Below are 55,232 nucleotides of genomic sequence, written 5' to 3' on the forward strand. Positions count from 1 at the left end.
AAGGACCTGCAGCAGCTGGCCGGGCTGGACGGCAACCTGGCCAAGTTCCACTGCCGCGTGTTCTGGACCCCGCCGTTGCAGGGACCGCGCGACGCCGCGCTGGCCGCGCAGTGGCGCGGCGGCGACGCGGTGCGGCCGCTGCCGGGCGGGCGCTTCCACAGCCGCCCCGGCGTGTTCGCCTGGGACCGGATCGACGCCGCCTCGGCGCTGCTGGCCACGCACCTGCCGGCCGACCTGCGCGGGCGCGGCGCCGACCTCGGCGCCGGCTGGGGCTACCTCGCCGCCGAGGTGCTGGAACGCGCGCCGGGCGTGACCGCGCTGGACCTGTACGAGGCCGAGTTCCGCGCGCTGGAGCTGGCGCGCCGCAACCTTGCCGGGGCGCGCATCGCGCCGGGCTTCCACTGGCACGACGTCACCGCCGGGCTGGCCCGGGGCGGCTACGACTTCATCGTCAGCAACCCGCCGTTCCACGCCCACGACCGCGGCGACCGCCCGGAACTGGGCCAGCGATTCATCGAGGTGGCGGCGCAGGCGCTGCGTCCCGGCGGGCGCCTGCTGCTGGTGGCCAACCGCCACCTGCCGTACGAGGGCACCCTGGCGCAGGCGTTCGGCCAGCGCAGGGTGCTGGCCGAAGCGGGGGGATTCAAGGTGATCGAGGCAACCAAGGGAGCGTCGCGTTGAGCAAGTCGATGAAGCTGGTCAAGCACCTGGCCAACCTGGGCTACGGCAGCCGCAAGGAGGTGGCCTGGATGTTCCGCGAGGGCCGCGTCACCGACGCCAATGGCGGGGTGCTGTACCAGGACGACCCGCTGGACCACGACAACGTGCGCGTGGACGGGCAGCCGCTGGACCCGCCGCCGGGCCTGGTGCTGATGCTGCACAAGCCGGCCGGCTACACCTGCTCGACCAAGGACCCGGGCCGCATCGTCTACGACCTGCTGCCGCCGCGCTTCCGCCTGCGCAACCCGGTGCTGTCCACCGTCGGACGGCTGGACCGCGACACCACCGGGCTGCTGCTGATGACCGACGACGGCCAGCTGCTGCACCGGATCGTCTCGCCGAAGTCGAAGCTGGCCAAGGTCTACGAGGCCGGGCTGGCCGAGGACCTGCGCGGCGACGAGGCGCAGCTGTTCGCCAGCGGCACCCTGGTGCTGGAAGGCGAGGACACGCCGCTGCTGCCGGCGCGCCTGGAGGTGCTGGGCCCGCGCCGCGCGCGCCTGGTCCTGCACGAGGGCCGCTACCACCAGGTGCGGCGCATGTTCGCCGCCGCCGGCAACCGGGTGCTGGCACTGCACCGGCCGCAGGTGGGCGGGCTGGAGCTGGGCGGGTTGCCGGAAGGACAGTGGCGCCAGCTCGGCCAGGCCGACCTCGACGCGCTGTTCGCCGGAGCGGGCGCGTGAGCGCCGGCGCGGGCCTGGCCCCGCTGCCATTCGCCCCGGAGGCGGTGCTGTTCGACATGGACGGGCTGATGCTGGACAGCGAGCGCGCCATCACCCGCTGCTACGCGCGCGCCGCCGCCGCGCTCGGCCACGACCTGCCCGAGGACTACTGGCTGCAGATGGTCGGCACCGGCGATGCCGCCTGCCGCGCGATGCTGGTCGAGCGCCTGGGCCAGGCCCAGGCCGATGCGTTGCTGCAGCGCTCCGGCGCCGAGTACAGCGCCATGGTCGATGCCGGCATCCCGCACCGTCCCGGCATCCTCGCCCTGCTGCAGTGGCTGCAGGAGCGCGGCGTCCCGCGCGCGGTCGCCACCTCCACCCGCAACCCGCTGGCCAGCCACAAGCTGCGCCAGGCCGGCCTGCTGCCGTACTTCCCGGTGGTCTGCACCGCCTCGGACGTGGCCCATCCCAAGCCGGCGCCGGACGTGTACCTGCTGGCCGCCAGCCGCCTGGGCGTGGAGCCGGCGCGCTGCCTGGTGCTGGAGGACTCGCCCGCCGGCGTGCGCGCCGCGCTGGCCGCGGGCATGACCCCGATCCAGGTCCCGGACCTGGTGGCGCCGGACGCGGCCACCCGCGCCCTGGGCCACCGCATCGCCGCCTCGCTGGAGCAGGTGCTGCCGCTGCTGCAGGCGGTGTTCGACCCGGTGGCGGCGGCGGACTGAGCGCCGCCGCGCGGCTGGGACCATCTGTCACTGGCCGTGCGCGCCCCTTTGTCTAGAATCCGCCCCATGCTGCGCGCCTCCCGCCTCCACCGGCTCCTGGCCCCGCTGGCCCTGCTGGCGGGGCTGTTGCTGGCGTTGGCGCCGGTGGCCGGGCGCGTGCTGGCCGCCGGCGGCCCGCAGCTGCTGGCCGGCTGGTCCGAGTTGTGCACCGCCGAAGGCCTGCAGCTGGCGCCCAGCGAGGCCCGCGATGCCGACGGCGCACCGCTGGCGCCGGCCAGCCTCCATGGCGACGCCGACTGCCCCTACTGCCCGCTGGCTGCCTCGCTGGCGCTGCCGGCGACGGCGACCGCGACCGTGCCCGGCCTGGCCCCGGCCACGCCTCCCGCCCGGCGTGCCAGCCCGCGGCGCCGCTTCCGCCGCCTCCACGGTCCCGGCAGCCGTGGACCGCCGCTCCAGGCCTGAACCGCGAACCGTCCCGCGCGGCCACGCCGCGCGTTCCCGCGTCCTGGAGCCCAACATGCCCTGCCACCGCCTGCCGCCAACCGCGGCACGCCGGACCGTGGCCATGCCCGCGGTCCTGCTTCTCCTGTCCCCGATCCCGATCGTGCATGCCGGCCAGGCGCCGGCCACCACCACCCTCGATGCCGTGCAGGTCAGCGGCCGCGCCGGGCCGCTGCAGGCGCCGGCCGGCAGCGCCTCGCGCCTGGGGCTGGACGTGCTCGACACCCCGGCCGCAGTCACCGTGGTCGAACGCGACACCCTGGACGCACGCGGCGTGCGCACCACCCAGGAAGCCCTGGCCGCGGTGCCCGGCCTGACCGCCGCCGCTCCGCCCGGGCAAGGCAACAACGTGGCCTGGCGCGGCTTCTCCGGCAGCCAGGTCAGCCAGCTGTTCAACGGCATCGACGTGCAGTACGCCAGCATCGCCGCGCGTCCGGTGGATGCCTGGCAGTACGAGCGGATCGAGGCCATCGGTGGCCCTTCCAGTTTCCTGCATGGCGTGGGCGCCGTCGGCGGCGCGATCAACTACGTCACCCGCCTGGCCAGCCTCGGACACGACCAGGCGCGCTGGCGCGCGGCCTGGGGTTCGCACCGCGACGGCACCGTGGCCTTCGGCATGAACCTGCGCGATGCCGCCGCGCGCCAGGCGCTGGCGCTGGACCTGAGCGCGCGCGATGGCGACAGCTGGATCGATGCGCAGCAGCGCAGCGCGCTGGCGGCGGCCGGGTCGTGGCGGGTGCGGCTGGCGCCCGGGCTGGAGCACGTGCTGGCCCTGGAATGGCAGGACGAGGACGTGCGGCGCCCGTACTGGGGGGTGCCGGGCGAGGCCACGGGCGGGCGCCTGCGGCTGGATCCGGCCCTGGCCGCGCGCAACTACAACGTCGGCGACGGCCGCTACGCCCAGGACGTGCGCTGGGTGCGCTCGCTGCTGGAATGGCAGCGCGGCGACGGCGACCGCGTGCGCAACACGGTCTACCACTACGACGCCCTGCGCGATTACCGCAACGTGGAGAGCTACCGCCTGGCGGAGGGCGGCGTGCAGCGTTCCGGCGCGCTGCTGCAGCGCCACGACCACGAGGTGTGGGGCAACCGCAGCGAATGGCTGCACGAGGGCCTGCTGGCCGGCCGCCCCGCGCGCTGGGCCGTGGGCGCGGAGGCGGCGTGGAACCGGCAGACCCGCTTCCCGCTGTCGCTGCCGGGCGTGGTCGACACCGTGCCGGTGGACGCGGTGGCGCCGGGCCGCTTCCTCGACGTGCCGGGCGCGGAACTGGCTTACCGACCGGACCGCAGCAACCGCCTGCGCAGCCAGGCGGGGTATGCCGAGAACCTCACCACCCTGGGCGCCGGCGTGTCGCTGCTGGCCGCGCTGCGCCACGAACGCCTGCAGCTGGAGGTGCGCAACCACCGCGCGCCCGGCCCCGGCAACCCCGCGCGCTTCGAGCGCCGCTACCGGCCGACCACCGGCCGCCTGGCCCTGGAATGGGCACCGGCGCCGAACGCGCGCGCCTACGTCCAGGCCAGCACCGCCGCCGACCCGCCGGCCGGCGTGCTGAGCACCGCCAGCTTCGCCCAGCTGCGCGACTTCGACCTGTCCAGCGGACGCCAGGCCGAGCTGGGTGCCAAGCTGCAGTCGGCCGACGGCCGCAGCCACGCCACCCTGGCCGTGTACCGCATCGTCCGCCGCAACCTGGCGGTGGCCGACCCGGACAACCCGGGCCAGACCCTGCCGGTGGGGCGGCAGTCCGCGCGCGGCCTGGAGCTGGCCTTCGGCTGGAAGCCGGCGCAGCGGCTGGCGCTGGACGGCAACCTGGCCTGGGTGGATGCGCGCCTGGACGCGTTCACCGAGACCGTCGCCGGCCAGGCGGTCTCGCGCGCGGGCAACCGCCCGCCCAACATCCCGGCGCGGGTGGGCAACCTGTGGCTGGACTGGCAGCTGCAGCCGCGCTGGGCGCTGGGTGCCGGCCTGCGTGCGGTATCGGCGCGCCAGGCCGACGCGGCCAACAGCCTGCGCGTGCCTGGCTACGCCACCTGGGACGCGCACCTGCGCTGGCGCGCCGGCGCGCGCACCGAACTGACCCTGCGCGGGCGCAATCTTGGCGACCGCCGCTACATTGCCCAGGCACTGGGCGGGCAGATGGCCTGGCCGGGCGATCCGCGCAGCTGGGAACTGGTCCTGCACCAGGCCTTCGACTGAGGACAGCGCATGCATACGCCATCGCCATCCAGCCACTGGCGCGCCACCGTCGCGGCGCTGCTGCTGCCGCTGCTGCTGGCTGCCTGCGGCCGCGACACGGAAACGCCGGTCCGGCCGCTGCAGGCGCAGCCGTGGACCCTGCCGGCGCCGCCCGGCGCGGCCCAGCCGGACCTGGTGCGGGCGCCGGACGGGCGCCTGCTGCTGAGCTGGCTGGAACCAGCCGGCGACGGCCACCGCCTGCGGCTGGCCGGTACCCGCCCTGGCGCGGACTGGGAACCCACGCGCACCATCGCCGAAGGCAGCGACTGGTTCGTGAACTGGGCCGACACCCCGCACGTGTACGCCCTGGGCGACGGCTCGCTGTGGGCGCACTGGCTGCGCAATACCGGTCCGTCGCGCATGGACTACGGCATCGCGCTGGCGCGTTCCGGCGACGACGGCCACAGCTGGACCCCGGCTGCCGCGGTGCATCCGGGCGGCAGCCGCGGCGACCACGGCTTCGTCAGCTTCTGGGAACAGGGCCAGGGCCAGCTTGGCATCGCCTGGCTCGACAGCCGGCAGAAGGCGGCCGCGGCCGGCGGCGGACACGACGGCCATGACGGCGACGGCCACCACGGCGGCGCGGCAATGATGCTGCGCGCCGCCGTGCATGGCGCCGATGGCGCGCAGCTGCGCGAATGGCCGCTGGATGCCTCCACCTGCGACTGCTGTCCCACCGCCGCCGCGCGCAGCGGCAAGGGCGTGGTCGTGGTCTACCGCGGGCGCGGCGCGGGCGAGATCCGCGACATCCGCATCGTGCGCTTCGACGGCCAGGCGTGGACGCCGCCGCGGCCGGTGCATGCCGATGGCTGGCACTTCGCCGGCTGCCCGGTCAACGGCCCGGCGGTGGCGGCCCAGGGCCCGCGGGTGTGGGTGGCCTGGTACACCGAGGCCGGCGGCTGGCCGGAGTTGCGCGCGGCGGTGTCGCAGGACGGCGGCGACAGCTTCGCCGCGCCGGTGACCCTGGTGCGCGGGCCGCAGCTGCTGGGCCGGGTGGCTGTGGCCGCCGCCGACGACCAGCTCTACGCGGCGTGGCTGGAGGAACTCCCCGAAGGCCTGCAACTGCTGCGCCTGATGCGCTACACGGCCGACCTGCGGCGCGGGGAGATGCAGGTCGTGGCCACCTTCCCGGCGCGCGGCCGCGCCAGCGGCATGCCGCGCATGCAGGTGGCCGACGGCGCCGCCTGGCTGGTGTGGACCGAGGTGGTGGACGGCACCCCGGCGCTGCGCGGCGCGGTCGCGCGCTGAAGCGCGCTCAGGCGTACTGCATCTTGCGGGTCATGCCGCCGTCGACGATGAATTCCTGCCCGGTGGTGAAGCCGGACAGCCCCGGCGCCAGCAGGTGGACCGCCAGCGCGGCGATGTCTTCCGGGGTACCGACGCGCCCGGCCGGATGCTGGGCGTGGTCGCGGCGCGACAGCTTCGGCCGGCGCCGGCGTGCGGGTGCCTGCCAGGCCTCGGTGGCGATCCAGCCGGGGCTGATGCAGTTCACCCGCACCCGCGGGCCTTCGCTGAGTGCCAGCGCGTGGGTCAGCGCGACCAGTCCGCCCTTGGCCGCGGCGTAGGCCTCGCTGTGCGGCTCGGACTGGTGGGCACGGGTGGAGGCGATGTTGACGATGGCGCCGCCGCCGGGCGCCTGGCGCAGCGCGGGCAGGGCATGGCGGCTGCACAGGAAGGCGCCGTGCAGGCTGGACAGGCGCCGGTTCCACCCGGCGAAATCCAGCGCTTCCAGCGGCGGCACCTGCGGATCGGGCAGGCCGGCGTTGTTGACCAGGCCGTCGATGCGGCCGAAGCGCTCCAGCGCCGCGGCCACGAACGCCGCGGTGCTGCGCTCGCTGGCCACGTCCAGGCGGCGGAACATGGCCCGCCCCGGGACGCCCCATTCGCGCAGGCAGGCGCGGCCGGCTGTGGCGTCGAGGTCGCCGATGGCCACGCAGCCGCCGGCGCCCAGCACCGCCTGGGCGATGCCGCGGCCGATGCCCTGGGCGCCGCCGGTGACCAGGACCACGCGGTCCCGTAGCGGCGCGGGATCCCAGGGCTGGACGGGAGGGACGATCGGCATGGCGTGGCTCCGTTGCGGCTGCAGTGTGGCGTGCGCGGCGTGCAGGCGCGGTCGCCGCGCGCCGGCGCGCTCAGCCGGCCTCGTCCGCGAGCAGCCTGCGCCAGCCCTCGTGGCCGAGCTTGCGCAGGGTGGCGTAGTTGCGCTCCACGATCACGTCCGGGTCCGGGTAGGCCTCCACCGCGCGGGCCACGCTGTCCTCGCGCAGCAGGTGCAGGGTCGGGTAGGGCGCGCGGTTGGAGTAGTTCTCGATGTCGTCCGGGCGGCTGTCGGCGAACTGGTAGTCCGGGTGGAAGCTGGCCACCTGCAGCACGCCGTCCAGCTCCAGCGCCTCGACCAGGGCGTCGGCCTGGTCGAGGAAGTCGTTGTAGTCGAGGAAGTCGCCCAGCACCAGCGGGTGCACCAGCAGGGTGGTGTCGACCTGTTCGGCCGGGGTGTCGCGCAGCAGCACCAGCTCCTCGCCCAGCTGCTCCAGCAGCTGCCCCGGCGTGGTCGCGTCGCTGGCGACGAAGCGCACCTGCTCCTTGACGTACACCGCCTTGGCGAACGGGCACAGGTTCAGGCCGATCACGGCCCGCTCCAGCCAGCGCCGGGTATCGGCCAGGACCCTGGCCTCGTCCAGCGCGGCGTCCCCGCCGGGGTTGCCGATGGCCGGATCAGTCACGGAAGTTCTCGAACTGCAGCGGGATGCCGAAATCGCCCTTGCGCAGCAGGGCGATGGCCTCCTGCAGGTCGTCGCGCTTCTTGCCGTTGACCCGCAGCTTCTCGCCGTTGATCTGGCTGTCGACCTTGAGCTTGGCGTCCTTGAGCGCGGCCTGGATCTTCTTGGCCGTCTCGCGCTCGATGCCCTGCTTCACGGTGACCTTCTGCCGCGCGCCGGCCAGGTTGGTCTCGATGTCGCCGAACTCCAGGCAGCGGATGTCGATGCCGCGCGCGGTCATGCGCTGGCGCAGGATGTCGGTCATCTGCCCGAGCTGGAAATCGCTGGGCGCGGACTGGCTGATCACGTTGTCCTCCAGCACGAACTTCGCGTCCACGCCCTTGAAGTCGAAGCGGGTGGTCAGTTCGCGGCTGGCCTGGTCGACGGCGTTGGTCAGCTCGTGGGTGTCCACTTCGGACACGATGTCGAAGGAAGGCATCGGGGGGCTCCTTGTGCGGATGCGCACATTCTAGGCGGTGCCCGCGCCGGCGCGCGCATCGGCGCGCGTGCGCGGATAATGCGTGCATGCCCCCACGTCCCCGCTCGAACCTGGCGGCCGCCGCCTGGATGGTCGCCGCCATCGCCTGCTTCTCGCTGATGGACACGGCGATGAAGCTGCTCTCGGCCCGCTACCCGCCGCTGCAGGTGACCCTGCTGCGCGGCGCCGCCTCGCTGCCGTTCGTGCTGGCCTGGGTGATGGCCACCGCCGGCCCGCGCTCGATCCTGCCGGTGCGCTGGGGCCTGCACCTGCTGCGCGGCGCGCTGGGCATGGCCATGATCGGCTGCTTCGTGTTCGCGCTCAAGCGCATGCCGCTGTCCACCGCGTACACGATCTACTTCGTCGCGCCGCTGCTGGTGGCGGCGCTGTCGGTGCCGCTGCTGGGCGAGAAGGTGGGGCCGCGGCGCTGGACCGCCATCGGCATCGGCCTGGTCGGCGTGGTGGTGGTGCTGCGCCCGGGCGCAGGCGGCTTCGCGTCGCTGCCGGGGCTGATGGTGCTGCTGGCGGCCACCGCCTACGCGATCGCCGCGGTCACCGTAAGCCTGCTGACCCGCACCGACACGCCGCAGTCGATGGTGGTCTGGTTCCTGGCGATCATGGCCGTCGGCGCGGGGCTGGCGGCGATCCCGGGCTGGGTGCCGCTGCAGCGCGGCGATGCGCCGCTGATCCTGGGCCTGGGCCTGGCCGGGGCGCTGGGGCAGGTCGCGCTGACCGCGGCGTTCATGCGCGGCGACGCCTCGCTGGTGGCGCCGCTGGAGTACACCGGCCTGGTCTGGGTGATCGGCTGGGACTGGCTGTTCTGGCGCACCCTGCCGGACGCGGGGACCTGGATCGGCGCGGCCATCATCATGGGCAGCGGCCTGTACCTGCTGCGCCGCGAGCGCACGGTCGGCGCCGCGCGCAGCGCGCCGCTGGACCATTCCTGAGCCGGCCGGGACGCTGCGGGGCGCGGCTGGAACGCCGCGCCACGCCACCGGGGCACGGCAGCTGCTAGGCTTGCCGGCCCGCGCGTCGATGCCCTTCCGCTCCCCCGTGATCCGGTTCCAGCAGGTCCACAAGTCCTACGCCGTGGGTGGCCGCCAGGTCGCCGCCCTGCATCCGCTCGACCTGGAGATCCGGGCCGGCGAGGTGTTCGGCATCATCGGCCACTCCGGCGCCGGCAAGTCCACCCTGATCCGCCTGATCAACCGCCTGGAGGCGCCCAGTGGCGGCCAGCTGTGGGTCGATGGCCAGGACGTGGCGGTGCTGGACGGCGAGGGCCTGCGCGCGCTGCGCCGGCGCGTGGGCATGATCTTCCAGCACTTCAACCTGCTGTCCTCGCGCACGGTGGCGCAGAACGTGGCCTTCCCGCTGGAACTGGCCGGCGAGCCGCGCGCGCGCATCGACGCGCGGGTGGCGGAACTGCTGGAGCGCGTCGGCCTGGCCGAGCACGCGAACAAGTATCCGGCGCAACTTTCCGGCGGGCAGAAGCAGCGCGTGGGCATCGCCCGCGCCCTGGCCACCGGGCCGAAGATCCTGCTGTGCGACGAGGCCACCAGCGCGCTGGATCCGCAGACCACCGCCTCGGTGCTGTCCCTGCTGGCCGGGATCAACCGCGAGCTGGGCCTGACCATCGTCCTGATCACCCACGAGATGGACGTGATCCGCCGCGTCTGCGACCGCGTGGCCGTGCTCGATGCCGGCCGCCTGGTCGAGAGCGGCCCGGTCACCGAGGTGTTCCTGCACCCGCGGCACCCGACCACGCGCCGCTTCGTGTCCGAGGCCGAGCACGTGGACGAGCATGGGTTGCATGCCGACTTCGCCGCGGTGGAAGGGCGCATCCTGCGCCTGACCTTCCTCGGCGCCGATACCTACGCGCCGCTGCTGGGCCGCATCGCGCGCCAGTGCGGCGTGGACTACAACATCCTGTCCGGCCGCATCGACCGCATCCGCGACACGCCCTACGGGCAGCTGGTCGTGGCCCTGGTCGGCGGCGACGCCGACGCCGCGCAGCAGGCGTTCGCGGCGGCCGGCGTCACCGTGGAGGTGCTGCGCGCATGAGCACGTTTGCCCTGGTCGCCGCCGCGGACGGCTCCTTCCGCAACCTGGACGCCGGCAAGTGGGCCGAGATCGGCCAGGCCACGCTGGATACCCTGGCCATGCTCGGCGGCGCGCTGCCGCTGACCCTGCTGGCCGGCCTGCCGCTGGGCGTGCTGCTGTTCCTGTGCGGCCCGCGCCAGCTGCACGAGCGCCGCGGGCTGTACGCGGTGCTGTCGCTGGTGGTGAACATCCTGCGCTCGGTGCCCTTCATCATCCTGATGATCGCGATGATCCCGCTGACTCTGGCGGTGATGGGCACCTCGCTGGGCGTGCGCGGCGCGATCCTGCCGCTGGTGGTGGGCGCGGCGCCGTTCTACGCGCGCCTGGTGGAGACCGCGCTGCGCGAGGTCGACCGCGGCGTGATCGAGGCCACCCTGGCGATGGGCGCGACCACCTGGCAGCTGGTGTGGCGGGTGCTGCTGCCGGAGGCGCGGCCCGGGCTGGTCGCCGGCGCCACCGTCACCACCATCGCCCTGGTCGGCTTCACCGCCATGGGCGGCGCGATCGGCTCCGGCGGCCTGGGCGACCTGGCCTTCCGCGACGGCTACCAGCGCTCGCACACCGACGTGGCCCTGGTCACGGTGGTGCTGCTGCTGGTGCTGGTGCAGCTGGTGCAGATGCTGGGCGACCGCCTGGTGGCCCGCTACAGCCGCCGCTGAGCCGTATCCTTCCCCCAACCCACACGGACTCCCCCCATGCGCGCCATCCTCCTGCCCCTCCTGCTTGCCGCCAGCACCGTGCTTGCCGGTTGCGGCGGCGGCTCCGGTTCCGCCGCCGGCGGCGACCAGACCCTCCGCGTGGCCGCCACCGCGGTGCCGCACGCGGAGATCCTGGCGGTGGTCAAGCCGATGCTGGAGAAGGAGGGCGTGCGCCTGCAGGTGCGGGTGTTCAACGACTACGTGCAGCCCAACGACCAGGTCGCGCAGAAGCACATCGACGTCAACTACTTCCAGACCGAGCCCTACCTGCAGGCCTACAACCAGGGCCGCGGCACCGACCTGGTGGCCGTCGCCGGCGTGCACATCGAGCCGTTCGGCGCCTACTCGCGTCGCCACGCCTCGCTGGAGGCACTGCCGGCCGGCGCCGACGTGGCCATCCCCAACGATCCGAGCAACAACTCGCGCGCGCTGATCCTGCTGCACACCGCCGGCGTGATCACCCTGGCCGACCCGACCAACGCCCTGGCGACCCAGCGCGACATCACCGCCAACCCCAAGGGGCTGAAGTTCCGCGAGCTGGATTCGGCGATGCTGCCGCGCATCCTCGACCAGGTCGACCTGGCCCTGATCAACACCAACTACGCGCTGGACGCCGGGCTGGACCCCACCCGCGACGCGCTGGCGATCGAGGGCAGCGATTCGCCCTACGTGAACTTCCTGGTCGCGCGCCCGGACAACCGCGACGATCCGCGGGTGCAGGCGCTGGCGCGCGCGCTGACCAGCCCCGAGGTCAGGGACTTCATCCAGCGCAGGTACAAGGGCGCGGTGCTGCCGGCGTTCTGAGCCGCGCCCGTGCCGCTGCTGCTGGCCCTCGTCGCCGCCCTGGCGCTGTTCCTGGCCCTGCTGCCGGTGGCGCTGGCGCTGCGCATCCGCGGCGCGTTCAATACCCGCCGCCAGGCCTGGCTGCTGCCACTGCGGCTGGCCTGGTGGTCGAGCCTGCTGTCGGCGGTGCTGTTCGCGCTGGCCGCGCTGCTGGCGGGCTTGTTCTGGCGCAACGTGTGGACGTACGTGCCGTTGGCGGCGTTGGCCGGCATCGTGCTGGGCCTGCTCGCCACCACCCGCGTGCGCTTCGTCGAGACCACCGCGGGCCTGTTCTACCGCACCAGCCCGGTGGTGTCGGTCGGCCTGCTGGCGCTGGTCCTGGTGCGGCTGGTGGCTGGCCTGGTGCAGGGTTTGCGCGTGGCCTTCGGTGATGCCACCTGGCCGGAGTCGGGCTGGCTCAGCCATGCCGGGATGATGGCGGTCGGCGGCCTGCTGCTGGGCTATGCCCTGGTGATGACCCGTTACCTCTACATGCGTACCGCGGCGTACAGGCGCGACGGCGGGGTCCTGCGCCGGCCCTGAGCGGCCGGCGTCGGTTAGCCTTGGCCGGTCCACCCGGGGAGGAACACGATGGTGTTGCAGTGGATCGGAAGGCGCCTGGCGCGGTTCCTGGCGCGGCCGCGTCCGGGCCGCGCGCGCGGTCCCAGCAGTCGCCTGGAGCTGGTCGCGGCCAGCCTGCGCCGCGGCGACGTGCTGCTGGTCGAAGGCACCAGCCGCTTCTCCAGCGCGATCAAGTACCTCACCCAGTCGACCTGGTCGCACGCGGCGCTGTGCCTGGGCGTGCCGGAGGGCGGCGACCAGCCCTGGTTCGTGGACGTGGACGTCAACGACGGCGTGCGCACGGTGCCGCTGTCGGAGTTCGCCGGCCTGCACCTGCGCATCTGCCGCCCGGTGGGCCTGGGCGCGGCCGAGATCGACGCGGTGGCCGGCTACATGCTGCAGCGGCTGGGCTACAGCTACGACCTGAAGAACATCCTCGACCTGGCGCGTTACCTCATCCGCCAGCCGCCGCTGCCGGACCCGCTCAAGCGGCGCATGCTGGCGCTGGGCAGCGGCGAGCCGACCAGGGCGATCTGCTCGACCCTGCTGGCCCAGGCCTTCGGCTCGATCGGCTATCCGATCCTGCCGGAGATCGAGGTGCTGGAGGCGGCCGGTCCCGGCGGGCGCTTCGCCCGCGAGGAAGTGCTGCACATCCGCCACCACAGCCTGTACACCCCGCGCGACTTCGATGTCTCGCCGTTCTTCCGCATCGTCAAGCCGCGGCTGGAGGCCGGCTTCGACTACCGCCGCCTGGTGTGGGCGCCGCCGCCGGTGGTGGACGCGCCGCTGGAGCCGGCGCGCTGACGCAAAAAAGGACGGGCCCGCGGGCCCGTCCTGTCGCCGTGTCGTGCGGCGGGAGCGTCAGAAGCGCGCGCCGATGCCGACGCCGACGGTACACGGGTCGAGCTTGAGCTCCTGCCCGGTGCCGGCGCCGTCGATGCGGACTTCCGGGCGCGAGTGCATGTAGCGCACGTCGGTGCGCGCGAACCAGGTCTCGTTGATGTTCATGTCCACGCCGACGGTGCCGATCGCGCCCTTGGCGGTCTCCAGGCCGACCACGCCGCCCAGGCCGGCGACTTCCTCGTCGCTGAAGTTGGACTCGTAGTAGCCCAGGCCGACGAACGGGCGGAAGGTCTGCCCGGCCTGGCCGAAGTGCCACTGGCCGCTCAGCGCGATCGGCTGCTGCTCGACCGTGCCCAGCTTGCCCAGGTCCTTGTCGCGCACGCGGTGGTCGAACTTGTCGGCGGCGCCCCACAGCTCCACCGCGAAGTTCTCGGTGGCGTACCAGCTGGCGCTCAGGGTCGGGGCCGGGCCACCGTCGACCTTCAGGTTGTTGCCCGGATCGGAGGGCTCGATGTGGGCGATGCCGCCAACCACGGCGAAGCGCTTGTCCGCGGCGGTGGAAGAGGCGTCCTGGGCGAAGGCCGGGGCAGCGGCCAGGGCGGGGACGAGGGCGAGGGTCAGGATTCGAATGGACCGCATGGGGGAGTCTCCTTTGTTGTTCTAGGCGCCCTTGGAGTGGGCGCGACCGAACGTAGGAGCACGGGGATGAACCAAACCCTGCCGCACGGGGCGCGTCGTGCGCGGCGTTCAGGCAAACCGCCGCAGGCCGCGCCGTTGCTTGCCCGCCGGCGCGGACCGGGTTCATCCACGTCGGCGCGGCGTGGAAGGTGGGCGAGGGGCGGGTGAGCGTGATGCGCCGGTGAGGGCGGGTGCACCCTGCGCTTGCGTATGGTCACCGTTGCAGCCGTAGCGCCTGAAAGCGGCCTTCAATGTTCCCGCAGCGCGACAGTGGCGGAGGTTGGCGGGTGGGGCGCGGACGGACACAATAGGGGTCTTTCCCCACGTACAACGCCGGAGCCCTGGCATGGCCGAAATCAAGGAAGCGCGCGTCCCCGACATCGGGGATTACAGCGACGTCCCCGTCATCGAAGTCCTGGTCGCCGTTGGCGACACCGTGAACCAGGACCAGGGCCTGGTGACCCTGGAGTCGGACAAGGCGACGCTGGAAGTGCCTTCTCCCTATGCCGGCGTGGTCAAGGAACTGAAGGTCAAGCTTGGCGACAAGCTGTCCGAGGGCAGCGTCGTGGCCCTGATCGAGGTCGCCGAAGGCGGCAGCGCGCCGGCCCCCGCCGCCGCGCCGAAGGCCGAGGCCGCCCCGGCCGCGCCGCAGACCCCGGCCGCCTCGGTCAAGACCGCCGAGACCGGCGAGCGCATCGAGCCGGTGGCCGTGCCCGAAAACACCGACAACCTCGCCCAGCGCGACATCGGCCAGGCCCAGCTGCAGCAGCCGTCCGGCCCGCGCACCCCGCCGGTGGAGTTCAACGCCGACAGCGTGCTGCCGGAGAAGGTGCCGTATGCCACCCCGGCGGTGCGCCTGTTCGCGCGCGAGCTGGGCGTGGACCTGGCCCGGGTCAGCGGCAGCGCCCGCGGCGGCCGCATCACCCGGGAGGACGTGCAGCGCTACGTCAAGTCGGCGCTGGCCGGCGGCGCCGCGGCGTCCGCTCCGGGCGGCGTTGCCACCGGTGGCGGCCTCAACCTGCTGCCGTGGCCGAAGGTGGACTTCAGCAAGTTCGGCGAGATCGAGACCAAGCCGCTGTCGCGGATCAAGAAGATCTCCGGCGCCAACCTCGCCCGCAACTGGGCGATGATCCCGCACGTCACCCAGTTCGACCAGGCCGACATCACCAACCTGGAAGAGCTGCGCGTGCAGCTCAACAAGGAGCAGGAGAAGGCCAAGTCCGGCATCAAGCTGACCATGCTGGCGTTCCTGCTGAAGGCCTCGGTCGCCGCGCTGAAGCAGTTCCCCGAGTTCAACGCCTCGCTGGACGAGTCCGGCGAGAACCTGACCCTCAAGAAGTACTTCCACATCGGCTTCGCCGCCGACACGCCCAACGGCCTGGTCGTGCCGGTGATCCGCGACGTCGACAGGAAGGGCGTGCTGCAGATCGCCCAGGAAATGGGCGAGCTGGCGAAGAAGGCGCGCGAGGGCAAGCTGGGCCCGGCCGAGATGACCGGCGGCTGCTTCTCGATCAGCTCGCTGGGCGGCATCGGCGGCACCGCGTTCACCCCGATCATCAACGCGCCGGAAGTGGCGATCCTGGGCGTGTCCAAGTCCAGCTTCCAGCCGGTGTGGGACGGCAAGCAGTTCCAGCCGCGGCTGATGCTGCCGCTGTCGCTGAGCTACGACCACCGCGTGATCGACGGCGCCGCCGCCGCGCGCTTCACCAGCTACCTGGCCCAGGTCCTCGCGGACATGCGCCGCGTGCTGCTGTAACGGAGGGCACATGGCGAACACGATCGAAGTGAAGGTCCCGGACATCGGCGACTACAAGGACGTGCCGGTCATCGAGGTGCTGGTCGCCGTTGGCGACACGGTGAAGAAGGACCAGGGCCTGGTCACGCTGGAGTCGGACAAGGCCACCCTGGAAGTGCCGTCCTCGGCCGAGGGCGTGGTCAAGGAAGTGAAGGCCAAGGTCGGCGACAGGCTGTCCGAGGGCAGCGTGGTCGTGGTGCTGGAAGCCGCCGGTGCCGCCGCGGCGGAGGCGCCGAAGGCGGCCGCCCCGGCTGCCGCCGCGCCCGCGCCTGCTCCGGCCGCTCCCGCCGCGGGTGGCGGTGCGGTCGAGGTCAAGGTTCCGGACATCGGCGACTACAAGGACGTCCCGGTCATCGAGGTGCTGGTCGCCGTCGGCGACACGGTGAAGAAGGACCAGGGCCTGGTGACGCTGGAATCGGACAAGGCCACCCTGGAGGTGCCGTCCTCGGCCGACGGCGTGGTCAAGGAAGTGAAGGTCAAGGTCGGCGACAGGCTGTCCGAGGGCGACGTCGTGGTGGTGCTGGAAGCCGCGGGCGCGGCCGAGGCGCCGGCCCCGGTGGCGCCGGGCAGCAAGCCGCCGGTGACCCCGTCGCACCGCGCCCCGGCCGAGCCCCCGGCGCCGAAGCCGGCGCTGGCCACCGGCCGCCCGGCCGACATCGAATGCCGCATGGTCGTGCTCGGCTCCGGCCCCGGCGGCTACACCGCCGCGTTCCGCGCCGCCGACCTGGGCCTGGATACGGTGCTGGTCGAGCGCTATTCCAGCCTCGGCGGCGTATGCCTCAACGTCGGCTGCATCCCGTCCAAGGCGCTGCTGCACTCGGCCGCGATCATCGAGGAGGCCGCGCACGCCGGCGAGTGCGGCATCGAGTTCCCGGCGCCGAAGATCCACCTGGACAAGCTGCGCGAGTACAAGGAGAAGGTCGTCGGCCAGCTGACCAAGGGCCTGGCCGGCATGGCCAGGCAGCGCAAGGTGCGCGTGGTCCAGGGCGTGGGCAAGTTCGTCTCGCCCAACGAGCTGGAGATCACCGGCGCCGACGGCAAGGTCCAGCTGCTGCGCTTCGAGCAGTGCATCATCGCCGCCGGGTCGCAGGCGGTGAAGCTGCCGAACTTCCCGTGGGACGACCCGCGGATCATGGATTCGACCGACGCGCTGGAACTGGCCGAGGTGCCGAAGAGGCTGCTGGTCGTCGGCGGCGGCATCATCGGCCTGGAAATGGCCACCGTGTACAGCGCCCTGGGCGCCAAGGTCACCGTGGTCGAGTTCATGGACCAGCTGATGCCGGGCGCCGACAAGGACCTGGTCAAGCCGCTGGCCGACCGCCTGAAGAAGCAGGGCATCGAGGTGCACCTGAAGACCAAGGCGGCCGGCGTGAAGGCCGACAAGAAGGGCATCACCGTGACCTTCGAATCGGCCGTGGAAGGCCAGAAGCCGGAGCTGGAGTCGGGCACCTGGGACCGCGTGCTGGTCGCCGTCGGCCGCGCGCCGAACGGCAAGAAGATCGACGCGGAAAAGGCCGGCGTGCAGGTCACCGAGCGCGGCTTCATCCCGGTCGACCGGCAGATGCGCACCAACGTGCCGCACATCTTCGCCATCGGCGACATCGTCGGTAACCCGATGCTGGCGCACAAGGCCACGCACGAGGGCAAGCTGGCCGCGGAAGTGGCCGCTGGCGAGAAGAAGGAGTGGGTGGCGCGGGTGATCCCGTCGGTGGCCTACACCAGCCCGGAAATCGCCTGGGTGGGCGTGACGGAGACCGAGGCCAAGGCCAAGGGGTTGCAGGTCGGCGTCGGCAAGTTCCCGTGGGCGGCCAGCGGCCGCGCCATCGGCATCGGCCGCACCGAGGGCTTCACCAAGCTCATCTTCGACGAGGCCACCCACCGCATCATCGGCGCGGGCATCGTCGGCGTGCATGCCGGCGACCTGGTCTCCGAACTGGCGCTGGCGATCGAGATGGGCGCCGAGGCCGGCGACATCGGCCACACCATCCACCCGCACCCGACCCTGGGCGAGACGGTGGCGATGGCGGCCGAGGTGTACGAGGGCACGATCACCGACCTGTACATCCCGAAGAAGAAGTAAGCCGGCGCCGCTGGCACCGCAACGAAGAACCCCGGCCTGCGCCGGGGTTCTTCGTTTTCCGCAGGTGTCGCCGGCGCGGTTCAGAACGCCAGGGTCACGCCCACCACCGGGCCCTTGAAGCGCTGGTCCCAGCCGGCCAGGCCGTCGCGCATGCCGTCGCCGGAGACCGTGCGCTTGACGTCCAGGCGGTACCACTCGTAGCCGGCGAACAGGCCGAAGTTGTCGGTGAAGCGGTACTCGGCCACGGCGTTGGCGCGGGTGATGCTGCCGTCGTAGTCGCCGAAATCGCCCCAGTCCGCGTCCAGGTACTGGCCCTGCAGGTTCAGCAGCCAGCGCTCGCCCGGGCGCGCGGTCAGGCGCACGCCGACCACCGGGGCGTAGCCGTCCTCGCTGGTGTCGTCGCTCCAGCGGTCCTCGCCGGCCTCCGCCACCAGGGTGGCCTTGGCCTTGGCCCACTCGGCGCCGATCTGCAGGCCCAGGCTGAAGGAATCGGTCTGCACCACCGAGTAGTCGTACAGCAGGCTGGCCAGCTGGAAGTCCAGCGTGGCCTCGGCGTAGCTGCCGGCGGGGATGGTGATGTCGTCGTAGGAGAGGTTCTCGCCGAGGGTCTCGCGGCGGCTCTTGTCGTAGTTGAAGTAGTCGAACACCAGGCGCTGGCGCTCGGACAGGCGGAACACGCCGTCGATGCGCGGCACCCACTCGTCGCTGCCGAAGTCGAAGCCTTGGGAGAAGCGGTACGGCTCGCCCATGAAGGTGGTGGAGGCCGACAGCTCGGTCTCGGCGGCGGCGCTCATCGCACCCACGCGCAGGGTGAAGCGGTCGCCGCGCGCGTCCTGGGCGGCGGCGGTGCCGGCGCAGGCCAGCAGGGCGGTGGCAAGCAGGGCGGGGGCGGGGTGGAAGCGCATCGGGTCGGGCTCTCGTGGGAGGAGGGGCCGCCACTATGCGGGCGCGTGCGGTCCAGAACCCGTGAGCCCGGCGCACAGGCCGGGTGAAGGCGGGCCACCCTACCAAAGCAGGCCCCTACCAAAGACGAAGGCCCCGGTGGGGACGGGGCCTTGGCGGCGACGGATCGACGAGGTACTCCGCGGCTGCAGGGGCTTACGACCGGGATTTTCCCGGCAAGTTCCCGCCCGGGGGCCGTGACTTGCGTCGGTTGTCCCGCAAATTGTCCCGCTGCTATACTTTTGCGGCTCAACGGGCGCATCTGCTGCAGTGCAGCCTGCTTCCGCCTCCCCTCACAGGTACCGTCGCGTGATCAATTCCGTTGCCGCAGCCCGGCGACAGGCCGTTCGCGCGATTGCCTGGCAGGCGATGGCGACGCTGCTGACCGCGCTGGCCTGCCTCTGGCAGGGCTGGAAGGCGGGCGCGGCGGCGCTGGTGGGCGGGGCTGCGGTGCTGCTGGGCGGCTGGATCGCGGCCCGCATCGGACTGGGCGGCGGCATCACCGGGGCGGTTCCGGCGATGGCGCGGCTGCTGGCAGGGATGCTGGCCAAGTGGTTCGTCCTGGTCGCCGTGATGGTGATCGGGGTGGTCGCCCTGGGATTGCCCCCGCTGCCGATGCTGGCGGCGGCGGCGGTCTCGCTGGTGGCGCAGGTACTGGCCATGGCGCGACATCCCTGAACGGCTCAGGCCGACGGGGCCGTTATACCGCAACACACAACTCCAGGTCGTTAGCACAGGAAGATCGGACCTATGGCGGGCGAGGCGGAACTTACCCCTACCAGCTACATCCAGCACCACCTGCACAACCTGACGGCGCACGTCGGCGAGGGCAGCTTCTGGACGATTCACGTCGACACGCTGGTGACCTCGGTCCTGATGGGCCTGCTGATGGTCTTCCTGTTCTGGCTGGCCACCCGCAAGCCGACGTCCGGCGTGCCGGGCAAGTGGCAGGCCTTCGTCGAGATCTGCCTTGAATTCGTGGACCGCCAGGCCCGCGACACCTACCACGGGACCAGCAAGCTGGTGACGCCGATCGCGATCACCCTGTTCTTCTGGATCCTGCTGATGAACCTGCTGAAGATGATCCCGGCGGACTTCATCGTGCAGCCGCTGCACGCGCTGGGCGTCTCCTCGTGGAAGCCGGTGCCGACCGCCGACGTCAACGCCACCCTCGGCATGTCGATCAGCGTGTTCTTCCTGATGCTGTTCTTCGCGCTGCGCGCCAAGGGCCTGGGCCACTTCACCGCCGAGTTCCTGACCGCGCCGTTCGGCAAGTGGATGATGCCGTTCAACCTCATCCTCAACATCGTCGAATGGCTCAGCAAGCCGATCTCGCTGGCGATGCGACTGTTCGGCAACATGTTCGGCGGCGAGATCGTGTTCCTGCTGATCTGGGTGCTCGGCGGCGCCGGCCTGCTGGGCATGCTCGGCGGCGCGGTCTTCGGCTTCGGCTGGATGATCTTCCACCTGCTGGTGATCCCGCTGCAGGCCTTCATCTTCATGATGCTGTCGATCGTGTACCTGAGCCTGTCCGAAGACAGCCACTGATTTCCCCCATTCGCTTCACCCTTCGTTCCCACCGTTTCACCAACTCAGCTATCCGTTCCGGAGAAAACCATGGAAACCGCACTGACCGCCCTCGCTTCCGTCCAGGCTTCGACCGTTCTGGCCATTGGCATCATGATCGGCCTGGCCGCGCTGGGCGCCGGCCTGGGCCTGGCCATCATGGCTGGCAAGTTCCTGGAATCGGCCGCCCGCCAGCCGGAACTGATCCCGGTGCTGCAGGTCCGCATGTTCATCACCGCCGGCCTGATCGACGCCGCGTTCATCATCTCGGTCGCCGTGGGCCTGCTGTTCGCCTTCGCCAGCCCGTTCCTGGTCGGCGGCCTGGCCCCGTAACTGCCGGATCGTTCGATTCGACGGGTCTGCCGCCGGTCCGCTTCGCGGGAACCGGCGGCGGCATGTAGGCAGCCTCGCGGCGTCCGCGCCGCAGGCTCCCTGAGCACAGGCAGAGCGTACCAATGAACCTCAATCTGACTCTTTTCGCCCAGGCGCTGGCCTTCGCAGGCCTGATCTGGCTGGTCGCCACCAAGATCTGGCCGCCGCTGCTCAAGGCCCTGGAAGAGCGCCAGCAGAAGATCGCCGAGGGCCTGGCCGCGGCCGACCGCAGCCAGAAGGACCTCGCCCAGGCGCAGGACAAGGTCAACGAGCTGCTGAAGGAAGCCCGCGCCAAGGCCAACGAGATCATCGACCAGGCCCACGCGCGCGCCAACCAGATCGTCGACGCGGCCCGCGAGGAGGCCATCGTCGAGGCCAACCGCCAGAAGGCGCTGGCCCAGGCGGAGATCGAGGCTTCGGCCAACCGCGCCCGCGAGGAGCTGCGCAAGCAGGTCTCCCTGCTGGCGGTGAGCGGCGCCGAGAAGCTGCTGCAGCGCGAGATCGACGCCAACGCGCACAAGGCGCTGCTGGACGAACTGGCGGCCGAGATCTGACATGAGCCAGGCGCTGACCCTCGCACGTCCCTATGCCCGCGCCGCCTTCGGCGCGGCCCGCGACCAGGGCCGCCTGGACGCCTGGTCGCAGGCGCTGGCGTTCTCGGCGCAGGTCGCTGCCGACCCGCGCGTGGCCAGGCTGCTGCTCAACCCGGAACTGGGCGACGAGGCGGCCATCGCGCTGCTGGCGCCGCAGGACGCCGACGACAGCTTCCGCCGCTTCCTGGCGGTGCTGGCCGAGGCCGGCCGGCTGCCGCTGCTGGCCGAGATCGCCGGCCTGTTCGAGCAGCTGCGCGCCGAGGAACAGCGCGTGGTGCGGGCCAAGGTCACCTCCGCCACCGAGCTTTCGGCCGAGGAGCTGGAGAAGATCCGCGCCGCGCTGCGCCGCCGCTTCGGCCGCGAGGTCGAGCTGCAGCAGGCGGTGGACGCCAGCCTGATCGGCGGCGCCGTGATCGACACCGGCGACGTGGTCATCGACGGCTCGCTCAAGGGCAAGCTGGCGCGCCTGCAGACCGCCCTGGCGGGCTGACGGACGCCGCACCCAGACAGTTCACTTTTCAGGTCGCGACCCGGGATGCCGGCGAGCGACTCCAAGGAAACCAACATGGCTACCACGCTCAACCCCTCCGAAATCAGCGACCTGATCAAGTCCCGCATCGAGCAGGTCAAGCTCTCGGCCGAGGCCCGCAACGAGGGCACGGTGACCAGCGTGTCCGACGGCATCGTGCGCATCTTCGGCCTGGCCGACGTGATGCAGGGCGAAATGATCGAGCTGCCGGGCAACACCTACGCGCTGGCCCTGAACCTGGAGCGCGACTCGGTCGGCGCCGTGGTCCTGGGCGACTACGAGCACCTGCGCGAGGGCGACGTGGCCAAGACCACCGGCCGCATCCTCGAAGTGCCGGTCGGCCCGGAGCTGCTGGGCCGCGTGGTCAACGCCCTGGGCGAGCCGATCGACGGCAAGGGCCCGATCAACGCCAAGCTGACCGCCCCGGTCGAGCGCGTGGCCCCGGGCGTGATCTGGCGCAAGTCGGTCGACCAGCCGGTGCAGACCGGCTACAAGTCGGTGGACGCCATGATCCCGATCGGCCGCGGCCAGCGCGAGCTGATCATCGGCGACCGCCAGACCGGCAAGACCGCGATGGCGATCGACGCGGTCATCAACCAGAAGAACACCGGCATCAAGTGCGTGTACGTGGCGATCGGCCAGAAGGCCTCGACCGTCGCCAACATCGTGCGCAAGCTGGAGGAGAACGGCGCGCTGGAGCACACCATCGTGGTCGCCGCCACCGCCTCCGAGTCGGCCGCCATGCAGTACATCTCGGCCTACGCCGGCTGCACCATGGGCGAGTACTTCATGGACCGCGGCCAGGACGCCCTGATCGTCTACGACGACCTGTCCAAGCAGGCCGTGGCCTACCGCCAGATCTCGCTGCTGCTGCGCCGCCCGCCGGGCCGCGAGGCGTACCCGGGCGACGTGTTCTACCTGCACTCGCGCCTGCTGGAGCGCGCCGCGCGCGTCTCGGCCGAGTACGTGGAGAAGTTCACCAACGGCGAGGTCAAGGGCAAGACCGGCTCGCTGACCGCGCTGCCGATCATCGAGACCCCGGCCGGCGACGTGTCCGCGTTCGTGCCGACCAACGTGATCTCGATCACCGACGGCCAGATCTTCCTGGAAACCGACCTGTTCAACGCCGGCATCCGCCCGGCCGTGAACGCCGGTATCTCGGTGTCGCGCGTCGGCGGCGCCGCCCAGACCAAGATCATCAAGAAGCTGTCCGGCGGCATCCGCATCGCCCTGGCCCAGTACCGCGAGTTGGCGGCGTTCGCCCAGTTCGCCTCCGACCTGGACGAGGCCACCCGCAAGCAGCTGGAGCGCGGCCAGCGCGTGACCGAGCTGATGAAGCAGAAGCAGTACGCGCCGATGCCGATCGCGCTGCAGGCCCTGTCCATCTACGCGGTCAACGAGGGCTACCTGGACGACGTCCCGGTCAACAAGATCGGCGCCTTCGAGGAAGGCCTGCACGCCCACTTCATCAACACCGCCGGCGAGCTGGTCGAGCGCATCAACAACACCGGTGCCTGGGACGACGAGATCGAGGCGGCGTTCAAGAAGGGCATCGAGGAGTTCAAGACCACGGGCTCCTACTGAGTCCTTGGGATTTGGGATTCGAGATTCGGGATTCGTAGGAAAACAGGGTTCGTGACGGGACACGGGATGCGCCTTCGGCCAATCCCCGTTCCCGAATCCCGAATCCCGGCGAGCGGAGCGAGCTAATGGCAGGCGGCAGGGAAATCAAAACCAAGATCAAGAGCGTGCAGAACACCCGCAAGGTGACCCGCGCGCTGGAGATGGTCTCGGCCTCCAAGATCCGCAAGGCGCAGGATCGGATGCGGACCTCGCGCCCGTACGCGCAGGCGATGAAGCAGGTGATCGGCCACCTGGCCCAGGCCAACACCGATTACCAGCACCCGTTCCTGGTGCAGCGCGAGCAGGTCAAGCGGGTCGGCTACATCGTGGTCTCCTCCGACCGCGGCCTGGCCGGCGGCCTCAACAACAACCTGTTCCGCAAGCTGCTGGGCGAGATCCGCCAGCACAACGAGCAGGGCGTGGAGGTCGACATGGTCACCATCGGCCAGAAGGCGCAGGCCTTCTTCCGCCGGATCAAGGTGAACATGGTCGGCAGCGTCTCCCACCTGGGCGACATGCCGCACCTGGACGACCTGGTCGGCGTGATCAAGGTGATGCTCGACGCGTACACCGAGGGCAAGGTCGACCGCGTGTACGTGGTCTACAACCACTTCGTGAACACGATGAGCCAGAAGGCCACGTTCGACCAGCTGCTGCCGCTGCCGGCGGCGCAGACCGACGTGCCGGCCCACGACTGGGACTACATCTACGAGCCCGACGCGGCCAGCGTGCTGGACCACGTGATCACCCGCTACATCGAGTCCCTGGTCTACCAGGCGGTGCTCGAGAACGTCGCCTCGGAGCACGCGGCGCGCATGGTGGCGATGAAGGCCGCCAGCGACAACGCGACCAAGCTGATCGGCACGCTGAACCTGGTCTACAACAAGGCCCGCCAGGCGGCGATCACCCAGGAAATCTCCGAGATCGTCGGCGGCGCGGCGGCGGTCTGACGCGAACACCAAGCGGCCGCGCCTCCCGGCGGCGGCCATCAGGAAAAACCTTCGGCGACCCGGTCGCGAGAAATTTCAAGAGTCTGAGGAAATCACCATGAGTCAGGGCAAGATCGTTCAGATCATCGGCGCGGTCGTCGACGTCGAGTTCCCGCGCGCGGAAGTGCCGAAGGTGTACGACGCGCTGAAGGTCGAAGGCACCAACATCACCCTGGAAGTGCAGCAGCAGCTGGGCGACGGCGTGGTGCGCGCGATCGCGCTGGGCTCCACCGACGGCCTGAAGCGCAACCTGGTCGCGACCAACACCGGCCGCGCGATCTCGGTTCCGGTCGGCGCCGGCACCCTGGGCCGCATCATGGACGTGCTGGGCAACGCCATCGACGAGGCCGGCCCGGTGCAGGCCTCCGACCACTGGGAGATCCACCGCGCCGCCCCGTCCTACGAGGACCAGTCCTCGGCCACCGAGCTGCTGGAGACCGGCATCAAGGTGATCGACCTGATGTGCCCGTTCGCCAAGGGCGGCAAGGTCGGCCTGTTCGGCGGCGCCGGCGTCGGCAAGACCGTCAACATGATGGAGCTGATCAACAACATCGCCAAGGCGCACTCGGGCCTGTCGGTGTTCGCCGGCGTGGGCGAGCGCACCCGCGAGGGCAACGACTTCTACCACGAGATGAAGGAGTCGAACGTCCTCGACAAGGTGGCGATGGTGTATGGCCAGATGAACGAGCCGCCGGGCAACCGCCTGCGCGTGGCCCTGACCGGCCTGACCATGGCCGAGTACTTCCGCGACGAGAAGGACGCGTCCGGCAAGGGCAAGGACGTGCTGCTGTTCATCGACAACATCTACCGCTACACCCTGGCCGGTACCGAAGTGTCCGCGCTGCTGGGCCGCATGCCGTCGGCGGTGGGCTACCAGCCGACCCTGGCCGAGGAAATGGGCGTGCTGCAGGAGCGCATCACCTCGACCAAGACCGGTTCGATCACCTCGATCCAGGCCGTGTACGTGCCCGCGGACGACCTGACCGACCCGTCGCCGGCCACCACCTTCGCCCACCTGGACGCCACCGTGGTGCTGTCGCGCCAGATCGCCGCGCTGGGCATCTACCCGGCCGTGGACCCGCTGGACTCGACCAGCCGCCAGCTGGACCCGAACGTCATCGGCCACGAGCACTACGACACCGCGCGCCGCGTGCAGGCCACGCTCCAGAAGTACAAGGAGCTGAAGGACATCATCGCGATCCTGGGCATGGACGAGCTGTCGGAAGAGGACAAGCTTGCCGTGTCGCGCGCCCGCAAGATCGAGCGCTTCTTCAGCCAGCCGTTCCACGTGGCCGAGGTGTTCACCGGCTCGCCGGGCAAGTACGTCTCGCTGAAGGACACCATCCGCGGCTTCAAGGGCATCGTGGACGGCGAGTACGACCACCTGCCGGAGCAGGCGTTCTACATGGTCGGCACCATCGAGGAAGCCGTCGAGAAGGCCAAGAAGATCGCCTGAGCGCGGTCTTCCTTGGACACTGAGCACAGCGAGGCAGCATGAGCACCATCCGTTGCGACATCGTCAGCGCCGAGCAGGAGATCTTCCACGGCGAGGCCACCCTGGTCGTGGCCACCGGCGAGCTGGGCGAGCTGGGCATCGCGCCGCGGCACGCGCCCCTGATCACGCGCCTGAAGCCGGGCAAGGTCGTGGTGACGCTGCCGGACGGCTCGTCGCTGGACTTCGCCATTTCCGGCGGCATCCTCGAGGTGCAGCCGCAGGTGGTGACCGTGCTGGCCGACACCGCGATCCGCGCCGAGGACATCGACGAGGCCGCGGTGCGCAAGGCCAAGGAAGAGGCCGAGCGTGCGCTGGCCGGCCGCAGCGAGGCGATGGACGTGGCCGAGGCGCAGCAGCGCCTGGCCGAGGTCACCGCCCAGCTGCAGGCGCTGGAGCGCCTGCGCCGCAACCTCAAGCACTGACGCTGCTCCCGGCCACGGCCGGGCAGGGTTACGCGAACGCCGGCCCCGGGGCCGGCGTTTTGCGTTTCGGGGCCGGGAATGGACCAGGGGCTGGCAAGACTCATGGCCCGCTTGTGGCATGCCCGCGTGCTACAAGCGGCTTCCGGCGCGTCGGGGGGCGTGTGGTCCTGTTCCCGCCCCTGGAGTGGGGCGCCCCGGCAACGGGTATTCCGATGCTCGCAGCCCGGACGAGCGAAGCGGGCCCCGGGAACCGGCTGCGGCAGGCGCCCGGGAGCCCGGCGCGCCATCCCGGATGCGCCCTACGGCCTGTCCCGGGGCCACGCACGCGCCACCGCGATAAACTCGCCCGGGTACCCCCGCACAGCCGCCATGACCATGACCTTCACCCCGCAGGAAGCCCTGCAGCGCACGATCGAACACCGCGAGATCTTCCACGACGAGATGGTCGACCTCATGCGCCAGATCATGGGCGGCGAGGTCTCGCCGGTGATGGCCGCGGCCATCCTCACCGGCCTGCGGGTGAAGAAGGAAACCGTGGGCGAGATCGCCGGCGCGGCCACGGTGATGCGCGAGTTCTCGCGCAAGGTCGAGGTCGCCGACCGCAGCCACCTGGTCGACATCGTCGGCACCGGCGGCGACGGCTCGCGCACCTTCAACATCTCCACCTGCTCGATGTTCGTGGCCGCCGCCGCCGGCGCGCGCGTGGCCAAGCACGGCGGGCGCAGCGTGTCCTCCAGCTCCGGCGCGGCCGACGTGCTGGAGGCGCTGGGCGCGGCGATCGAGCTGCAGCCGGAGCAGGTGGCCGAGTCCATCGCCCGCACCGGCATCGGCTTCATGTACGCGCCCATCCACCACCCGGCGATGAAGGTGGTGGCGCCGGTGCGGCGCGAGATGGGCGTGCGCACGATCTTCAACATCCTCGGGCCGCTGACCAATCCGGCCGGCGCGCCGAACATCCTGATGGGCGTGTTCCATCCGGACCTGGTCGGCATCCAGGCGCGCGTGCTGCAGGAGCTGGGCGCCGAGCGCGCCCTGGTGGTGTGGGGCCGCGACGGCATGGACGAGATCTCGCTGGGCGCGGCCACCCTGGTCGGCGAGCTGCGCGACGGCAAGGTGCGCGAATACGACATCCACCCGGAGGACTTCGGCATCGCCATGTCCGCCAGCCGCAACCTCAAGGTGGCCGATGCGGCGCAGTCGCGCGGCATGCTGCTGGCGGTGCTGGACGGCGCCCCCGGCCCGGCGCGCGACATCGTCCTGCTCAACGCCGCCGCCGCGCTGTACGTGTCCGGCGTGGCCGAGGACATCCCCGACGGCATCGGCCGCGCGCGGCAGGCGATCGACTCCGGTGCCGCCCGCGCGGCGCTGGACCGCTACGTCCAGACCAGCCGCGCGCTGGCCGCGGAGGCGGCCCCGGCATGAGCGAGGGACGCTTCGCCACGCTGCCGGCACCGCCGTACTACATGGTGGTGTTCGCCTCGCAGCGCAACGACGCCGACCCGGAGGAATACGCCGCCGCCGCGGAGCGCATGGTGGCACTGGCGCGCCGGCAACCCGGTTTCCTGGGCGTGGAGTCGGTGCGTGGCGCCGACGGCTTCGGCATCACCGTGTCGTACTGGGAAAGCGAGGCGGCGATCGCCGCCTGGCGCGCGCACGCCGAGCACGCGGAGATCCGCCGCCACGGCCGTGCCCACTGGTACGAGCGCTACGAGCTGCGCGTGGGCAGGGTCGAGCGCGCCTGCGGCTACCGCGCCGGCGTGCCCGCCGCCGACTGAACGGCGCCGGGCCGCGCCCGGCTCATGCGAGAATGCCGGTCCCGGCCCCGGCCGGGGTGCCGCGCCATACAGGGACCCCATGAGCGACATCCTGCAGACCATCCTGGCCCGCAAGGCCGAAGAAATCGCCGAGCGCCGCGCGCGCCTGCCGCTGGCCGAGGTGGCTGCCCGCGCCCGCGATGCCGGGCCGGTGCGCGGCTTCGCCGCGGCCCTGCAGGCCGCCATCGCCCAGGGCGACCCGGCGGTGATCGCCGAGATCAAGAAGGCCAGCCCGTCCAAGGGCGTGATCCGCCCGGACTTCCGCCCGGACGAGATCGCCGTCAGCTACGAGTTCGGCGGCGCCTCCTGCCTGTCGGTGCTGACCGACGTGGACTTCTTCCAGGGCGCGGATCAGTACCTGCAGCAGGCGCGCGCGGCCTGCACCCTGCCGGTGCTGCGCAAGGACTTCACCATCGATCCCTACCAGGTGCACGAGGCGCGCATGCTCGGCGCCGACTGCATCCTGCTGATCGTGGCCGCGCTGTCCGACGAGCAGCTGGCCGAGCTGTCCGGCACCGCGCTGGAACTGGGCATGGACGTGCTGGTCGAGGTCCACGACATCGACGAGCTGGAGCGCGCGATCCAGGTGCCGGTGCCGCTGGTGGGCATCAACAACCGCAACCTGCGCAGCTTCGAGGTGTCGCTGGACGTGACCCTGGGCATGAAGGACGCCGTGCCGCGCGACCGCCTGCTGGTCACCGAGAGCGGCATCCTCGGCCCGGCCGACGTGGCCCTGATGCGCCAGGCCGGGGTCCACGCGTTCCTCGTCGGCGAGGCCTTCATGCGCGCCGAGGAGCCGGGCGAAGCCCTGCGCCAGCTGTTCTTCGAAGCATGAGTACCTGGCCCGAACCCAAGGCCGACGCGCCACTGGTGGTGTTCGACTTCGACCACACCCTGTACGACGGCGACTCCGGCAGCCACCTGTTCGCCTGGCTGATCCGCCGCAGCTGGCTGCGCACCCTGGTGGCGCTGCTGGCCACGCCGGTGCTGGGGCCGATGGTGGCGTTCCTGCCGACCCGGCGCTGGGGCATCTCCGGCTACGCCTGGATCGGCAGCTTCGGCATGCACCGGGTGCGCGAGTTCGACCGGGTGATCGACCGCTACGTGGCCACCCACCGCGAGGAGATCGCCGCGCGCCTGCTGCCGACCGCGCTGGAGGTGTTCGCCAACCACCGCGCCCGCGGCGACCGCGTGGTCGTGGCCACCGGCGCGCCGCCGGAACTGGCGCGGGCGATCCTGGGCTTCGTCGCCCACGCCGACGTGCCGGTGGTGGGCACCGAGGTCGGGCCGCGCCTGGGCGGGGTCAAGGCCACCCGCCACTGCCACAACCGCGAGAAGGTGCGGATGCTGCGCAGCGCGGCTATGGCGACATCGACATGGCCTACAGCGACAGCACCGCCGACCTGCCGCTGCTGCAGGCCGCGCGCCAGCCGGTGGTGGTCAATCCCAAGCGCGGGCGCGAGGCGTTCTTCCGGCAGGTGCTGCCGGCCGGGACGCCGATCCTCAACTGGGGCTGCAAGGACCGCGGCGGCGAGGCACCGCCCCGGGCCTGATCCACTGAACGGTTAAGTTCAGCGCGTGCCGTAGACCACGACGGTCTTGCCGCGCGCATGCAGCAGGCCGTCGGCCTGCAGCTTCTTCAGCACGCGGCCGGCCATCTCGCGCGAGCAGCCGACCAGGCGCGCCAGCTCCTGGCGCGAGACCCGCAGCTGGGTGCCCTGCGGGTGCGACATGGCGTCCGGCTCGCGGGCCAGGTCGTGCAGGGTACGCACGATGCGGTCGGTGACGTCGAGGAAGGCCAGGCGGCTGGCCTTGCGGCTGGTGGTCAGCAGGCGCCGCGACAGCTGCACGCCGATCGAGTACAGCAGGCGCGGGGCGTCGGCCGCCAGCGAGCCCAGCATCAGCTGCTGCAGGCGCTCGTAGCTGATCTCGGCCAGTTCGCAGGCCGCGCGGGTGCGGAGGATCACCTCGCGGCTGTCGGTCTCGATGAACAGGCCCATCTCGCCGACGAACTCGCCCGGGCCGTAGTAGCCCAGGACCAGTTCGCGGCCATCGTCTTCCTCGGCGATGATGCTGACCGAGCCGCTGACCACGTAGTACAGGGTCCCGGCGGGGTCGCCAGGCCTGAACACGTCGGTGCGGTTGGGGTAACGTCGGCGCTGGCAGTGGACGAGGAATCGGTCGACGACGGTCTGGTCCAGCGACAGGGGGCTGGTGGCAAAACGCACGGGAGACACGGCGGCAGGATTCCTGACGTTCATGAATTGGGGGTATGGGGCAAGCGAAGGGTACCCCCGTGTCGCCCGGGGGGCAAACTCCGGTTCACGGAGCGTATCCCCCCCTTCATCGGCTTTGCCGCATAATGGCGCGTTTCCCCACCCCCAGAGGCATGACCGCCGTGGTCAAACCCCTGCCGCGCCTGAGGCTGCAAGGCTTCAACAACCTGACCAAAGCGCTGAGCTTCAACATCTACGACGTCTGCTACGCGGTCTCGGAGGACGAGCGCCAGCGTTACATCGAGTACATCGATGAGGCGTACAACGCCGACCGCCTGACCCAGATCCTGACCGACGTGGCCCGGATCATCGGCGCCAACATCCTGAACGTGGCCCGCCAGGACTACGACCCGCAGGGTGCCTCGGTGACCATCCTCATCTCCGAGGAGCCGGTGATCGACAAGAAGCAGGCCGGCAAGGAGGTCATCTCCGACGCGGTGGTGGCGCACATGGACAAGAGCCACATCACCGTCCACACCTACCCGGAGACGCACCCGCAGAACGGCATCGCGACCTTCCGCGCGGACATCGACGTGGCCACCTGCGGCGTGATCTCGCCGCTGAAGGCGCTGAACTACCTGATCGAGAGCTTCGAGTCCGACATCGTGGTGATGGACTACCGCGTGCGCGGCTTCACCCGCGACATCAAGGGCAAGAAGCACTACATCGACCACAAGATCAACTCGATCCAGGACTTCCTGGCCAAGAACATCCGTTCGCGCTACGAGATGATCGACGTGAACGTGTACCAGGAGAACATCTTCCACACGAAGATGCACCTGAAGGAGTTCGACCTGGACACCTACCTGTTCGAGGAGAAGGCGCGCAACCTCTCGTTCAAGGAGCGCATGCGCATCGAGGCGCTGCTCAAGCGCGAGATCGAGGAGCTGTTCCACGGCCGCAACCTGGTCGAGTGACGGTTACGCGCGGTTGCGCCGGCGCCGGGTATCCTGGCGCCCGCTGAAATCCAGGCGGGACGGCCCGCCCGCGGCACGCGCCGCGAACGCAGTACCGACGGCGGTCCGGAACCATGTTCCGGGCCGCTTTGGCGTTCCTGGCCCGGTGGAAAGGAGGAGATCGACGATGTCCTGGATCCTGCTCGTGCTGGCCGGCCTGCTGGAAGTGGCATGGGCCGTGGGCCTGAAGTATTCGCAGGGCTTCACCCGGCCGTTGCCCAGCGCGGTCACCGTGGTGGCCATGCTCGGCAGCTTCTGGCTGCTGGCCACCGCGTTGAAGACGATCCCGTTGGGCACCGGCTACGCGGTGTGGGTGGGCATCGGCGCGGTCGGCACCGCCCTGCTGGGCATGCTGGTGTTCAAGGAGCCGGCGACCACCGCGCGGCTGCTGTGCATCGGCCTGATCGTGGCCGGGATCGCCGGCCTCAAGCTCACCAGCGCCTGAGCGCCCGCGCCGGGAGCGGGCCAGGGCGTTGGCACGGGGGAGTACGTGGACACGCGCCGGTGGCCTGTCATCCGCCGTACCCCGGATGCGCTGCGCCTGCCCGGGCTACGGATCAACCCCCGATCACCAATCACCAATCCCGGATCCATCAGATCCGGTACGCCACCAGCTTCATGAACTTCGAGGCCAGGGCCATCGCCTGCGGAATCGGCGGCGGCAGCACCCGCGCGCCGGCGTGCTCGGCGTTGTCGGCGTGGCGCGCCTCGTCCTCCTTCATCACCCGGATGATCTCGCGGCTGCGCTGGTCGCCCGGCGGCAGGCTGTCCAGGTGCTCGTCCAGGTGGGCTTCGACCTGGCGCTCGGTCTCGACCACGAAGCCCAGGTTCCAGCCGTCGCCGCGCAACCCGGCCAGCGAGCCGATGGCGTAGCTGCCGGCGTACCACAGCGGGTTGAACAGGCTGGGGCGGCTGTCCAGCTCGCGCAGCCGCTGCGCGCACCAGGCCAGGTGGTCGGTCTCCTCCTGGGCCGCGTCCAGCAGGTGCTGGCGGGTGGCCGGGTCGCGTGCCACGGCGGCCTGGCCGAAGTACAGGCCCTGGGCGCAGACCTCGCCGACGTGGTTGATCCGCATCAGGCCGGCGGCATGGCGGCGCTCGGCCCGCGGCAGCACCGGGTCCCCGGCGCGGGCCGGGCAGGGGCGGGACGCCGGCGGATCGCCCAGGGTGGTCTCCAGCGCGCGCTGGACCTCGACCAGGACGCGGTCCAGGGGGGAGAGCTGGCGGGCGGCGACGGGCGACATGGGCGAACCTCCTGCGTGGAACGGGGGATTGTCGGCCGGCCCGCGGGCGTCGCCAAGTGAAGCCGCCCCCCGGACGCGGCGCCTGCGGCCGGAGTACCCGGCGGCTTGCGCCGGACCGCGCGGATGCGCTACCATCCCGCGTCTTTGCTGCACCCTTCACAACGCGAGGCAAAGTTCCGTCCGGGCAATCCGGTGCGGAATCCGCCCGACCAACCTTCGAGTCCCCATGAAGACCTTCATCGCCAAGTCCGAGACCGTCCAGCGCGACTGGTATCTCGTCGACGCCTCCGGCAAGACCCTGGGCCGCCTGGCCGCCGAGCTTGCCCACCGCCTCCGCGGCAAGCACAAGCCCACCTACACCCCTCACGTTGACACCGGCGACTACCTGGTCGTGATCAACGCCGAGAAGATCGCCGTCACCGGCAAGAAGCTGCAGGACAAGATGTACCACCGCTTCACCGGGTACGTCGGCAACCTGAAGAGCGAGACCCTCGCCCAGGCGCTGGAGCGCCACCCGGAGCGCGTGATCGAGATCGCGGTCAAGGGCATGCTGCCCAAGGGCCCGCTGGGCCGCGCGATGTACCGCAAGCTCAAGGTCTATTCCGGTTCCGAACACCCGCACGCGGCGCAGCAGCCGAAGCCGCTGGAAATCTGAGGCACACACGATGGCTACCACGCAAAACTACGGCACCGGCCGTCGCAAGTCCTCCACCGCCCGCGTGTTCCTGCGCAAGGGCAGCGGCAACATCACCGTCAACGGCCGTCCGCTGGACGAGTTCTTCGGCCGTGAGACCGCGCGCATGATCGTGCGCCAGCCGCTGGAGCTGACCCAGACCACCGACAAGTTCGACGTCGTCGTCACCGCCAGCGGCGGCGGCACCACCGGCCAGGCCGGTGCGATCCGCCTGGGCATCGCCCGCGCCCTGGTCGAGTACGACGAGTCGCTGAAGTCCGACCTGCGCAAGGCCGGCTTCATGACCCGCGACGCCCGCGAGGTCGAGCGCAAGAAGGTCGGCCTGCACAAGGCCCGCCGCGCCACGCAGTTCTCCAAGCGCTGATCCGGCGCCTGGAGGGGATCCGGCACGCGCTGCGGTGCGTGCCGGTTCCACCGCCGGTGGTGTTGCATTCGCACCGGCACCTGGGGTTATAATCTCCAGCCCACAGCCCCGTCGCCAAGTGGTAAGGCACCTGACTCTGACTCAGGCATTCGGTGGTTCGAATCCATCCGGGGCTGCCAAATTCGAGATCGAGAAAGCCCGGCCCTCAAGCCGGGCTTTTTCGTGCCGATGGAACCAGGGCTTGCAGCGGACGCACGCCATGCCCGACAACCCAGGCAATGCAGGAAGCTCCCTGGCGCGATTCGTCAGGCACACCGCCCTGATGCGCGCGCTGGGCTTTGTCGCCGGAGCCTTCGGCGTGGCCTCCTCGCTGGCCGGGCAGGGCCATCCGGCCTGGGTACTGGCGGTGGTGTGGCTCAACGCGGTGTGCTGGCCGCTGCTGGCCTGGCGCCTGGTCGACGTATCCCTGCAACCCCTGCGCACCGAGTACCGCAGCCTGCTGGTCGACACCGGCATGGCCGGGTTCTGGATGGCCATGACCGGCTTCGACCTGGTGCCTACGGCGATGATGCTGGCGATGATGATGATGGACCGCCTGATCGCCGGCGGCTGGGGCCTGGCCCTGCGCGCGTTCGCGACGATGGCCGCGGCCGCCCTGCTGACCTGGATCGCGCGCGGCTTCCCGTTCCACCCCCATACCAGCTTCCGCACCATGCTCTGGTGCATGCCGTTCTTCGTGCTCTACCCGCTGGCGATCGGTGCGGTGGCCTGGCGCCTGACCGAGCACGTGCGCGTGCGCAAGCGCGAGCTGGAGCAGGATTCGCGCATCGACCCGCAGACCGGTCTGGCCACGCGCCGGCAGTGGCAGGCACAGGTGGCCGCCGAGGTGCGGCGCTACCGGCGCTACGGCACGGTGGCCTCGCTGATGATGGTGGACATCGACCACTTCAAGCAGGTCAACGACGCCGCCGGCCACCTGGCCGGCGACGAAGTGATCCGCAAGGTCGCCGCCTGCGTGCTGGACAGCCTGCGCGGCGGCGACGCCGCCGGCCGCTTCGGCGGCGACGAGTTCGGCGTGCTGCTCCCCGGCACCGCGCGCGAGGCCGCGCTGGACCTGGCCCGGCGCCTGGCCGACGCGGTGCGGGCCTGCGTGCTGGGCGGCGGCCGGCCAGTGACCCTGAGCATCGGCGTGGCCCAGATCGGGCCGGGGCTGGATGATTTCGAAGCCTGGACCGGGGCGGCCGACGCCGCCCTGTACCGGGCCAAGCTCGCCGGCCGCGACTGCGTGCGCGACTGAGCGCTCAGCCGCCCGCCGGGCGGCAACCCAGCGCCGCCAGCGGGCCGTGCAGCGCCGGCACCTGCATCAGCCAGGGCGCGGCCATGGTCAGCAGGCCCGCGCACAGCACCAGCAGGGCGAGCGAAGTGCGCAGCGCCGGGCGCTGCAGCCAGCGCCCGACCCGCGCCCCGCTCCAGGTCAGCGGCAGCATCACCGGCAGCGTGCCCAGGCCGAACGCGGCCATCACCAGCGCCCCGCCGGCGGCGCTGGCCTGCAGCCAGGCCACGGTCAGCAGGCCCAGGCTCAGGCCACACGGCATCCAGCCCCACAGCGCGCCCAGCGCCAGCCGCTTCCAGCTGCGGTCGGCGGGAACCAGGTGCCGGCGCAGCGGCTGCAGCCAGCGCCAGGCCTGGATCCCGGGCCTGGCCAGCAGGTCCAGGCGCCCGCCGCGGTCGAGCAGGCGCAGGGCGACCAGCACCAGGGCCAGGCCGGCGGCCATGCGCAGGCCCAGGGCCAGGGCCTCGATCCGCAGCAGCCGCAGCACGCCGCCGCCCAGGCCGCCGACCAGGGCACCGGCCAGCACGTAGCCGAGGATGCGGCCGGCATTGGCCTGCCAGGCCACGCGGTGCGCGGGGCCGGCGGCCATGGCGTGGAAGCCGGTGGCGATGCCGCCGCACATCACCGCGCAGTGCAGGCCGCCAAGCAGCCCGGCGGTGAGCGCCGCCAGCAGGGTCGGCAGGTCGACCGGCAGGATCATGGCGCCGGCCGGTCGCCGTCCCCGCGCGGTTGCCCGCGCGGCGGGGCCGGGCGGTCGTTGTCCTCGAGGATGTCCAGGGCGGGGGTGTCGAGGTCGTCGAACTGGCCGCGCTTGACCGCCCAGACGAAGGCGGCGATGGCCACGCCCAGCAGCACCAGGCTGATCGGGATCAGCAGCAGCAGGATCCTCATGCGCGGGCCTCGCGGGTGGTGGCGGTACCGCCATTGTCGCCGCTGGCGGACGTCGGCGCGCGCCGGGCCAGGCGCAGCGCGTTGAGGGTCACCAGCAGCGAGGACAGGGCCATGCCCAGCGCCGCCAGCCACGGGGTGACCAGCCCGGCGGCGGCCAGCGGGATCGCCAGCACGTTGTAGGCGGCGGCCCAGGCCAGGTTCTGGCGGATGATGGCGCGGGTGCGGCGGGCCAGCGATACCGCCGCCGGGATGCGCAGCAGGCCCTCGCCGGTGGTCACCAGGTCGGCGGCGCGGTGGGCGAGCGAGGCGCCCTGGCCCATGGCGATGGAGACGTCGGCGCCGGCCAGCACCGGGGCGTCGTTGAGGCCGTCGCCGACCATGGCCACGATCCGGCCCCCGGCCTGCAGGCGGCGCACCAGGGCCAACTTGTCCTCCGGCGACTGCCGCGCATGGCGCGCGTCCAGGCCCAGCGCCGACGCCAGCCGCGCCACCGCGGCCTCGCCGTCGCCGCTGGCCAGGTGCAGGCGCAGGCCCTGCGCGCGCAGCGCGGCCAGCGCCGCGGCGGCATCGGCGCGGGCGCGTTCCTCGAGCACGAAGCGCGCGGCCGCGTGCTGGCCGTCGCCCAGCCACAGGGCACCGTCGTCTTCGCGGCCGGCGGCGAAATCGGCGCGGCCCAGGCGCCAGGCGCGGGCGCCGACCACGCCCTGCACCCCGCGGCCGGGCAGGGTTTCCACCGCGCTCGCGGCCAGTGGCGTGGCACCGGCGAAGGCGGCGGCCAGCGGATGCCCGGTATCGCGCTCCAGCGCCGCGGCGATGGCGAGCACGCCGTCGCGGTCCAGCGTGGCGTCCAGCACCTCGACCGAGGCCAGTGCGGGGCGGCCATCGCTGAGGGTGCCGGTCTTGTCGAACACCACGTCGGTGGCGCGGGCCAGAGTGTCCAGCGCGTCCGGACGCATGGCCAGCAGGCCGATCCGCGCCAGTGCGCCATGCGCGGCGGCCAGCGCGGTCGGCACCGACAGCGACAGCGCGCAGGGACAGCTGACCACCAGCAGGGCCAGGGTCACTTCCAGCGCCCGCTCCGGCTGCCAGTGCCACCAGCCGGCGAACACCAGCGCCGCCACCGGCAGCAGCGACATCACGAAGCGGCTGCCGATGCGGTCGGCCACCCGCGCCAGCGCCGGGCGGTGCGCCTGGGCCTGCTCGACCAGGCGGGCCAGCTGCGACAGCCGGGTGGCGGTGCCGGTGCAGGTCACCCGCAGGCGGGCCGGGCGCTCGCGGCAGATGGTGCCGGCGTAGACGGTTTCGCCGGCGGTACGGCGCACCGGGGCCGACTCGCCAGTCAGCAGTGCTTCCTCGAACCAGGCCTCGGCGCTGTCGCCATCGGCCAACAGCACGCCGTCGGCTGGCACCGCCTCGCCGGCGGCCACGCAGGCCACGTCCCCGGGCGCCAGCGCCGCCAGCGGCACGGTCTCGCGGCGGCCGTCGGCCAGTTCGCGGGTGGCGAAGGCCGGGCGCGCACGGGCCAGTGCGTCGACCTGGGCCGAGGCCACGCTGCGCGCGCGCTGCTCGAGCATGCGCGCGGCCAGCAGCAGGAACACGAACATCACCGCCGCGTCGTACCAGACGTGCGGGCCGCCGCGGATGGTTTCCACCAGGCTGGCGAAGTAGGCCAGCAGGGTCGAGCTGGCGATCAGGAAATCCATGCCCAGGCGGCGCTGGCGCAGCTCGCGCGCGGCGCCGGCCAGGAACGGCCAGCCGGAGTAGAACACCACCGGCGCGCACAGCAGGAAGGTCAGCCAGCGGAAGAAGTCGCGGGTCGCCTCCGGCATGGTGCTGTCGAAGTCCAGGTACAGGGCCTCGGCCATCATCATGGCCTGGAACATGCCGAGCCCGGCGATGCCCAGCCGCAGCAGCCAGCGCCGGCGCTCGCGCGTGCGTTCGCGTTCAAGCGCCTCGCTGCCGGCCAGGTAGGGCCGGTAGCCGAGCATGGCCAGCCGCCGCAGCGGCGCCGACAGCGCGGTGCGCTGCGGGTCCCAGGCGATGCGGATGCGGCCGGTCACGGCATTGGCGCTGCAGTCGACCACGCCCGGCTCGCGTGCCAGGGCGCGGTCGATCAGCCAGGCGCAGGCGGCGCAGCGCATGCCGTCGGTGAGCAGGGTGATCTCGCGGCCGCGCTCGACCGGCCGGCTGTGCTCGGCCTGGACGTCGGGCCGGTCCCAGACCGCCAGGTCGGGCAGTTCGTCGCCGACCTTGCCGGCGGCGGCGCTGCGCAGGCGGTAGTAGCCGTCCAGGTCGGCCTGGGCGATCCATTCGGCGGCCGCGGCGCAGCCCTGGCAGCAGAAGGAACGGGCCTGGCCGTCGAGTTCGACCACGCAGGGGTTGGCCGGCAGGGCCTCGCCGCAGTGGTGGCAGTGGCCGCTGGTGGAAGCGGCAGCCGGCATGGCCAGGGCAGCCGCCATGGCGCTCAGCCCTGGCCGCCGCCCAGCGCCGGCGCCAGCCGCGTGGCGTGCTGATCCTTCGGCAGCCGGCCTTGCAGGCGCCAGCTGCCGTCGGCCGCGCGCAGGCGCGCGATCCAGTCGTGCGAGCCGTCCACCGCCTGCTCGGTGCGCCAGCCCGGGCCGTGCGGCTGCAGTTCCAGCTGCAGGTCGCGGGCCTGGGTGGTCGGGTGCTCCAGGTGCAGCCGCAGCGGCGCGGCGCGGTCGAACTTGCCGGTGGCCGGCAGCACCTCGACGATGCCGTCCTCCACCCGCAGCACCGCGCTCAGGCCCAGCTTCTTCGCCTGCGCGTCCGGGCCCAGGTCGGCGGTCTGGATCTGCGAGACCCGGCGCACCGGGTCGGTCACCACGTCGGCGCCGCCGGAGCGCACCGAGACCACCACCAGGCCCACGCCGGCGACGATCGACAGCAGCGGCAGCCCGATGACCAGCCACAGCACGGGGTTGCGCCAGGCCGGGGAATCCTTGTGCGGGTTGGGCTCGTTCATTGGACCGGTCCGAAGAAGCTGCTGTCGATGATGCGCCTTTCGCTGCCATCGATGCTCTCGACGACGAACCGCAGCTCGTGGCGGCCGGCGGGGATGCCCTCGTCGGCGACCACGCTGACCGCCACCGGCACCACCTGCTCCGGCCCGGCGGCGACCTCGCCGGCGCCGGCCAGGCGCAACGGGGCGTCGGTCTCGAGGCTGATGCGGTAGCGCTGTTCCTGCTGGCTCTTGTTGACCAGCTTGAGCGTGTAGTCGTTGGCGACGCCGTCGTCGCCGAGCTGGCGGTATAGGGCGTTGCGGTCGCGCAGCACTTCGACGATCAGCTCGCTGCGGTTGGCCACGCCCCAGGCCCAGGCCGCGCACAGGCCCAGCAGCACCAGCCCGTAGACCAGGATGCGCGGGCGCAGCACCCGGCTGGGCTTGCCGTCGATGCCGTTCTGGGTGGCGTAGCGGATCAGGCCGCGCGGGTAGCCCATCTTGCCCATGACCTCGTCGCAAGCGTCGATGCAGGCGCCGCAGGCGATGCACTCGTACTGCAGGCCGTTGCGGATGTCGATGCCGGTCGGGCAGACCTGCACGCAGATGGTGCAGTCGATGCAGTCGCCCAGTTCCTCGGGGGCGAACTTCGGCAGCGGCTCGGGCTTCTGGCCGACGCCGGCCAGGGTGATGGTGCCGCGCGCCTGGGCGCGGTTGTCGGCCGCGGTCGGGTGCGCGCTGGCGCGGAACACGTAGTCGTAGGCGGTCTTCGGGTCCAGCAGGCCGCGCGCGCGCTCGAGCACGCTGCCCAGCCCGCGCTTGCGCGGGCCGCGCGGCTCGCCGCGCATCGGGTCGTAGGCGATCAGCAGGGTGTTGCGGTCGAACATCGCGCTCTGGAAGCGCGCGTACGGGCACATGTACTTGCACACCTGCTCGCGCAGGAAGCCGGCGTTGCCCCAGGTGGCCAGGGCGTAGAAGAACACCCAGAAGGTCTCCCAGCCGCCCAGCTCGAACGGGAACATGCGGGCGCCGAGGTCGCGGATCGGGGTGAAGAAGCCGACGAAGGTGAAGCCGGTCCACAGCGCGAACGCCAGCCACAGCGCGTGCTTGGCGCCCTTGCGCAGGATCTTCTCGCGGTTCCAGGGGCCGGCGTCGAGCTTCATGCGCTTGGGCCGGTCGCCCTCGGTCCAGCGCTCCATCCACAGGAACACCTCGGTCCACACCGTCTGCGGGCAGGCGTAGCCGCACCACAGGCGGCCGGCCAGGGCGGTGAAGAAGAACAGCGCGAACGCGGCGATGATCAGCAGCAGGGCCAGGAACAGGAAGTCCTGCGGCCAGAACGCCAGGCCGAACACGTAGAACTTGCGCGCCGGAAGGTCGAACAGCACCGCCTGGCGCCCGTCCCACTTCAGCCAGGGGAACAGGTAGAACATGCCCAGCAGCCACACCACCGCGGCCACGCGCAGGCGGTTGAAGCGGCCGGAGACGTCGCGCGGGTAGACCTTGCGCTCGCTGACGTAGAAGGAGTTGCCCTGGTCGTCGACCACGTCCAGGGGAATGCGCTTGCTCACGGCGTCCACCGTACGCCGGCGGCGTGGCAAGGAAGGGAAAGGATGCGTTCTTGGGCAGTCATGGCGTTTGCTTGGCCGCGTCCGCGGCGTGGCGTGCGGGGGAGTCCGCCGCATGTCCCAGTATCCGCATCCGGTCCGCGCGCGAAAGCGACAGATTGTCCCAGGGCCGCGCGCCGGAGCGCGCTTACTCAGGCGGAAGCGCGCGGTTGAAGCGGCTGGAGGGACGCAGCAGGATCCAGGTGAAGAGGCTGGAGGACGCGGTCGCGATCCAGAAAAGGAAAAACCCCAGCGTGTAGCCGAGTTCCCGTGTCATCGGCAGGCCGGGGAAGGTGAGGTCGCGCAGGACCAGCGGGTCGACGAAGGCGAAGAACACCATCGTCGACACGCCGGCCGCGAAGAAGCTGGGCCAGGCGATGGCCCCCACGCGCTGGGCCAGCGGACGTGGGGGGTGGTCAAAGCGTGGCTCGCTGAAGTCGGTCACTGTTGGTCCGTCGGTTCCCCGGAGTCGGCCCGATTATGCGACAGCGACCAGACATAGGCACCGACCAGGCGCGCGCGGGTCTCGCCGAGCAGCTCGCGGTGGGCCGGCATGGTGCCGTGGCGGCCTTCGGCGATGGTCTTGCGCAGGCTCTCGCGGCTGCTGCCGTACAGCCAGTAGTCGTCGGTCAGGTCGGGCGCGCCGAGGTCCTGGTTGCCCTTGCCGTCGATGCCATGGCAGGCCACGCAGACGCCCTCGTACAGCTTCTTGCCCTGGGCGGCCATGAAGTTGTTCTGCAGGCCGGCCTCCGGGTCGGACAGGGCGCGCACGTAGGCGATCACGTAGTCCACCGCCTCCGGGCCGCCCATGCCGGTCAGCACGGTGCCCCACTCCGGCATCACGCCCTCGCGGCCGTCCAGGATGGTCTCCAGGATGCGGTCCGGGCTGCCGCCCCAGTGCCAGATCTCGTCGGTCAGGTTCGGGTAGCCCACCGCGCCCTGGCCGGCCGAGCCGTGGCAGGTGGCGCAGGTGTTGCTGAAGATCGAGCGGCCCAGGGCCACCGCCTTCGGATCCTGCGCCAGCACGTCGATGGACTTGCCGGCGTACGGCTTGAAGGTCTGCTCCAGGCGCGCGTCCTGCACCGCCTTCTCCTCGGCGTGCTCCTGCTTGGAGCTCCAGCCGCTGTAGCCGGGGATGCTGCCCAGGCCGCCGTACCAGAAGAAGTAGCCGATGCCGAAGACGATGGTGATGTAGAACAGGTTGATCCACCACCGCGGAAGCGGCTTGTTGTACTCGGTGATGTCGCCGTCCCAGGTGTGCAGCGTGTCCTCGGGCTTCGGATCGCCCGGGCGCCGGCGCGACGTCCACCACAGCAACCAGACGTAGCCGACGATGTTCAGCGCGACCAGGGCGATGACGTACCACGTCCATCCCATGCTCATGCGCGGTTCTCCCCAATATTGCCCTGATGCGAGTCCTCTTCCAGCGGCAGCTGCGCCGCCTGCTCGAACTCGGTCCTGCGTGCCGGGCTCCAGGCCCAGATCCAGCCGCCGATGAACAGCACCAGCAGCACTGCGGTCACGATTCCGGAAATCACTGCTGGCCTCCCTTCGGCGCGTGCCGGCCCAGGCCCTGCAGGTAGGCGACCACCGCGTCGAGCTCGGTCTTGCCCTCGAGCTCGGCCGGGGCCTGCTCGATCTGCTCGTCGGTGTAGGGGTCGCCCAGGGTCTGCAGCGCGCGCATGCGCTTGGCCACGACTTCGCCGTCGACCTTGGCCTTGGCCAGCCACGGGAACGCCGGCATGTTGGATTCGGGCACCACGTCGCGCGGGTTGTTCAGGTGCACGCGGTGCCAGTCGTCGGAGTAGCGGCCGCCGACGCGGGCCAGGTCCGGGCCGGTGCGCTTGGAGCCCCACTGGAACGGGCGGTCGTAGACCGACTCGCCGGCCAGCGAGTAGTGGCCGTAGCGCTCGGACTCGAAGCGCAGGGTGCGCACCATCTGCGAGTGGCAGTTGTAGCAGCCTTCGCGGACGTAGACGTCGCGCCCGGCCAGCTCCAGCGCCGGGTAGGGCTCCACGCCCTCCAGCGGCTCGATCGCCTCGGCCTGGAACATCAGCGGGACGATCTCGGCCAGGCCGCCGAAGGACACGGCCACCGCGATCAGCACGGCCATCAGGCCGACGTTCTTCTCGACTTTCTCGTGCGCGTTGTGGTTTTCGCTCATGGTCCTAGTTCCTCCTCAGGCGCGCGCATCGGAGGCCGCCACGGGCAGCACCGGCTGCGGGGCGATCGCCGGGGCCGCACGCCAGGTGCGCCACGTGTTCCAGGCCATCACGCCCATGCCGGACAGCACCAGCAGGCCGCCGCCCAGGCGGATCAGGTAGTACGGGTAGGTGGCGTGCAGCGACTCGACGAAGCTGTAGGTCAGCGTGCCGTCCGGGTTGGTGGCGCGCCACATCAGGCCCTGCATGACGCCGGCGATCCACATCGAGGCGATGTAGAACACCACGCCGCCGGTGTGCAGCCAGAAGTGCAGGTCGATGGCCTTGGTCGAGAACATCTGCTCGCGGCCCAGCAGCTTCGGCAGCAGGGCGTAGATCGAGCCGATGGAGATCATCGCGACCCAGCCCAGGGCGCCGGCGTGCACGTGGCCGACGGTCCAGTCGGTGTAGTGCGACAGCGAGTTGACCGTCTTGATCGACATCATCGGCCCCTCGAAGGTGGCGATCATGTAGAACGAGACGGAGACGATCAGGAACTTCAGGATCGGGTCGGTGCGCAGCTTGTACCAGACGCCGGACAGGGTCAGGATGCCGTTGATCGCGCCGCCCCAGGACGGGGCCAGCAGGATCAGCGAGAACACCATGCCCAGCGACTGCGCCCAGTCGGGCAGCGCGGTGTACTGCAGGTGGTGCGGGCCGGCCCACATGTACACGGCGATCAGCGCCCAGAAGTGCACGATCGACAGCCGGTAGGAGTACACCGGGCGGCCGGCCTGCTTGGGCACGAAGTAGTACATCATTCCCAGGAAGCCGGCGGTCAGGAAGAAGCCGACCGCGTTGTGGCCGTACCACCACTGCACCATCGCGTCGACCGCGCCGCTGTACACCGGGTAGGAGTGCAGGGCGCCGGTGGGGATGGCGATGTTGTTGACGATGTGCAGCAGCGCCACGGCGATGATGAAGCTGGCGTAGAACCAGTTCGCCACGTAGATGTGCTTGACCCGGCGCTTGGCGATGGTGCCGATGAACAGCACCGCGTACGCCACCCAGACCACGGCGATCAGGATGTCGATCGGCCAGATCAGCTCGGCGTACTCCTTGCCCTGGGTCAGGCCCAGCGGCAGGGTCACGGCGGCCAGCACGATGACCAGCTGCCAGCCCCAGAACACGAAGGCCGCCAGGCCGTCCGAGAGCAGGCGCACGTGGCAGGTGCGCTGCACCACGTGCAGGCTGGTGGCCATCAGCGCGCTGCCGCCGAAGGCGAAGATGACCGCGTTGGTGTGCAGCGGGCGCAGGCGCCCGTAGCTCAGCCACGGCAGGTCGAAGTTGAGGGCGGGCCAGTACAGCTGGGCGGCGATCAGCACGCCCACGGCCATGCCCACGATGCCCCAGACCACGGTCATGACCGCGAACTGGCGCACTACCTTGTCGTTGTATGTCTCCTGAACGGTCGACACGTCCCAATCCTCCTGTGGATGGGGCGCATGATCGGCAGGGAAGGCAAGCGGGGCATTGATCAGGATCAAGGCGCCAAGCGCCGTTAACGGGTTATCCCTTGAAATAGGGGAACTGCATCCCGGTTCCGGGACCCGGAGGCGCCCGCCGGCGCCGCACTGTATCGTTTAGCCCTGAGACGTACCGAGCCGTTCGCGGATGAGCATCTACGCGCTGGAAGCCGTTTTCGCCCCCAAGTCGGTGGCCGTGGTCGGGGCCAGCCCCCGCCCCGGGTCGGTGGGCCGCACCGTGGTCCACAACCTGCGCCAGGCCGGATTCGCCGGGCAGGTGGGCCTGGTCAACCCCAAGTACCGGCGGATCGAGGGCGTGCCGGCGGTGGCCTCGCTGCGCGACCTGCCGTTCGCGCCGGAGCTGGTGGTGGTGACCACCCCGGCCGAAACCGTGCCCGGGGTGATCGCCCAGGCGGTGGCGGTGGGGGCGCGGGCGGCGATCGTGGTCACCGCCGGGCTTGGCCAGGGCCCGGGCTCGCTGCTGGAGCACCTGCGCAACGAGGCCCGCCCGCACGGCCTGCGCATCGTCGGCCCCAACTGTCTGGGGGTGATGGCCCCGCACGTGGGCCTCAACGCCAGCTTCGCCGCGCGCAGCCCGCTGCCGGGCGACCTGGCCCTGGTCTCGCAGTCCGGCGCCATCGCCGCAGGCCTGGTCGAGTGGGGCGCGGCGCGCTCGATCGGCTTCTCCGCCGTGGTTTCGCTGGGCGATGCCCTGGACGTGGACTTCGGCGACCTGCTGGACTGGTTCGCCCAGGACCCGAAGACCCGGGCCATCCTGCTGTACATCGAATCCATCCGCGACGCGCGCAAGTTCATGTCGGCCGCGCGCGCCGCGGCCCGCTCCAAGCCGGTGGTGGTGGTCAAGTCCGGGCGCCACGAGCAGGGCGCGCGCGCCGCCGCCACCCATACCGGCGCCCTGGCCGGCGCCGACGCGGTATACGACGCCGCCTTCCGCCGCGCCGGTCTGCTGCGCGTGCACGCGCTGGACGAGCTGTTCGCCGCGGCCGAGACCCTGGGCCACCTGCGCCAGGCCCCCGGCCGGCGCCTGGCCATCCTCACCAACGGCGGCGGGATCGGCGTGCTGGCGGTGGACCGCCTGGTCGACCTTGGCGGCACCCTGGCCAGCCTGGATCCGCAGACCGTGCAGGCCCTGGACAAGGTGCTGCCGCCGACCTGGTCGCATTCCAACCCGGTGGACATCGTCGGCGACGCCGACGCGGCCCGATACACCGCCGCGCTGGAGGCGCTGCTGGCCGACCCGGGCAACGACGCGGTGCTGGTGATGAACGTGCCCACCGCGCTGTCGTCCTCGCTCGAGGCGGCCGAGGCGGTGGCCTCGGTGCTGGCGCGGCGGCCGCGCCCCGGCCACGGCAAGCCGGTGCTGGGGGTATGGCTGGGCGGCGGCCAGGAGGCGCTGGCGCGGCTGGACGCGGCCGGGGTGCCCACCTACGCCACCGAGGCCGACGCGGTGCGCGGCTTCACCTACCTGGTGCGGCACCGGGAGGCGCAGCAGGCGCTGATGGAAACCCCGCCCAGCCTGCCGGAGGACTTCGTGGTCGACGCCGCCGCGGCGCAGGCGATCGTCGCCCGTGCCCTGGAGCAGGGCCGCGACTGGCTGGACCCGCTGGAGGTGGTGGACCTGCTGGGCGCCTACGGCATCCCGGTCACCCCGGCGTGGCGCGCCGCCGACGCCGAGGCCGCGGTCGCCGCCGCGCGGCCGCTGCTGGAGGCGGGCAAGCTGGTGGCGCTGAAGATCCTGTCGCCGGACATCGTGCACAAGTCCGACGTGGACGGCGTGCGCCTCAACCTGTCCAGCGAGGCCGCGGTGCGCGAGGCGGCGGCCTCGATCCTGGCACGCGCCCGTGAACTGCGGCCCAAGGCGCGGATCGAGGGCGTGACCGTGCACCCGATGGTGGCGCGGGCCAAGGCGCGTGAACTGATCGCCGGCATCGCCCACGACCCGACCTTCGGCCCGGTGATCGTGTTCGGCCGCGGCGGCACCGCGGTGGAAGTGATCGACGACAAGGCACTGGCCCTGCCGCCGCTGGACCTGCGCCTGGCCCACGACCTGATCTCGCGCACCCGCGTCAGCCGCATCCTCAAGGCCTACCGCGACGTGCCGGCGGCCGACGAGCGCGCGGTGGCCCTGGTGCTGGTCAAGCTGGCGCAGCTGGCGGCCGACGTGCCGCAGATCCGCGAGCTGGACATCAACCCGCTGCTGGCCGACCGCGAGGGCGTGGTCGCGGTCGATGCCCGGGTGGCGGTGGCGCCGCACCCGGGCCCGGCGCAGAAGGGCCCGTGGCATTCCAGCTTCGTGATCCGCCCGTATCCGAAGGAGTGGGAGCGCACGCTGGAGCTGTCGCAGGGCCGGCGCATGTTCGTGCGCCCGGTGCGGCCGGAGGACGAGCAGATGTTCCTGGAGTTCTTCTCCCGGGTCAGCGACGAGGACCTGCGCCTGCGTTTCTTCTCTGCGGTGCGCCACTTCAGCCACGAGTTCATCGCGCGCCTGACCCAGCTCGACTACGCCCGCTCCATCGCCCTGGTGGCGATCGACCCGGACAGCGGCGAGATGCTGGGCGCGGTGCGCCTGCTGGCCGACGCCAACTACGAGCGCGGCGAGTACGGGATCATGGTCCGTTCCGACCTCAAGGGCCTGGGCATTGGCTGGCAGCTGATGCGGATCATGATCGAGTGGGCCGGCAGCATCGGCCTGAAGGCGGTCGAGGGCCAGGTGCTGCGCGAGAACGTGACCATGCTGGCGATGTGCCAGCAGCTGGGCTTCAAGGTCGCGCCCGACCGCGAGGATCCCACCGTCATGGACGTGGTGCTGGACGTGGCCAGCGCCAACGCCGCCGCCTAGCCGCCTCGCGCCGCGTTCACGCCGGCCGCCTATCGTTCCGGCGAGGACGACGGAGGTGGGCCGTGATCGAGACGGACGTGCTGGTGGTTGGCGGCGGCCCCGCGGGGCTGACCGCGGCCATCTACCTGGGGCGCTTGCACCGCCGCTGCGTGGTGGTCGACGCCGGCGACAGCCGCGCCCGCTGGATTCCCGAAAGCAACAACTGCCCGGGCTTTCCCCAGGGCATCGCCGGCACCGCGCTGCTGGCGCGGTTGCGCGCCCAGGCCGAATCGTTCGGCGCGGTGATCGAACACGGCCTGGTGGCCTCGCTGCAGCGCGGCGCCGACGGCGTGTTCGTCGCCGAAGCACCGGACGGGCGCCGCTGGCACGCGGCGGCGGTGATCCTCGCCACCGGGCTGAGCGACCGCCTGCCGGACCTGCCGGACGTGGAGCAGGCCGTGGCCTGCGGCGCGCTGCGGCTGTGCCCGGTCTGCGATGCCTACGAGGCCAGCGACCAGGCCATCGGCATCTACGGTCCGTGGGAGACGATCATCGGCCACGTGCCGTTCCTGCGCGGCTACAGCGCACGCCTGAGCCTGCTGCCGACCGATGCGGTGCCGGCGTCGCCGCCCCCGGACCTGGGCGTGGAAGTGCTGCCGCCCGGCGGCCGCTTGGTGTTCGCCGACGGCCGCTGCGGCTACGTGGTCGACGGCCACTGCCACCGCTTCGACACGGTGTACCCGTTCCTCGGCTGCGACAGCAGCGCGCACCTGGCGCGGCAGGCCGGGGTGGAGCTGTCGGACAGCGGCGAGATCCCGGTCGACGCCCACCAGCTGACCTCGGTACCGGGCCTCTACGCGGCCGGCGACGTGGTCAGCGGGCTCAACCAGATCTCGGTGGCGGTGGGCCAGGCGGCGATCGCCGCGCTGGCCGCGCACAACCGGCTGCCGCCGCGGCCGCGGGAACTGCAGCAGGAACAGGCGGCGGCCGCGGGACCGGGGGCGGCCTGAGCCGGCGCGCCGGGAGGCGGCGGGCCGGCGAGGGATCAGGCCGCCGGCACCCGGACGTGGCCTTCCATCAGCACGCGCGCGCTGCGGCTCATCACCGCGCGGGTCACGGTCCACTGGCCGTCGACCCGGGCGACCGAGGCGCCCACGCGCAGGGTCCCGGAGGGATGGCCGAAGCGCACCACCTCGCGCGCGCCGCCGCCGGCGGCGCGGTTGACCAGGGTCCCGGGCACCGCGGCGGCGGTGGCGATCGCCACCGAGGCGGTGCCCATCATCGCGTGGTGCAGCTTGCCCATGGACATGGCGCGCACGTTGAGGTCGATGTCGGCGGCCGCGATCGGCTTGCCGCTGCTGGACACGTAGTCGCGCGGCGGTGCGACGAAGGCGACCTTGGGCGTGTGCTGGCGGGTGGCGGCCTCCTTCGGGGTGCGGATCAGGCCCATGCGCAGTGCGCCGGCCACGCGGATGGCCTCGAGCTTCGCCAGGATCGCCGGATCGCCGTTGATCGCCGGCTGCAGCTCGGTGCCGGTGAAGCCGATGGCTTCCGCGTCCACGAACACGGTGGGGATGCCGGCGGTGATCAGGGTCGCCTCCAGCGTGCCCACGCCGGGCACCTCGAGGGTGTCGACCAGGTTGCCGGTGGGAAACATGCTGCCGCCGTCCTCGCCTTCCTCGGCCGGATCGAGGAACTCGACGACCACCTCGGCCGCGGGGAAGGCCACGCCGTCCAGCTCGAAATCGCCGGTCTCCTGCACCTGGCCGTCGCGGATCGGCACGTGCACGACGATGGTCTTGCCGATGTTGGCCTGCCACACCCGCACTTCCACCGTGCCTTCCCGCGGGATGCGCGCCGGGTCGATGAAGCCGTTGGCGACCGCGAACGGACCGACCGCGGTGCTGAGGTTGCCGCAGTTGCCGCTCCAATCGACGAAGTCCTCCTCGATCGCGACCTGGCCGTAGAGGTAGTCCACGTCGTGGCCCGGGCGCGTGGCCGGGCCGATGATCACGCACTTGCTGGTGCTGGAGGTGGCGCCGCCCATGCCGTCGGTGTGCTTGCCGTAGGGATCGGGCGAACCGATCACCCGCTGCAGCAGGCGGTCGCGCGCCGGACCCGGCACCTGCGCCTCGGCGGGCAGGTCCTGCAGGCGGAAGAACACGCCCTTGGAGGTGCCACCGCGCATGTAGGTGGCGGGGATGCGGAGCTGGGGCTTGTGGCTCATGGATTCGCTTGCGCTGAGGGTAGGGGAGGGCGGGGCTCAGGCCCCGTCCGGGATCTCCGGTTCGACCAGTTTCGCCAGCATGTCCAGCGAGTCGCGCCAGCCCAGGTGGCACATGTCCTCCGGGATGGCCGCGGGAATGCCTTCCTGCACGATCCGCAGTTCGGTCCCTGCGATGCTGGGCTTCAGCGACACGGTCACGAGCATCTCCCCGGGCAGCCCGGGGTCGTCGAACGTGTCGGCATGCCGGATCAACGCGTCCTCGACCAGCTCGAGGTAGCGCACGGTGAACGACTCGCTGCTGCCGGTGGAGAAGTTGGTGAAGGCCATGCGGTAGCCCACGCCGGGCTTGAACTCGAGCATGCGCGCGGTGAAGCCGTACGGCGGCATCCAGCGCACCAGCGCGTCCGGATCGGTGAACGCGCGGAACACCCGGGCCGGCGGCGCGGCCAGGATGCGGTGCAGGTGGACGGTGCCGGTGGCGGTCGTGTCGGTCATGGTCGTGGCTCCTTCGCAGTGGGTCATGTCACTGCGACGAACCAGTCAGGCAGCCTTCGACGCCTCCAGGAAGTCCTGGGCGAAGCGCTGCAGCACGCCGCCGGCCTCGTAGATGCTCACCTCCTCGGCGGTGTCCAGGCGGCACGTCACCGGGACCTCCAGGGCCTGGCCGTTGCGGCGGTGGATGACCAGGGTCAGGTCCGCGCGCGGGGCGCGGGTGCCGACCACGTCGAAGGTCTCGGTGCCGTCGATGCCCAGGGTCAGGCGGGTGGTGCCCGGCTTGAACTCCAGCGGCAGCACGCCCATGCCGATCAGGTTGGTGCGGTGGATGCGCTCGAAGCCCTCGGCCACGATCGCCTCCACGCCGGCCAGGCGCACGCCCTTGGCGGCCCAGTCGCGCGAGCTGCCCTGGCCGTAGTCGGCGCCGGCGATGATCACCAGCGGCTGGCGGCGCTGCATGTAGGTCTCGATCACCTCCCACATGCGCATCACCTTGCCTTCCGGCTCCAGCCGCGCCAGCGAGCCCTGGCGCACGCTGCCGTCCTCGTTGCGCACCATCTCGTTGAGCAGCTTGGGATTGGCGAAGGTGGCGCGCTGCGCGGTGAGGTGGTCGCCGCGGTGGGTGGCGTAGGAATTGAAGTCCTCCTCCGGCACGCCCATCTTCGCCAGGTACTCGCCGGCGGCGCTGGTCGGCAGGATGGCGTTGGACGGGGACAGGTGGTCGGTGGTGATGTTGTCGCCCAGCACCGCCAGCGGGCGCATGCCGCGCAGGGTGCGCTCGCCGGCCAGCGCGCCTTCCCAGTACGGCGGGCGGCGGATGTAGGTGCTCATCGGGCGCCAGTCGTACAGCGGCCTGACCGGCTCGCCGTGCTCCACGCGCACCTGGAACATCGGCGCGTAGACCTTGCGGAAGTGCTCCGGCTTGACGCTGGCGCGCACGATGGCGTCGATCTCCTCGTCCGCCGGCCAGATGTCCTTGAGCGTGACCGGCTTGCCGTCGGCGTCCAGGCCCAGCACGTCCTTCTCGATGTCGAAGCGGATGGTGCCGGCGATGGCGTAGGCGATCACCAGCGGCGGGCTGGCCAGGAATGCCTGCCGGGCATACGGGTGGATGCGGCCATCGAAGTTGCGGTTGCCCGACAGCACGGCCACCGAGTACAGGTCGCGCTCGACGATCTCCTGCTGGATCTTCGGGTCCAGCGCACCGCTCATGCCGTTGCAGGTGGTGCAGGCGAAGCCGACGATGCCGAAGCCCAGCTTCTCCAGCTCCGGCAGCAGTCCGGCTTCCTCCAGGTACAGCTGCACCGCCTTGGAGCCCGGGGCCAGCGAGGTCTTGACCCAGGGCTTGCGCAGCAGGCCGCGGGCGTTGGCGTTGCGCGCCAGCAGGCCGGCGGCGATCACGTTGCGCGGGTTGGAGGTGTTGGTGCAGCTGGTGATGGCGGCGATGATCACCGCGCCGTCCGGCAGCAGGCCACGGGCCTCTTCCTCGCGCGCCGCCTGCAGCTTGGCCGGGTCGGCGATGCCGCGCTCGCCCAGCGCGCTGACCGGCAGGCGCCGGTGCGGGTTGGACGGGCCGGCCAGGTTGCGCACGACCGAGGACAGGTCGAATTCCAGCACGCGCTCGTACTGCGCCTGCGCCAGGTCGTCGGCCCACAGGCCGGCGGTCTTCGCATAGGTCTCCACCAGCTGCACCTGCTGCTCCTCGCGCCCGGTCAGGCGCAGGTAGTCCAGGGTCTGCTGGTCGATGTGGAACAGCGCGGCGGTAGCGCCGTACTCCGGGCACATGTTGGAGATGGTGGCGCGGTCGCCGATGGTCAGCGTGGCCGCGCCCTCGCCGAAGAACTCCAGGTAGTGGCCGACCACGCGCTGCGCGCGCAGGAACTCGGTCAGCGCCAGCACCACGTCGGTGGCGGTGATGCCCGGGCCCGGGCGGCCGGTCAGGCGCACGCCGGTGATTTCCGGCAGCCGCATCCACGAGGCGCGGCCGAGCATCACGTTTTCCGCCTCCAGGCCGCCGACGCCGATGGCGATCACGCCCAGCGCGTCCACGTGCGGGGTGTGCGAGTCGGTGCCCACGCAGGTATCGGGGAAGGCGACGCCGTCGCGCACGTACACCACCGGCGACATCTTCTCCAGGTTGATCTGGTGCATGATGCCGTTGCCCGGCGGGATCACCTCCACGTTGCGGAACGCATGCCGGCACCACTCGATGAAGTGGAAGCGGTCGGCGTTGCGGCGCTCCTCGATCGCGCGGTTCTTCTCGAAGGCCTGCGGGTCGTGGCCGCCGCACTCCACCGCCAGCGAATGGTCGACGATCAGCTGCACCGGCACCACCGGGTTGACGCTGGACGGGTCGCCGCCCTTGTCGGCGATGGCGTCGCGCAGGCCGGCCAGGTCCACCAGCGCGGTCTGGCCGAGGATGTCGTGGCATACCACCCGCACCGGGAACCAGGGGAAGTCGAGGTCGCGGCGGCGCTCGACCAGCTGGCGCAGGTAGTCGTCCAGGTGGGCCGGGTCGGCGCAACGCACCAGGTTCTCGGCATGCACGCGCGAGGTATAGGGCAGGCTGGCCCAGGCGCCGGGCTGCAGGGCTTCGACCGCCTCGCGGGCGTCGTACCAGTGCAGGGGGGTTCCGGGGAGGGGCTTGCGGTGCTTGGTATTCATGGCGGGCAGGTCGCTGGTCGCGCCGGCCTGCCTGCCGCCGGTGCGGAGCGCACCGGCCTGCCGGGCGGGCCGGGCATGGATCGGAGGACCGATCTTACCCCTGCGTCGCGCCACGACCCGCCGCCGGAGGCCGGAAACAGCGGGTTTGCGGCCTGAATGCGGGTCTCGTATTGATGCCGGCGATCAACGGATCGCCGCGGCGCTTCAGCCGCTGCAGCCGCCGCAGCACACCGAAGGCACGATGTGGATGGCCTGCTGCGGCACCGGGACGCCGGCGGCGGCGAGGATCGCCCCGACCTCGGCGGTGCCGGCGCAGGTGGCCACGCGCAGGTGGCCGCTGGCCGGGTCCAGGTCCACGAGGGCGGCCGGGTCGCTTTCCAGCAGGGCCTGCTCGATGCGTGCCAGGTCGACCCGCGTCGGATCGATGCGGATGTCCAGTTCCATGCGGGAATCCCCTTGGGGCCGCGTCGCGGCCGGGAACGGGCCACCCGTGCCTCGGCGGCACGGGTGGCGCGGGACTTACTTGGTGACGACCAGCTTGCCCTTCATCATGGCCGAATGGCCCGGGAAGCTGCAGAAGAAGCTGTAGTCGCCGCCGGCGGCCAGGGCCTTGCCGGGGAAGGTGATCTTGGTCTTCTGGCCGCCGCCCACCAGGTCGGTGTGCGCGATCACGCGGGCGTCGCCCTTGGGCACGTAGGCGTTGGCGGCGCCGGCCTTGATGCCGTCGCGGGCGATGCCGGCCATGTCGGCGGTCTTGCTGATGACCACGTTGTGGCCCATCGCGGTGACCGGCAGCTTGCCGGTGTGCGCCAGCTCGACGGTGATGGTCGGGCAGCTGGCCGAGACGGTGGCCTCCTTCAGGTCGAACTTCATGGCGTCGTCGCCCTTGAGCGAGATGGTGCAGTTGCCGGCGGCCTGGGCCATGCCGGCGGCGCCCATCAGGGCCAGGGCAGCGAGGATGCGGGTGCGGTTCTTCATGGTGGTTACTCCGGTTTGACGGGGATGGATGGAAGCGTCAGTCCGCGGCCAGCGTGGCGCGGACCTGTTGCACGAATGCGGGATCGGGCGCGATGCCCGTGACGTCGGAGCGTGCGACCTCGCGGCCCTCGGCGTCGAGCAGCACCAGTACGCTGGTGTGGTTGATGCTGCCGTCGTCGCGGAAGCGGTAGCGTACGCCCAACACGCTGGCCAGGGCGCGGACCGCGTCCGGTTCCGGGCGCAGGTAGCGCCAGGCGGCGGGCGTGCGGTGGTCGGCGGCGACCGCGGCCAGGGCCTGCGGGGTGTCGCGCGCCGGGTCCAGGGTGATGACCGCCACGCCCAGGCGTTCGCCGTCGGCGCCCAGCTGCTTCTGCAGGGCCTTGGCGTTCTCCAGGATCAGCGGGCACATCAGGTGGCAGTTGGCGTAGAACATCGACACCAGCTGCGGCCGGCCGTGCAGGTCGGACCAGCGCAGCGGCTGGCCGTGCTGGTCGGTCAGGCCGGCATCGACCTGGTACAGCGAACTGCCGGGCAGCATGGTCGCCGCGGGCGCGTCCGGCCCGGCCAGCGCGGCCAGGGCGACCGGCAGCGGCCCGCACAGGGATAGCGCCAGGGCCAGGCCCAGGGCAGTACGCAGGGGTTTGAAGTGGTGGTTCATGGCTGGCTCCTCGCGCAGCGGAAGCCCAGGTTGCCGAGGGTGGCAGCGGGCGTGAGGGCCGACAGCAGGACGAAGCGCTTGACCGCGCCGTAGTCGGCCGGATCGTTGAAGGCCATGGCCGAGGCGCCGCAGTACTGCAGGGCGTCGCCGTCGTCGCGGCCGCGGCGGTCGCCGCCGCCCAGCAACGAGGTGGCGTCGCCGGTCCATTCCCAGTAGGCGCCGTGCAGGCCACGGACGCCGTACACGTTGGCCGGGGCGTCCGCCGCGGCATCGGGCGCGTGCGGGGGGCCGTCGTTGGCCTGGCGCAGGCGCCACTGGCGGTCGTGGCGGGCATCGGCGCGGGTGGCGGCGGCGGCCGCGGCGAATTCCCACTCGAGGAAGTCCGGCAGGCGCCCGCCAGCCTCGCGGCAGAACGCATCGGCGGCGTACCAGTTCACGTGCACCACCGGTGCGTCCGGGTCCAGCCTGGCGCCGGGGGCGTCGGCACTTTCCCAGTGGCCCAGGTAGCCGGGACTGGAGAACAGCGCGGGGATGCGGTCGCGCCGCCACTCGGGGCGGCGCGCCACGAATGCGGCGAACTGGGCGTTGCTGACCGGGCGCTCCATCAGCTGGAACGGCGCCACCGGCAGCACCGGCCGCTCCTCCTCGAAGCGCACCGCCGAACGGAACGCGCCGCCGGGAATGGACCGCCATGCGATCCCGCCGCCGGACGCCGCGTCGGTGGCGGCGGCCCCGGCCAGGGCCGGAGCCAGCGCCAGGACGGCGGCGAGGGTGGTGGACAGGGGCATGCTGCGGGACATGGCGGCGGCTGCGCTCAGTGCTGGTGGCCCTGGGGTTCGGCTTCCGGGTACTCGACGTCGTGCTGCTGGCCGGTGTAGATCTCCGGGCGCTTCTCGCCGTCGACCTTGAGGATGCCCAGCGTGCCCTTGTGGAAGGCGCGGAACAGGCTGTGGTCGACCAGCACGAAGTTGCCGGGCACGTCGGCCTTGAACTCGACGATGGCCGAGCCGCCGGCCGGGATCAGCGTGGTCTGCACGTTCTCCTGGTACTTGCTGCCGCCCTCGAAGTAGACCTTGTCGAAGATCTCGCCGATGACGTGGAAGCTGGAGGTCAGGTTGGGGCCGCCGTTGCCGACGTACATGCGGATCTTCTCGCCGGCGTTGGCCTGCAGCGCGTTGTCGCCGGTGAGCGCGCCGACCGAGCCGTTGAACACCACGTAGGTCGGATCCTCGGCGATGCCCTTCTCCAGGCTGAAGGCCTGCAGGCCTTTCTCGCCGTTGGCACCCTCGGTGTAGAAGTCGCCCTGCATGACGTAGAACTCCTTGTCCACCGGCTCCATGCCTTCCTCCGGTTCGACCAGGATCAGGCCGTACATGCCGTTGGCCACGT

At 71.5% G+C, this 55,232-nt stretch carries 58 protein-coding genes, 1 tRNA gene and 1 pseudogene (1 of these 60 running past the window's edge); 35 read left to right on the plus strand and 25 right to left on the minus strand.

Features of this window, described 5'->3' with window-relative positions; genetic code table 11:
* From B351_RS0106290 to B351_RS0106315, 6 genes are all read left to right on the plus strand, one after another.
* A partial coding sequence (locus tag B351_RS0106290; protein WP_019398197.1) for a class I SAM-dependent methyltransferase occupies positions 1-681 on the plus strand: 681 nt, incomplete at its 5' end.
* A gap of 8 nt (positions 682-689) precedes the next feature.
* Complete coding sequence (locus B351_RS0106295; RefSeq protein WP_026010436.1) at positions 690-1,400, plus strand: pseudouridine synthase; 711 nt, start codon at positions 690-692, stop codon at positions 1,398-1,400.
* The gene (locus B351_RS0106300; protein WP_019398199.1) at positions 1,397-2,101 is read left to right on the plus strand and encodes an HAD family phosphatase; all 705 of its coding nucleotides are present in this window, start codon (positions 1,397-1,399) and stop codon (positions 2,099-2,101) included. The genes B351_RS0106295 and B351_RS0106300 overlap by 4 nt, the downstream gene beginning before the upstream one ends.
* A 66-nt stretch (positions 2,102-2,167) precedes the next feature.
* The gene (locus B351_RS0106305) at positions 2,168-2,563 is read left to right on the plus strand and encodes a DUF2946 family protein (RefSeq protein WP_019398200.1); all 396 of its coding nucleotides are present in this window, start codon (positions 2,168-2,170) and stop codon (positions 2,561-2,563) included.
* Between the two features lie 103 nt (positions 2,564-2,666).
* Positions 2,667-4,796 carry a TonB-dependent siderophore receptor gene (locus B351_RS0106310; protein WP_232207902.1) on the plus strand — a complete coding sequence of 710 codons (2,130 nt, stop codon included), beginning with the start codon at positions 2,667-2,669 and terminating at the stop codon, positions 4,794-4,796.
* Positions 4,797-4,805: 9 nt separating this feature from the next.
* Complete coding sequence (locus B351_RS0106315; RefSeq protein WP_019398202.1) at positions 4,806-6,083, plus strand: hypothetical protein; 1,278 nt, start codon at positions 4,806-4,808, stop codon at positions 6,081-6,083.
* Between the two features lie 7 nt (positions 6,084-6,090).
* Here the strand turns inward: B351_RS0106315 and B351_RS0106320 are convergent, their stop codons facing one another.
* The 3 genes from B351_RS0106320 to B351_RS0106330 form a co-directional block, all read right to left on the minus strand.
* The gene (locus tag B351_RS0106320) at positions 6,091-6,897 is read right to left on the minus strand and encodes an SDR family oxidoreductase (protein WP_026010437.1); all 807 of its coding nucleotides are present in this window, start codon (positions 6,895-6,897) and stop codon (positions 6,091-6,093) included.
* A gap of 70 nt (positions 6,898-6,967) precedes the next feature.
* A complete protein-coding gene (locus B351_RS0106325) occupies positions 6,968-7,516 on the minus strand; it encodes a DUF1415 domain-containing protein (protein WP_026010438.1) in 549 nt (182 codons plus the stop codon).
* 34 nt (positions 7,517-7,550) lie between these two features.
* Positions 7,551-8,033, minus strand: a complete 483-nt coding sequence (locus B351_RS0106330; protein WP_019398205.1) for a YajQ family cyclic di-GMP-binding protein — start codon at positions 8,031-8,033, stop codon at positions 7,551-7,553.
* A gap of 86 nt (positions 8,034-8,119) precedes the next feature.
* On the opposite strand from B351_RS0106330, the gene B351_RS0106335 reads away from it, so the two are divergent.
* From B351_RS0106335 to B351_RS0106360, 6 genes are all read left to right on the plus strand, one after another.
* The gene (locus tag B351_RS0106335) at positions 8,120-9,019 is read left to right on the plus strand and encodes a DMT family transporter (RefSeq protein WP_019398206.1); all 900 of its coding nucleotides are present in this window, start codon (positions 8,120-8,122) and stop codon (positions 9,017-9,019) included.
* Positions 9,020-9,125: 106 nt separating this feature from the next.
* Complete coding sequence (locus tag B351_RS0106340; RefSeq protein ID WP_026010440.1) at positions 9,126-10,133, plus strand: methionine ABC transporter ATP-binding protein; 1,008 nt, start codon at positions 9,126-9,128, stop codon at positions 10,131-10,133.
* Positions 10,130-10,831: a methionine ABC transporter permease gene (locus B351_RS0106345; protein ID WP_019398208.1), complete on the plus strand. Its 702-nt coding sequence runs from the start codon at positions 10,130-10,132 to the stop codon at positions 10,829-10,831. The genes B351_RS0106340 and B351_RS0106345 overlap by 4 nt, the downstream gene beginning before the upstream one ends.
* A gap of 36 nt (positions 10,832-10,867) precedes the next feature.
* Positions 10,868-11,674 carry a MetQ/NlpA family ABC transporter substrate-binding protein gene (locus tag B351_RS0106350; protein WP_019398209.1) on the plus strand — a complete coding sequence of 269 codons (807 nt, stop codon included), beginning with the start codon at positions 10,868-10,870 and terminating at the stop codon, positions 11,672-11,674.
* A 9-nt stretch (positions 11,675-11,683) separates the two neighbouring features.
* Positions 11,684-12,235: a hypothetical protein gene (locus B351_RS0106355; RefSeq protein WP_019398210.1), complete on the plus strand. Its 552-nt coding sequence runs from the start codon at positions 11,684-11,686 to the stop codon at positions 12,233-12,235.
* A 48-nt stretch (positions 12,236-12,283) separates the two neighbouring features.
* A complete protein-coding gene (locus B351_RS0106360; protein WP_019398211.1) occupies positions 12,284-13,057 on the plus strand; it encodes a YiiX/YebB-like N1pC/P60 family cysteine hydrolase in 774 nt (257 codons plus the stop codon).
* A gap of 57 nt (positions 13,058-13,114) precedes the next feature.
* Here the strand turns inward: B351_RS0106360 and B351_RS0106365 are convergent, their stop codons facing one another.
* Entirely contained in the window at positions 13,115-13,735 is a 621-nt protein-coding gene (locus tag B351_RS0106365) for an OmpW family protein (RefSeq protein ID WP_019398212.1), read from the minus strand.
* A 385-nt stretch (positions 13,736-14,120) separates the two neighbouring features.
* Between B351_RS0106365 and aceF the strand changes: the two genes are divergently transcribed.
* Positions 14,121-15,530, plus strand: coding sequence for a dihydrolipoyllysine-residue acetyltransferase (gene aceF / locus B351_RS0106370; protein ID WP_019398213.1), 1,410 nt, complete (start codon positions 14,121-14,123; stop codon positions 15,528-15,530).
* Positions 15,531-15,540: 10 nt separating this feature from the next.
* Entirely contained in the window at positions 15,541-17,649 is a 2,109-nt protein-coding gene (gene lpdA / locus B351_RS0106375) for a dihydrolipoyl dehydrogenase (RefSeq protein ID WP_019398214.1), read from the plus strand.
* An 80-nt stretch (positions 17,650-17,729) separates the two neighbouring features.
* Here the strand turns inward: lpdA and B351_RS0106380 are convergent, their stop codons facing one another.
* Positions 17,730-18,554, minus strand: a complete 825-nt coding sequence (locus tag B351_RS0106380; RefSeq protein ID WP_019398215.1) for a hypothetical protein — start codon at positions 18,552-18,554, stop codon at positions 17,730-17,732.
* A gap of 346 nt (positions 18,555-18,900) precedes the next feature.
* On the opposite strand from B351_RS0106380, the gene B351_RS0106385 reads away from it, so the two are divergent.
* The 13 genes and pseudogenes from B351_RS0106385 (at position 18,901) to B351_RS16335 (ending at position 29,547) form a co-directional block, all read left to right on the plus strand.
* Positions 18,901-19,269, plus strand: coding sequence for a hypothetical protein (locus B351_RS0106385; RefSeq protein WP_026010442.1), 369 nt, complete (start codon positions 18,901-18,903; stop codon positions 19,267-19,269).
* Between the two features lie 72 nt (positions 19,270-19,341).
* Entirely contained in the window at positions 19,342-20,139 is a 798-nt protein-coding gene (gene atpB, locus B351_RS0106390) for a F0F1 ATP synthase subunit A (RefSeq protein WP_019398217.1), read from the plus strand.
* 69 nt (positions 20,140-20,208) lie between these two features.
* Positions 20,209-20,490 carry a F0F1 ATP synthase subunit C gene (gene atpE / locus B351_RS0106395; RefSeq protein WP_013534007.1) on the plus strand — a complete coding sequence of 94 codons (282 nt, stop codon included), beginning with the start codon at positions 20,209-20,211 and terminating at the stop codon, positions 20,488-20,490.
* A gap of 122 nt (positions 20,491-20,612) precedes the next feature.
* On the plus strand, positions 20,613-21,083 hold the full coding sequence (locus tag B351_RS0106400) for a F0F1 ATP synthase subunit B (RefSeq protein ID WP_019398218.1): 471 nt from the start codon (positions 20,613-20,615) through the stop codon (positions 21,081-21,083).
* A 1-nt stretch (position 21,084) separates the two neighbouring features.
* Positions 21,085-21,612 carry a F0F1 ATP synthase subunit delta gene (locus B351_RS0106405; protein WP_019398219.1) on the plus strand — a complete coding sequence of 176 codons (528 nt, stop codon included), beginning with the start codon at positions 21,085-21,087 and terminating at the stop codon, positions 21,610-21,612.
* A 75-nt stretch (positions 21,613-21,687) separates the two neighbouring features.
* Positions 21,688-23,235 (plus strand): F0F1 ATP synthase subunit alpha, encoded by a 1,548-nt coding sequence (gene atpA / locus B351_RS0106410; RefSeq protein WP_026010443.1) that lies wholly within the window; start codon positions 21,688-21,690, stop codon positions 23,233-23,235.
* 125 nt (positions 23,236-23,360) lie between these two features.
* Complete coding sequence (atpG, locus tag B351_RS0106415) at positions 23,361-24,224, plus strand: F0F1 ATP synthase subunit gamma (protein WP_019398221.1); 864 nt, start codon at positions 23,361-23,363, stop codon at positions 24,222-24,224.
* Between the two features lie 97 nt (positions 24,225-24,321).
* Positions 24,322-25,719, plus strand: a complete 1,398-nt coding sequence (gene atpD / locus B351_RS0106420) for a F0F1 ATP synthase subunit beta (RefSeq protein ID WP_019398222.1) — start codon at positions 24,322-24,324, stop codon at positions 25,717-25,719.
* A 38-nt stretch (positions 25,720-25,757) separates the two neighbouring features.
* A complete protein-coding gene (locus B351_RS0106425) occupies positions 25,758-26,180 on the plus strand; it encodes a F0F1 ATP synthase subunit epsilon (protein WP_019398223.1) in 423 nt (140 codons plus the stop codon).
* Between the two features lie 375 nt (positions 26,181-26,555).
* The gene (gene trpD, locus B351_RS0106430) at positions 26,556-27,602 is read left to right on the plus strand and encodes an anthranilate phosphoribosyltransferase (protein ID WP_026010444.1); all 1,047 of its coding nucleotides are present in this window, start codon (positions 26,556-26,558) and stop codon (positions 27,600-27,602) included.
* A complete protein-coding gene (locus B351_RS0106435; RefSeq protein ID WP_019398225.1) occupies positions 27,599-27,955 on the plus strand; it encodes an antibiotic biosynthesis monooxygenase in 357 nt (118 codons plus the stop codon). Before trpD ends, B351_RS0106435 begins: the two co-directional genes overlap by 4 nt.
* 79 nt (positions 27,956-28,034) lie before the next feature.
* Complete coding sequence (trpC, locus tag B351_RS0106440) at positions 28,035-28,829, plus strand: indole-3-glycerol phosphate synthase TrpC (RefSeq protein ID WP_019398226.1); 795 nt, start codon at positions 28,035-28,037, stop codon at positions 28,827-28,829.
* Positions 28,826-29,547: pseudogene (locus B351_RS16335) on the plus strand (haloacid dehalogenase-like hydrolase). Before trpC ends, B351_RS16335 begins: the two are co-directional and overlap by 4 nt.
* 18 nt (positions 29,548-29,565) lie before the next feature.
* On the opposite strand, the gene crp reads toward B351_RS16335, so the two are convergent.
* Positions 29,566-30,255, minus strand: coding sequence for a cAMP-activated global transcriptional regulator CRP (gene crp / locus B351_RS0106450; protein WP_026010445.1), 690 nt, complete (start codon positions 30,253-30,255; stop codon positions 29,566-29,568).
* Positions 30,256-30,392: 137 nt separating this feature from the next.
* On the opposite strand from crp, the gene speD reads away from it, so the two are divergent.
* On the plus strand, positions 30,393-31,187 hold the full coding sequence (gene speD, locus B351_RS0106455) for an adenosylmethionine decarboxylase (RefSeq protein WP_024870477.1): 795 nt from the start codon (positions 30,393-30,395) through the stop codon (positions 31,185-31,187).
* 166 nt (positions 31,188-31,353) lie between these two features.
* Positions 31,354-31,671 (plus strand): quaternary ammonium compound efflux SMR transporter SugE, encoded by a 318-nt coding sequence (gene sugE, locus B351_RS0106460; protein WP_019398229.1) that lies wholly within the window; start codon positions 31,354-31,356, stop codon positions 31,669-31,671.
* A 148-nt stretch (positions 31,672-31,819) separates the two neighbouring features.
* Here sugE and coq7 read toward each other — a convergent pair whose 3' ends face one another.
* Complete coding sequence (coq7, locus tag B351_RS0106465; RefSeq protein WP_019398230.1) at positions 31,820-32,467, minus strand: 2-polyprenyl-3-methyl-6-methoxy-1,4-benzoquinone monooxygenase; 648 nt, start codon at positions 32,465-32,467, stop codon at positions 31,820-31,822.
* Between the two features lie 226 nt (positions 32,468-32,693).
* Between coq7 and rplM the strand changes: the two genes are divergently transcribed.
* The 4 genes from rplM to B351_RS0106485 all read left to right on the plus strand — a co-directional run bounded on the left by rplM (position 32,694) and on the right by B351_RS0106485 (position 34,822).
* Entirely contained in the window at positions 32,694-33,122 is a 429-nt protein-coding gene (gene rplM / locus B351_RS0106470) for a 50S ribosomal protein L13 (protein WP_019398231.1), read from the plus strand.
* Between the two features lie 10 nt (positions 33,123-33,132).
* Complete coding sequence (gene rpsI, locus B351_RS0106475; protein WP_019398232.1) at positions 33,133-33,525, plus strand: 30S ribosomal protein S9; 393 nt, start codon at positions 33,133-33,135, stop codon at positions 33,523-33,525.
* A gap of 104 nt (positions 33,526-33,629) precedes the next feature.
* Positions 33,630-33,704 (plus strand) — tRNA-Gln (locus B351_RS0106480).
* A gap of 80 nt (positions 33,705-33,784) precedes the next feature.
* A complete protein-coding gene (locus tag B351_RS0106485) occupies positions 33,785-34,822 on the plus strand; it encodes a sensor domain-containing diguanylate cyclase (RefSeq protein WP_037034242.1) in 1,038 nt (345 codons plus the stop codon).
* Between the two features lie 4 nt (positions 34,823-34,826).
* Here the strand turns inward: B351_RS0106485 and B351_RS0106490 are convergent, their stop codons facing one another.
* The 10 genes from B351_RS0106490 to ccoN form a co-directional block, all read right to left on the minus strand.
* Positions 34,827-35,558, minus strand: a complete 732-nt coding sequence (locus B351_RS0106490) for a sulfite exporter TauE/SafE family protein (protein ID WP_019398234.1) — start codon at positions 35,556-35,558, stop codon at positions 34,827-34,829.
* Positions 35,555-35,749, minus strand: coding sequence for a cbb3-type cytochrome oxidase assembly protein CcoS (ccoS, locus tag B351_RS0106495; RefSeq protein ID WP_019398235.1), 195 nt, complete (start codon positions 35,747-35,749; stop codon positions 35,555-35,557). Before ccoS ends, B351_RS0106490 begins: the two co-directional genes overlap by 4 nt.
* A complete protein-coding gene (locus tag B351_RS0106500) occupies positions 35,746-38,208 on the minus strand; it encodes a heavy metal translocating P-type ATPase (protein WP_019398236.1) in 2,463 nt (820 codons plus the stop codon). The genes ccoS and B351_RS0106500 overlap by 4 nt, the downstream gene beginning before the upstream one ends.
* 5 nt (positions 38,209-38,213) lie before the next feature.
* Positions 38,214-38,732, minus strand: a complete 519-nt coding sequence (locus B351_RS0106505; RefSeq protein WP_019398237.1) for a FixH family protein — start codon at positions 38,730-38,732, stop codon at positions 38,214-38,216.
* Positions 38,729-40,279, minus strand: coding sequence for a 4Fe-4S dicluster domain-containing protein (locus tag B351_RS0106510; protein ID WP_039731130.1), 1,551 nt, complete (start codon positions 40,277-40,279; stop codon positions 38,729-38,731). The genes B351_RS0106505 and B351_RS0106510 overlap by 4 nt, the downstream gene beginning before the upstream one ends.
* A gap of 184 nt (positions 40,280-40,463) precedes the next feature.
* A complete protein-coding gene (locus B351_RS0106515) occupies positions 40,464-40,760 on the minus strand; it encodes a hypothetical protein (RefSeq protein ID WP_019398239.1) in 297 nt (98 codons plus the stop codon).
* Positions 40,757-41,698, minus strand: coding sequence for a cytochrome-c oxidase, cbb3-type subunit III (gene ccoP / locus B351_RS0106520; protein ID WP_019398240.1), 942 nt, complete (start codon positions 41,696-41,698; stop codon positions 40,757-40,759). Before ccoP ends, B351_RS0106515 begins: the two co-directional genes overlap by 4 nt.
* Positions 41,695-41,853 (minus strand): cbb3-type cytochrome c oxidase subunit 3, encoded by a 159-nt coding sequence (locus B351_RS17275; protein WP_125075816.1) that lies wholly within the window; start codon positions 41,851-41,853, stop codon positions 41,695-41,697. The genes ccoP and B351_RS17275 overlap by 4 nt, the downstream gene beginning before the upstream one ends.
* Entirely contained in the window at positions 41,850-42,479 is a 630-nt protein-coding gene (gene ccoO / locus B351_RS0106530) for a cytochrome-c oxidase, cbb3-type subunit II (RefSeq protein ID WP_019398242.1), read from the minus strand. Before ccoO ends, B351_RS17275 begins: the two co-directional genes overlap by 4 nt.
* A gap of 15 nt (positions 42,480-42,494) precedes the next feature.
* Positions 42,495-43,934 carry a cytochrome-c oxidase, cbb3-type subunit I gene (gene ccoN / locus B351_RS0106535; RefSeq protein WP_026010448.1) on the minus strand — a complete coding sequence of 480 codons (1,440 nt, stop codon included), beginning with the start codon at positions 43,932-43,934 and terminating at the stop codon, positions 42,495-42,497.
* A gap of 196 nt (positions 43,935-44,130) precedes the next feature.
* Here ccoN and B351_RS0106540 point away from each other — a divergent pair, with 196 nt between their 5' ends.
* Together B351_RS0106540 and B351_RS0106545 are read left to right on the plus strand one after the other, a co-directional pair.
* Positions 44,131-46,842, plus strand: a complete 2,712-nt coding sequence (locus B351_RS0106540) for a bifunctional acetate--CoA ligase family protein/GNAT family N-acetyltransferase (protein ID WP_019398244.1) — start codon at positions 44,131-44,133, stop codon at positions 46,840-46,842.
* Between the two features lie 62 nt (positions 46,843-46,904).
* Positions 46,905-47,831, plus strand: coding sequence for an NAD(P)/FAD-dependent oxidoreductase (locus B351_RS0106545; RefSeq protein WP_019398245.1), 927 nt, complete (start codon positions 46,905-46,907; stop codon positions 47,829-47,831).
* Positions 47,832-47,866: 35 nt separating this feature from the next.
* On the opposite strand, the gene prpF is transcribed toward B351_RS0106545, so the two are convergent.
* The 8 genes from prpF to nirK form a co-directional block, all read right to left on the minus strand.
* On the minus strand, positions 47,867-49,048 hold the full coding sequence (gene prpF / locus B351_RS0106550) for a 2-methylaconitate cis-trans isomerase PrpF (protein ID WP_019398246.1): 1,182 nt from the start codon (positions 49,046-49,048) through the stop codon (positions 47,867-47,869).
* Positions 49,049-49,084: 36 nt separating this feature from the next.
* Positions 49,085-49,543, minus strand: coding sequence for an SRPBCC family protein (locus B351_RS0106555; protein WP_019398247.1), 459 nt, complete (start codon positions 49,541-49,543; stop codon positions 49,085-49,087).
* A gap of 45 nt (positions 49,544-49,588) precedes the next feature.
* A complete protein-coding gene (gene acnD, locus B351_RS0106560) occupies positions 49,589-52,207 on the minus strand; it encodes a Fe/S-dependent 2-methylisocitrate dehydratase AcnD (RefSeq protein ID WP_019398248.1) in 2,619 nt (872 codons plus the stop codon).
* A 204-nt stretch (positions 52,208-52,411) separates the two neighbouring features.
* Positions 52,412-52,651: a hypothetical protein gene (locus tag B351_RS0106565; RefSeq protein ID WP_019398249.1), complete on the minus strand. Its 240-nt coding sequence runs from the start codon at positions 52,649-52,651 to the stop codon at positions 52,412-52,414.
* Between the two features lie 75 nt (positions 52,652-52,726).
* A complete protein-coding gene (azu, locus tag B351_RS0106570) occupies positions 52,727-53,185 on the minus strand; it encodes an azurin (protein WP_019398250.1) in 459 nt (152 codons plus the stop codon).
* A 37-nt stretch (positions 53,186-53,222) separates the two neighbouring features.
* Entirely contained in the window at positions 53,223-53,843 is a 621-nt protein-coding gene (locus B351_RS0106575) for an SCO family protein (protein WP_019398251.1), read from the minus strand.
* Complete coding sequence (locus tag B351_RS0106580; RefSeq protein ID WP_019398252.1) at positions 53,840-54,643, minus strand: SUMF1/EgtB/PvdO family nonheme iron enzyme; 804 nt, start codon at positions 54,641-54,643, stop codon at positions 53,840-53,842. Before B351_RS0106580 ends, B351_RS0106575 begins: the two co-directional genes overlap by 4 nt.
* A gap of 14 nt (positions 54,644-54,657) precedes the next feature.
* A protein-coding gene (gene nirK, locus B351_RS16340; protein ID WP_019398253.1) for a copper-containing nitrite reductase crosses the window boundary here: on the minus strand, positions 54,658-55,232 show its 3' portion. Its footprint extends 490 nt past the window's final position; 575 of the gene's 1,065 nt are visible here — the last part of the coding sequence; its start codon lies beyond the right edge, outside the window; the stop codon is at positions 54,658-54,660.

This window comes from Pseudoxanthomonas sp. GW2 (assembly GCF_000283075.1).
GTDB lineage: Bacteria > Pseudomonadota > Gammaproteobacteria > Xanthomonadales > Xanthomonadaceae > Pseudoxanthomonas.

Bases quoted from the DNA above. Each gene is read 5' to 3' on its own strand.
- B351_RS0106295 (WP_026010436.1), top strand. From the start codon at position 690: ATGAAGCTGGTCAAGCACCTGGCCAACCTGGGCTACGGCAGCCGCAAG.
- B351_RS0106305 (WP_019398200.1), top strand. From the start codon at position 2,168: ATGCTGCGCGCCTCCCGCCTCCACCGGCTCCTGGCCCCGCTGGCCCTG.
- B351_RS0106310 (WP_232207902.1), top strand. From the start codon at position 2,667: ATGCCCGCGGTCCTGCTTCTCCTGTCCCCGATCCCGATCGTGCATGCC.
- B351_RS0106315 (WP_019398202.1), top strand. From the start codon at position 4,806: ATGCATACGCCATCGCCATCCAGCCACTGGCGCGCCACCGTCGCGGCG.
- B351_RS0106320 (WP_026010437.1), bottom strand. From the start codon at position 6,897: ATGCCGATCGTCCCTCCCGTCCAGCCCTGGGATCCCGCGCCGCTACGG.
- B351_RS0106330 (WP_019398205.1), bottom strand. From the start codon at position 8,033: ATGCCTTCCTTCGACATCGTGTCCGAAGTGGACACCCACGAGCTGACC.
- B351_RS0106335 (WP_019398206.1), top strand. From the start codon at position 8,120: ATGCCCCCACGTCCCCGCTCGAACCTGGCGGCCGCCGCCTGGATGGTC.
- B351_RS0106345 (WP_019398208.1), top strand. From the start codon at position 10,130: ATGAGCACGTTTGCCCTGGTCGCCGCCGCGGACGGCTCCTTCCGCAAC.
- B351_RS0106350 (WP_019398209.1), top strand. From the start codon at position 10,868: ATGCGCGCCATCCTCCTGCCCCTCCTGCTTGCCGCCAGCACCGTGCTT.
- B351_RS0106360 (WP_019398211.1), top strand. From the start codon at position 12,284: ATGGTGTTGCAGTGGATCGGAAGGCGCCTGGCGCGGTTCCTGGCGCGG.
- B351_RS0106365 (WP_019398212.1), bottom strand. From the start codon at position 13,735: ATGCGGTCCATTCGAATCCTGACCCTCGCCCTCGTCCCCGCCCTGGCC.
- aceF (WP_019398213.1), top strand. From the start codon at position 14,121: ATGGCCGAAATCAAGGAAGCGCGCGTCCCCGACATCGGGGATTACAGC.
- lpdA (WP_019398214.1), top strand. From the start codon at position 15,541: ATGGCGAACACGATCGAAGTGAAGGTCCCGGACATCGGCGACTACAAG.
- B351_RS0106380 (WP_019398215.1), bottom strand. From the start codon at position 18,554: ATGCGCTTCCACCCCGCCCCCGCCCTGCTTGCCACCGCCCTGCTGGCC.
- atpB (WP_019398217.1), top strand. From the start codon at position 19,342: ATGGCGGGCGAGGCGGAACTTACCCCTACCAGCTACATCCAGCACCAC.
- atpE (WP_013534007.1), top strand. From the start codon at position 20,209: ATGGAAACCGCACTGACCGCCCTCGCTTCCGTCCAGGCTTCGACCGTT.
- B351_RS0106400 (WP_019398218.1), top strand. From the start codon at position 20,613: ATGAACCTCAATCTGACTCTTTTCGCCCAGGCGCTGGCCTTCGCAGGC.
- B351_RS0106405 (WP_019398219.1), top strand. From the start codon at position 21,085: ATGAGCCAGGCGCTGACCCTCGCACGTCCCTATGCCCGCGCCGCCTTC.
- atpA (WP_026010443.1), top strand. From the start codon at position 21,688: ATGGCTACCACGCTCAACCCCTCCGAAATCAGCGACCTGATCAAGTCC.
- atpG (WP_019398221.1), top strand. From the start codon at position 23,361: ATGGCAGGCGGCAGGGAAATCAAAACCAAGATCAAGAGCGTGCAGAAC.
- atpD (WP_019398222.1), top strand. From the start codon at position 24,322: ATGAGTCAGGGCAAGATCGTTCAGATCATCGGCGCGGTCGTCGACGTC.
- B351_RS0106425 (WP_019398223.1), top strand. From the start codon at position 25,758: ATGAGCACCATCCGTTGCGACATCGTCAGCGCCGAGCAGGAGATCTTC.
- trpD (WP_026010444.1), top strand. From the start codon at position 26,556: ATGACCTTCACCCCGCAGGAAGCCCTGCAGCGCACGATCGAACACCGC.
- B351_RS0106435 (WP_019398225.1), top strand. From the start codon at position 27,599: ATGAGCGAGGGACGCTTCGCCACGCTGCCGGCACCGCCGTACTACATG.
- trpC (WP_019398226.1), top strand. From the start codon at position 28,035: ATGAGCGACATCCTGCAGACCATCCTGGCCCGCAAGGCCGAAGAAATC.
- crp (WP_026010445.1), bottom strand. From the start codon at position 30,255: ATGAACGTCAGGAATCCTGCCGCCGTGTCTCCCGTGCGTTTTGCCACC.
- sugE (WP_019398229.1), top strand. From the start codon at position 31,354: ATGTCCTGGATCCTGCTCGTGCTGGCCGGCCTGCTGGAAGTGGCATGG.
- coq7 (WP_019398230.1), bottom strand. From the start codon at position 32,467: ATGTCGCCCGTCGCCGCCCGCCAGCTCTCCCCCCTGGACCGCGTCCTG.
- rplM (WP_019398231.1), top strand. From the start codon at position 32,694: ATGAAGACCTTCATCGCCAAGTCCGAGACCGTCCAGCGCGACTGGTAT.
- rpsI (WP_019398232.1), top strand. From the start codon at position 33,133: ATGGCTACCACGCAAAACTACGGCACCGGCCGTCGCAAGTCCTCCACC.
- B351_RS0106485 (WP_037034242.1), top strand. From the start codon at position 33,785: ATGCCCGACAACCCAGGCAATGCAGGAAGCTCCCTGGCGCGATTCGTC.
- B351_RS0106490 (WP_019398234.1), bottom strand. From the start codon at position 35,558: ATGATCCTGCCGGTCGACCTGCCGACCCTGCTGGCGGCGCTCACCGCC.
- ccoS (WP_019398235.1), bottom strand. From the start codon at position 35,749: ATGAGGATCCTGCTGCTGCTGATCCCGATCAGCCTGGTGCTGCTGGGC.
- B351_RS0106500 (WP_019398236.1), bottom strand. From the start codon at position 38,208: ATGGCGGCTGCCCTGGCCATGCCGGCTGCCGCTTCCACCAGCGGCCAC.
- B351_RS0106505 (WP_019398237.1), bottom strand. From the start codon at position 38,732: ATGAACGAGCCCAACCCGCACAAGGATTCCCCGGCCTGGCGCAACCCC.
- ccoP (WP_019398240.1), bottom strand. From the start codon at position 41,698: ATGAGCATGGGATGGACGTGGTACGTCATCGCCCTGGTCGCGCTGAAC.
- ccoO (WP_019398242.1), bottom strand. From the start codon at position 42,479: ATGAGCGAAAACCACAACGCGCACGAGAAAGTCGAGAAGAACGTCGGC.
- B351_RS0106540 (WP_019398244.1), top strand. From the start codon at position 44,131: ATGAGCATCTACGCGCTGGAAGCCGTTTTCGCCCCCAAGTCGGTGGCC.
- prpF (WP_019398246.1), bottom strand. From the start codon at position 49,048: ATGAGCCACAAGCCCCAGCTCCGCATCCCCGCCACCTACATGCGCGGT.
- B351_RS0106555 (WP_019398247.1), bottom strand. From the start codon at position 49,543: ATGACCGACACGACCGCCACCGGCACCGTCCACCTGCACCGCATCCTG.
- acnD (WP_019398248.1), bottom strand. From the start codon at position 52,207: ATGAATACCAAGCACCGCAAGCCCCTCCCCGGAACCCCCCTGCACTGG.
- B351_RS0106565 (WP_019398249.1), bottom strand. From the start codon at position 52,651: ATGGAACTGGACATCCGCATCGATCCGACGCGGGTCGACCTGGCACGC.
- azu (WP_019398250.1), bottom strand. From the start codon at position 53,185: ATGAAGAACCGCACCCGCATCCTCGCTGCCCTGGCCCTGATGGGCGCC.
- B351_RS0106575 (WP_019398251.1), bottom strand. From the start codon at position 53,843: ATGAACCACCACTTCAAACCCCTGCGTACTGCCCTGGGCCTGGCCCTG.
- B351_RS0106580 (WP_019398252.1), bottom strand. From the start codon at position 54,643: ATGTCCCGCAGCATGCCCCTGTCCACCACCCTCGCCGCCGTCCTGGCG.